This is a genomic window from Pseudogulbenkiania subflava DSM 22618 (assembly GCF_900177275.1).
Lineage (GTDB): Bacteria > Pseudomonadota > Gammaproteobacteria > Burkholderiales > Chromobacteriaceae > Pseudogulbenkiania > Pseudogulbenkiania subflava.
In genome coordinates this window covers 1-57,224 of the sequence record NZ_FXAG01000006.1, presented here as the reverse complement: position 1 = coordinate 57,224, position 57,224 = coordinate 1, and the positions used below count along the sequence as shown (strand labels likewise).

The window sequence follows — 57,224 nt, the reverse complement described above, 5'->3', positions numbered from 1 at the left end:
GGTGGCCATCGCCGTGGTGACGCTGCTCGTCACCGGCTGGCTCACCGGCGATTGGGCGCGTGCGCTGATCCACGCCGTGGCCGTGCTGGTGATCGCCTGCCCGTGCGCGCTGGGGCTGGCCACGCCGACCGCGGTGATGGTGGGCATCGGCAACGGGGCGCGGCGCGGCATCCTGTTCCGCAACGCCACCGCGCTGGAGACGGCGGGGCGGCTGACGGCACTGGTGGTGGACAAGACCGGCACCCTCACCGAGGGCCGCCCGGTGGTGACCGACGTGCTGCCCCTGACGGTGCCGCGCGACACCCTGCTGCAGCTGGCGGCGAGCATCGAGGCCGGCTCGGAACACCCGCTGGCGCGTGCCGTGCTGGGCTTTGCCGAAGAGCAGGGGCTGACGCGCCTGCCGGTGCAGGATTTTTCGGCAGAGGTCGGTCGCGGGGTGGAGGCCGAGGTCGAAGGTTACGGCCGTCTGCGGGTTGGGGTGCCGGACTGGTTGGTCGATAACCTGCCAGAGGCGGCCAACGGTTTCTACGCCGCGGGCAAGACGGTAATCGCGCTGGGACGCGAGGGCGCCTTGATGGGGCTACTGGCCATCGCCGACAAGCTGCGGCCCGGCTCCGCCGAGGCCGTCGAGCGCTTGGGACACCTGGGGGTGAAGGTGGTGATGCTGACCGGCGACAAGGCCGCCACCGCCGCCAGCATCGCCGCCGCCGCCGGCATCGCCGAGTTCCGTGCCGAAGTGAAGCCGCAGGACAAGGCGGCGGCGGTGGCCGAGTTGCAGCGGGCCGGACACAAGGTCGGCATGGTCGGCGACGGTGTCAACGATGCTCCGGCGCTGGCGGCGGCCGATGTTGGTTTTGCCATGGGGGCCGGCTCCGACGTGGCGATCGAAACGGCCGACGTGACGTTGCGCCAGGGCGACATGCGTCACGTCGCCGACGCCATCCGTCTGTCGCGTCGCACCCTGGTCAAGATTCGTCAGAATCTGTTTTTTGCTTTTGTTTATAATGTTTTAGGGGTGCCGCTGGCGGCGCTGGGCTGGCTCAATCCGGTGATCGCCGGGGCGGCTATGGCGGCCAGCTCGGTCTCGGTGGTCAGCAACTCGCTGCTGCTGAGACGCTGGAAATGATTGCCTCATCGGGAGGCGAGAATGGAAGAAGTCGTGGTGAAACTGGTGGGGCATGGCGGGCAGGGTGACGAGCGCCGGGTGGCAACCCTGTTGGCCCGGTTGCCCGGCGTGGCTCAGGCCGAGGCGGGGCTGACGAGGGGACCGGTGCGGGTATTGTTCAACCCGCACCTGCTGACGTGCGCCGGTCTGCTTGCGGTACTCAACAACGCCGGCTTCGACGCCATGCTGTGACACGCCTCACAGTTCGATCGTCACGCCGGCCTTGAGCCGTTCCACGTGCAGGTGCGGCGGCAATACCGCACGGATCTGCTGCATCATGCGCTCTTCCTCGCCGGGGTCGAGATGGCTGATCCACAACTGCACCGCTGGTGGCAAGGGGTCGACCAGCGACGCCAGCAGCGACGGCGCCATGTGGCCGTAGCGCCGTGCCTGCGGCAGGTGGTCGTCGTCGTAGGTGACCTCGCACAGCACGTCGGACAGCGACGGCACGTGGGCGATCCATTGCCAGAACGCCGGGCAGGGGCCGGTATCGCCGCTGAACGCCAGCGCACGCCAGTCTCCCTCCACCAGCCAGCCCACCGCCGGGATGCTGTGCTCGGCCGGCAAGGCCGTGGCGATGCCGCCGGGCAGGGCGACCGGGTCGCCGACCTCGATGGCCTGCAGCCGCACGTAAGGGTTTTCCGGGCTGGGCGTGACGGTGTAGTCAGGCCAGATCACGCCGTTGAACAGGTGCTGCTTGATGGCGTCGAGCGTGGCCTGCTGGCTGTAGACGGTGATGCCGGGCCCGGCGTGCCCGGCGTGCACGTCGGCCAACAGCGGCAGGAAGCCGCAGTGGTCGAGATGGCTGTGCGACAGCAGCACGCGCGTGATGCGCAGCAGTTGCGCCACCTCCAGCGAACCGACGCCGGTGCCGCAGTCGATCAGCGTGTGGTCGTCGAGAAGGAAGCTGGTAGTGCGGGCGGGGCGGCCGATGCCGCTGGAGGCGCCCAGGATGGAGACTCGCATCGCCGTGCTCCGACAGGGAAGTGAAGTCCCGATTGTAGCCGACATGCCGGGCAGGGACTAATTCGCCCGGCATGTCGGCTCAGGCCGCGTGCCCCGCCGCCGCTTCCAGTTGCTGCCGCAGCAACCGGCTCAACTGTTCCAGCAGCCACGACAGTAGCAGCATGGCCAGAATCAGGCTGGCGGCGGTCGGCAGTTGAAACAGCGACAATGCCAGATAGAGCTGTTGTCCCAGTCCCCCCGCGCCGACGATGCCGAGCACCGCCGCCGCGCGGATGTTGTTCTCGCCGCGGTACAGCGCGTAGGCCAGCCATTGCGCCCACACTTCCGGCAGCAGGCCGTAGCAGAACGCCGTCAGCCGGCCGGCACCGAGCACGCGCAAGGCTTGCTCCGGTGCCGGTGGCGCGTTTTCCAGCGTTTCCGCGAACAGTCGCCCCAGCACGCCGCTGGTGTGCAAGGCCAGCGCCAGCACCCCGGCCGCTGGCCCCAGGCCGACCGCCAGCACCGCCAGCGAGGCCCACAGCAGATCGGGGATGCCGCGCAGCAGGTTGAGCAGCAGCCGCGCCAGCGTCTTGACGGATTGGCCGAAGCGCCCGGACGCCGGCAGCGCCAGCAGGGCGGCGCCGGCAAACGCCAGCACCGTGCCGAGGAAGGCCATCGCCAGCGTCTCCAGCGCGCCGCGCCCGATGTCGGCGAGGAGAGTCGGGCTGGCATCAGGCGGCAGGAATTCGCGGCCGAAATGCAGCAGGCTGGCGCCATCGAAACCGGCCTCGCGCCACGCCGGCAGCAGCCAGGCGACGCTGGCCAGCGCCGCCAGCACGGCTGCGCCGGCCAGCACGGCACCGCCCTGGCGGCTCTCCAGCAAGCGGCGCGACAGCCGGCTGACGCCCTCGGTCCCCACCACGATCAGCAAAAAGACCAGCAGCAAGGTGCTGACTTCGCCGCCGTTCATCATCTTGATCGAGGTGTCGAGCAACTGGCCGATGCCGCCGGCGCCGACGAAGCCCATCACCGCCGAGGCTCGGATGGCGCACTCCCAACGGTACACGCTGTAGCTGACCAGCTCCGGCAAGGCCTGCGGCAGCAGCCCGTAGCCCAGCACCTGGGTGCGTCCGGCGCCGGCGGCAGAGAGCGCCCGGGCCAGGGCGCGGGGCTGTGACTCGAGGATTTCGGCGTAGACCTTGCCCAGCATGCCGCCGTAGGCCAGTCCCAGCGCCAGCACCGCCGGCAGCGAGCCGAGTCCGACGGCGCGCACGAACAGCAGCGCCCAGACGATTTCCGGCACCCCGCGCAGCAGCACCATTACGCCACGCAGCAGCGACTTGCCGGCTTCGGCCAACCTTGACGGCGCGGCCGCCGTCAGCGCATGGCGGTCCAGTGCACGGCTGGTCGCGAAGGCAAGCGGCAGCCCGACCAGCATCGCCAACGCCAGCCCGGCAGTGGCCGCTGCCAGGGTGGTGACGCCGGCACGCATCACCTCGCCGAGAAAGACCGCGTTGCTGGCCGGCGGCAGGAAGCCGGCGACAAAGCCCGCCAGCGTTTTCAGGGTGGCGGCGTCGAACAGCTGCAGCGGGTTGAAGCCGGTCAGCGGCAGGGTCGGAACCAGCAAGGCCAGCAGCAGCGCGCCCCACAGCAGGCGCGGCAGCAGCGCCGGGTCGCGTGGGTGGCTCAGCATCGTACCCCCCGCGGGAAGCCGGGTTCGGCATCGGCCGGGAGTATATCGTCTTCGGCCAACCTTTCGCCGGCGTACAAGGCTTGGATCAGCCCGTCATGCACCTCGGCGCGCGGCAGGTCGAACAGGATGCGGCCGGCCTGCAGACCGATGATGCGTGGGAAATGCGCCAGCGCCAGGTCCACCGAGTGCAGGCTCATCAGCAAGGTGGCGCCACGCGCGCGGGCATCGTCGGTGAGGCGTTTCACCGTCTCCTCGGCTAGGCGCGGATCGAGCGCCGACACCGGTTCGTCGGCCAGCATCAGGCGTGGCGCCTGGTACAGCACGCGGGCGATGCCGACCCGCTGGCGCTGTCCTCCCGAGAGCTGATCGCAGCGCGCCCACAGCTTGTCGGCCAGGTCGACCCGCTGCAGTACCTGCGTCACGCCGGCGGCGTCGCGCGGCCTGAGCAGCGCCAGCAGCGAGGCCAGCGTCCCCTGGCGCCCCAGTCGTCCTGCCGCCACGGCGTTGACCACGCGCTGCCGCGCCGGCAGCGGCGGCGCCTGGTAGACCGTGCCGATGTCGGCCTGCAGGGACTGCAGCTGGTGCGGCGCGCAGCGCCAGGGGTTCTGCCCCAGTATGCTGACCGTTCCCTGGCTGGGCCGATAGACGGTGTTGGCCAGCAGCAACAGCGACGACTTGCCGGCCCCGGACGGGCCGATCAGCGCCGCCTGCTCGCCGTCGCCCAGCGCCAGGCTGACGTCGTCGAGGATCGTCGACCCGCCCAGACGCAGGCCGACGCGTTCGAACGTCAGGCTCACTTCAGCAGGCCCGCTTCCTTGGCCGCGGACTCGATGCCCTTGTAGTTGGCCGCCTTGGTCGGGATGAACTTGCTGGCGCGTTGCAGCTCCAGAATAGCCTGCTGCTCCGGGTTCTTCGGGTCGAGCTTGAGGAAGGCCTTGGTGATCTTCTGCTGCAGCTTGGCGTCGAGGTTGCCGCGCACGGTCCAGTTGTAGTCGTAGTAGGCCGGGGTGGTGCCGATCAGCTTGACCTTGGCCGGGTCGACCTTGCCGGCCTCCACCAGCTTGTCCCACACCGAGGCGTTGAGCACGCCGCCTTCTACCTTGCCGGAGGCCACCCAGGCCACGGTGGCGTCGTGCGCGCCGGAGTAGGCTACGTTCTTGAAGAAGGTCTCCGGCTTGATGCCCTGCTTCTGCAGGAAGTAGCGCGGCATCAGATGGCCCGAGGTGGACGACGCCGAGCCGAAGGCGAAGCTCTTGCCCTTGAGATCCTTCAGGGAGTTGATGCCGGCCTCGGCGTTGGCGATGTACTTCGAGGTGAACTTGCTGTCCTCCTCGCGCTGCACCAGCGGCACCACCTTGCCGCGCTGGCTCGCCTGCACAAAGGTGAAGCCGCCGAGCCAGGCCATATCGATCTTGTCCGAGGTCAGCGCGGTGACCACGGCGGCGTAGTCGGTGACCGGCACGAACTGCACCTTCATGCCCAGCTCCTTCTCCAGGTAGGCGCCGAGCGGGGCGAACTTGCGTTGCAGTTCGGTCGGGGCTTCGTCCGGAATGGCCGAGACCTTGAGCACGGCCTCTTCGGCAGAGGCCAGGACGGAAACGGCCAGCAGGGCGCCGGCCATAGCAAACTTGATGGCTTTCATCGGGTAAATCTCTCGTGTCTTGCGGGCGATAAACCGCAGGCATCAAAAAAGGCCAGTCTTGCCGACTGGCCGTGGGAGGCGGGCTAAAGGCCGCCGAGTGGCGAACCACTCTTAACAAATAATTTTAACGCGATTCGTGCCGTCCGAACCAGACAAACAGCACCAAGCCCAGCACGATCATCGGCAGACTCAGCCACTGACCCATGCTGATGGTGTAGGACTGGCCGAAGATGCCGGCGTCCGGCGAGCGGAAAAACTCCGCCACGAAGCGGAAAAAGCCGTAGCCGATCAGGAACAGTGCCGATACCTGGCCACGCGCACGCGGCCTGGCGCTGAACCACCACAGGATGATGAACAGCGTGAGTCCCTCCAGCGCAAACTGGTACAGCTGCGACGGGTGGCGCGGCAGGGCGCCGTACTGCATCAGCTGCGCCATCAGTTCCGGCGACTGTTGTGCCTGCGCCAGGTCGTCAAGGCGGGCTTGCGGAAACAGCATCGCCCACGGCGCATCCGGGCGGGTGACCCGACCCCAAAGCTCGCCGTTGATGAAGTTGCCGATGCGGCCAGCCGCCAGACCCAGCGGCACCAGCGGCGCGATGAAGTCGGTCAGCTCCCAGAAGCTGCGGCCATGCTTGCGCGCAAACAGCAGCATGCCGACCAGCACCCCGAGGAAGCCGCCGTGGAACGACATCCCGCCCTTCCATACCATCAGGATTTCCTGCGGATGGCTGAAGTAATACGCCGGCTGGTAGAACAGCACTTCACCCAGCCGCCCCCCCAGCACCACCCCCAGCACCCCGTACATCAAAAGGTCGTCCAGCAGCTTGGGCGTGAGGAAGGCGTGGCCCCGCTTCAGGCGGAGGTTGCCCAGCCCGATGAACAGCAGAAAACCCAACAGGTACATCAGGCCATACCAATGAACGGCGAGCGGGCCAAGCTTGATCGCCACCGGGTCGAACTGGGGATGAATGAACATTTGTCAGCGATGTGCGTTTGCGGTAAAAGAGAGATGACGAAATTATACGGAAAGCGTTCCCCCGCGTCGCGCTGCAAGCAAGGCAGCCCATGCGGCCGTTCGGCATTCTGGCACCCGATGTCCGGACTGCGTCGCGGCTACCCGCCGCTGGCGTCCCTGGCGAGCCGGCTTTCCGCTACCGATTGAGACTGAAGGATTCGCAATGCCCCAATACCGTTCCCGTACCTCGACTTCCGGCCGCAACATGGCGGGTGCCCGCGCCCTCTGGCGTGCCACCGGCATGAAAGACGACGACTTCGGCAAGCCGATCATCGCCATCGCCAACTCCTTTACCCAGTTCGTACCGGGCCACGTTCACCTGCAGAACATGGGCCAGCTGGTGGCGCGGGAAATCGAAAAGGCCGGCGGCGTCGCCAAGGAATTCAACACCATCGCCGTCGACGACGGCATCGCCATGGGGCACGGCGGCATGCTGTACTCGCTGCCCTCACGTGACCTGATCGCCGACAGCGTCGAATACATGGTCAACGCCCACTGCGCCGACGCGCTGGTGTGCATCTCCAACTGCGACAAGATTACCCCGGGCATGCTGATGGCTGCGATGCGCCTGAACATTCCGGTGATCTTCGTTTCCGGCGGCCCGATGGAAGCCGGTAAGGTCAATTGGCGCGGCGTGACGCGTGGCCTCGACCTGGTCGACGCCATGGTCGAAGCGGCCAACCCCAATGTGTCGGATGAAGAGGTGGCGGCGGTCGAACGCTCCGCCTGCCCGACCTGCGGCTCCTGTTCTGGCATGTTCACGGCAAACTCCATGAACTGCCTGACCGAGGCGCTGGGTCTCAGCCTGCCGGGCAACGGCTCGCTGGTCGCCACCCACGCCGACCGCAAGGAACTGTTCCTCAAGGCCGGCCGCACCATCGTCGAATTGGCCCGCCGCTACTACGAGCAGGACGATGAATCGGTGCTGCCGCGCTCCATCGGCTCCAAGCAGGCGTTCGAGAACGCCATGAGCCTGGACGTGGCGATGGGCGGCTCCACCAACACCGTGCTGCATCTTTTGGCCGCCGCCAACGAAGCCGGCGTCGACTTCAAAATGGCCGACATCGACCGGATCTCGCGCGCCGTGCCGTGCCTGTCCAAGGTGGCCCCGGCCACCCAGAAGTACCATATGGAAGACGTGCACCGCGCCGGCGGCGTGGTGGCCATCCTGTCGGAACTCGACCGTGCCGGTCTGATCCACCGCGACGTACCGACCGTACACAGCAAAACCCTGGCCGAAGGGCTGGAAGCCTGGGACATCCGCCGCACTGCACCGGACAGCGAGGCGCACCGCTTCTACCGTGCTGCACCGGGTGGTGTGGCCACCACCATCGCCTTCAGCCAGAGCATGCGCTACCCGACGCTGGACGACGACCGCGTCGAAGGCTGCATCCGCGACAAGGAGCACGCCTACAGCCAGGACGGCGGCCTCGCCGTGCTGTACGGCAACATCGCCGAGCGCGGCTGCATCGTCAAGACCGCCGGCGTGGATGATTCCATCCTGAAATTCACCGGCCGCGTGCGCATCTTCGAAAGCCAGGATGCCTCGGTGGAAGCCATCCTGGCCGACCAGGTCGTCGCCGGCGACGTGGTGCTGATCCGCTACGAAGGCCCGAAAGGCGGGCCGGGCATGCAGGAAATGCTCTACCCGACCAGCTACCTCAAGTCCAAGGGGCTGGGCAAGGCGTGCGCCCTGCTGACCGACGGCCGCTTCTCCGGCGGCACCTCCGGCCTGTCTATCGGCCACGTCTCGCCGGAAGCGGCCGAAGGCGGCGCGATCGGCCTGGCGGAAGAGGGCGATACCCTGGAAATCGACATCCCGAACCGCACCATCCATCTCGCGGTCTCCGACGAGGAACTGGCGCATCGCCGCGCCAAGATGGAAGCACGCGGCAAGGACGCCTGGAAACCGCTGGACCGTCAACGGACGGTAAGCGCCGCGCTGCGCGCCTACGCGGCGATGACCACCAGCGCCGACACCGGTGCCGTGCGCGATGTGTCGCAGGTGGAGCGCAAGTAAGTAGGGCGGATGCCCCGCAGGGCGGGGCGATCCGCCGCCAGCCTGCCAAACTTCGGCCTCTCCATTATCGAGGCGGTCAAATTGCTTGGCAGCAACAAAACGGCAGCTCGGATGAGCTGCCGTTTTTGTTTTTCGGCTCGTCCCAAAGGAACTGTCGCGTGTCCCCGCCTCTTTAGGTTCCGTGCCTGGAATGGGAAGAGGGAGTCTTGCCCCCTGCCGACTGGTGGAGGGTATCGGTTCTTACCTCTTGGATTTAAAGAGCCCCGGTGGTCGCTTCGTGTGTGGAATGCACCACGGTGGAGGCACGAGCATGCATGAATCGGATTGGCGGGAACGATGGCCCAGGAACGACAGCGGTGGTCACGACAGGTGACGGATAGCAGCAGTGCGCTGGCGCTGGAGGCCGGCGTGTTCACGCTCGATGACCCGCGAGAAATCGCCCTGTCACTGATGCGGTCGGCCGAGCGTAGCGACCGGCGAAAGACAGACCCCTTCCGCTCGGCGATGTCGATGCTCTCCTTCTATATCAACCGCGCCGGGCGCAAGCTCCCCGCGCCGCAGCGCGAGCTGCTGGAGCAGGCGAAGGACGAACTGCGCGCACTCTATGGGAAGTCGCGTCGGCAGTCGTGAAGTCGACATCTCTTTCCCGGCGGCAGTACCAATGTAAACCATTGTCTGTTGCCGGGGAGGCAGAAGAGGTATCAGGCCTTAGAGCCTGTTCACGATCTGCCGCAAGCCGCCCTCAGCGAGGTGAAGAGCAGCGCAGTAACTGGAATGTATGGGGGCAATGAGGATTTCCGATCGCTGAGCGAATCCCTGTGTGCCCATTTTCGCGGTGCCCCGCGAAAGATTCGCACGCAGTGCACATGAGCTACCGGTCAGGGGGGGCAGCAAGATCGGGAATGGGTTCTTGGTCCCTCTGTGCATACGCCGGTATTTGTTGTCGCATGGAGTCACTTTCGTGGCGGAGTTGTTGCTTCATCAGATTTTTGCGCGGGCATATCGTTATGCCATGGAACTTTTTTGGGCGCGGCCGTTCTGACTCGACTGGCACAATCGTGCTGTCAGCGAGGCGCAGGGATGTCGTGCGCGCAATTCACAACCGAACATGAAAATGTTCGGTTTTGTTTTTTGTCGCACAAGAAATGAAGAACAAATTGGTGCGGTGCACAAATTTGTTCTCCCCCGGCGTTGCACTGCAATGGTGCCGTTTCCGATCTGTCCGGGTAACGGCGCATGACGGGCCGGGTTCTTGCCGCGGCCGGCGTAACGCCAGGTGGGGCAGGGTTTTCAGCTTACTTTAAACAAAGTGGGGCTGATTTGATGAAAATCAAGGGCTTTGTCGGGAGGGATGGCGGGGAATGGGCAAAAAAAATGCGCGGACATTTGTCCGCGCCAAGTCTACAAAGGAGAAATAGAGGAGAAACTATCAAGAAGCAATTGCTGCGTCTCAACAAGGACGGATTATCCAGATTGGTGCGGGGGCTGTCAACAGCAAAGTGTTGCAATGCACGAAAAAGATGCTTCGATGTCGCACATTGGAACATTCGGGTGTTACTAATCGAAAATAGAGTGGCCCTCTCCCCGCTGGCCTGCCGCTGTGCGACAATCTTTCCTTTTATCCCTGACGCAGGATTTCCTCATGTCCATGCCGCATCCCGCTCTCCCCGATCCCCGCCTGTACCCTGATCCCATGCCCAGCAACATGCTGATTCATTACACACTGTCGGTGTTGAATGCGGCGTCTGATAGCGACCGGGAAGCGTGCCGGGTCTCGCTCAAGCAGGCCGTGGCCGACATCCTGGAGCGCGGCGATGTACTGACGCTGTCGGTGGCGCTGGCGATGGTGCCGTCGCAGGCCGCCTATCGTGTGCTGTGGGAAGCCTTGCGTGCCGCCGCCGAGCAGCCGGAAGGGCGCTATGCCGTGATCTTCGCCGTACCGCTGGTACTGGTGGTCGGGGCCAAGCCGGAGGCGACCTTGCCGGAGCGCATCGAGGATGTGGACGGACTGAACGCACTGCTCCGTGAGCATGGTGTGTTCGCGCCGGGAGCCGAGGTGTTTCTGTCGGGCAAGCTGCTGCACCCGGACACGGTGGCCGGTATCTCTTCGGCACAGCTCTACCGCTTCACCCGTTCGCTGGCCGATGCCGCGCGCGGTCTGCCGCTGGAGCTGGAGGCGTCCGCCGTCACGGTCAGAAACGATGGCGTGTTCCTGCGTTACCTGATCGGTGTGGCGATCCAGGAAGAGGGCGAGCCGGCCCCGGTCAAGCTCGGTGGTTCGGTCGGGCCGTGGGGCATCCCGCTGATGAAGTTCCTCGGCGAGCAGCTGAAAACCGACGGTGTGACGCTGTTCCCGATCGCGCGTCCGCCACAGGCACTGCTGCAGGCCATGGTGGCGGGCGGCAGCGCGCGCCAGGAAGTGGCGTTGCAGGCCTTCGCCAGCAGCATGATCCGCAAGCTGCGCGATCTGGGGCAGGAGCCGGTAGCGGTGCTGTCCGCGCACGAGAATGGCGAGCTGCGTTGCACCATCTCCGCTCCGGGTGACGAGAAGAATTGGGAAGGCTTCGTCTGGCCGCTGTCGCCGCTGGATTCGGTGCCGCTGATCGCGTCGCAGTTCTGCGAACTGATGGCCGAGTGCCGGGTGAGCGACGTGCGCGTGGTAGCACAGGTACAGCCGGATCAGCAGAACGGCATTCCGTTGTTCCTGACCGCCGACGATATCCCGGCGCCGGGTTCGACGCTGCAGTAATGATGTCTTGGGACATGAGCCGGATTCATGCTCCTATCCCGAATTGCTCATACCAATGGGCCGCGCATTTGAGGTAAAATCGCGCATCTCGATTAACCCTTTGATTGGAAGAGTCAAAGATGTTTGCAGCCGATCTGACGATCGCCAAGTACGATCCGGAACTGTCCGCGGCGATGGACGCCGAATACCGCCGTCAGGAAGACCACGTCGAACTGATCGCCTCCGAAAACTACGTCAGCCCTGCCGTGATGGAAGCCCAGGGCTCCGTCCTGACCAACAAGTATGCCGAAGGCTACCCGGGCAAGCGTTACTACGGCGGCTGTGAACACGTCGACGTGGTGGAGCAGCTGGCGATCGACCGCCTGAAGGCGCTGTTCGGCGCCGAATACGCCAACGTGCAGCCGCACTCCGGCTCGCAGGCCAACCAGGCGGTGTATGTGTCGGTGCTGAAGCCGGGCGACACCATCCTCGGCATGAGCCTGGCGCACGGCGGCCACCTGACCCACGGCGCATCGGTGAACATCTCCGGCAAGCTGTACAACGTGGTGCCGTACGGCCTGGACGAGAACGAAGTGCTGGACTACGACGCTGTCGAGCGTCTGGCACGCGAGCACAAGCCGAAGATGATCGTGGCCGGTGCTTCCGCCTACGCGCTGGAAATCGACTGGGCGCGTTTCCGCAAGATCGCCGACGAAGTGGGTGCCTACCTGTTCGTCGACATGGCTCACTACGCCGGCCTGGTGGCCGCCGGTGAGTACCCGAACCCGGTGCCGTTCGCCGACTTCGTCACCACCACCACGCACAAGACCCTGCGCGGTCCGCGCGGCGGCGTGATCCTGGCCAAGGCCGAACACGAGAAGGCGCTGAACTCGGCGATCTTCCCGTGCCTGCAGGGCGGTCCGCTGATGCACGTCATCGCTGCCAAGGCCGTAGCCTTCAAGGAAGCCGCCTCGCCGGAATTCAAGGCCTACGCCCAGCAGGTCAAGAAGAATGCCAAGGTGATGGCCGAGACCCTGATCGAGCGTGGCCTGCGCATCGTGTCGGGCAAGACCGAGTCGCACGTGTTCCTGGTCGATCTGCGCGCCAAGAGCATCACCGGCAAGGACGCCGAAGCCGCCCTGGGCCGTGCCCACATCACCGTCAACAAGAACGCCATCCCGAACGATCCGGAAAAGCCGTTCGTGACCTCCGGCATCCGTATCGGTACCCCGGCCATGACCAGCCGCGGTTTCGGCGAAGCCGAAGCCAAGCAACTGGCCAACCTGATCGCCGACGTGCTGGAAGCGCCGAACGACGAGGCGGTGACCGCGCGCGTGGCCGGTGAAGTCCAGGCCCTGTGCCAGCGCCTGCCGGTGTACGCTGCCAAGTAAGCCCATCGTCATGCTGGTGTGATACTGAAAGCGGCCTTCGGGCCGCTTTTGTTTTTCTGGGCAGGGGTTTAAGGAGGCGAGGTGGTGTACGGTGCTGATCCTGATGGGCCGATCGGGGCTGGCATTGGTGGGACGGAACGGAGGGGAGCACCTCGCGGCGACACGCTCTCTTGACGAGCATCAGAAACGGTGGCGTTAACGCTCCCGACCTTTGCTGATACCATCGTAGGATTATTACTAGCCAGGTTGTCACATCATGAAATGTCCGTTTTGCGGCAACGCCGACACCCAGGTGATCGATTCCCGCGTCAGCGAAGATGGCACCAGCATCCGCCGCCGCCGCCGCTGCCTGGCGTGTGAAAAGCGGTTTACCACCTTCGAAACCGCCGACGTGCGCATGCCGCAGGTGGTGAAGTCGGGCGGGCATCGCTCCGAATTCGATGTCGAGCGGGTGCGCACCAGCTTCCTGCGCGCGCTGCACAAGCGCCCGGTGCCGACCGCGCTGGTCGACGACGCCATCGACCGTATCTGCCATCGCCTGCTGCAACTGGGCGAGCGCGAGGTCAGTTCGCGCCAGATCGGCGAGATGGTGATGAATGAATTGGCGAAACTGGACAAAGTGGCCTATATCCGTTTTGCCTCGGTGTATCGCAGTTTCCAGGACGTCTCGGAGTTTTCCGAGGCGATCAAGGAAATCCAGAAATCCTCGTGAGAGAGTCCATGACGTTTTCCGCTGTTGACCACGCCATGATGGCGCGGGCGCTGAGGTTGGCCGAACAAGGCCTGTACACCACCACGCCGAACCCCCGCGTCGGCTGCGTCGTGGTGCGCGACGGCGAGGTCGTGGGCGAGGGCTGGCACGTGGCTGCCGGCACCCCGCACGCCGAGGTGCGCGCCCTGCGCATGGCGGGCGAGCTCGCGCGCGGTGCCACCGCCTACGTAACGCTGGAGCCGTGCAGCCACTATGGGCGCACCCCGCCGTGTGCCAAGGGCCTGATCGAGGCCGGCGTCGGCCGCGTGGTGGCGGCGATGCAAGATCCCTATCACGAAGTGGCCGGGCGTGGCCTGGACATGCTGCGCGGCGCCGGCATCGAGGTGGCGGTGGGCTTGCTGGAGGCCGAGGCGCGGCGCCTCAACAAGGGCTTCTTGTCGCGCGCCGAGCGCGGCCGGCCGTGGGTAACGCTGAAGGCGGCCGCCTCGCTGGACGGCAAGACCGCCTTGTTGAACGGTGCCAGCCAGTGGATTACCGGCCCCGATGCACGACGCGACGTGCATCGCCTGCGCGCACGCTCCTGCGCCATCCTGACCGGCAGCGGGACGGTGCTGGCGGACGATCCGCAACTGACGGTGCGCGAGGTGTTTACCCCGCGCCAGCCGCGGCGGGTGGTGGTGGACAGCCGGTTGCAGACGCCGCCTGGGGCGCGTATCTATCGCGACGGCGAAACCATCCTGGTCACGGCGGTCGCCGACGCGGCGCGCCACCAGCCTTATCTGGAGCAGGGCGTGACGGTGTGGGCGCTGGGCGATAGCGCCGGCCGGGTTGATCTGGCCGCCCTGCTGGCGCGCCTGGCGCTGGAGGGCGTGGGCGAACTGATGGTCGAGGCGGGGGCCGGGCTCAATGGCGCCTTGCTGCAGGCCGGGCTGGTCGACGAGATCGTGCTGTACCTGGCGCCGACGCTGCTGGGCGACGCGGCTCAGGGCTTGTTTGGTTGGCCGGCGCTGGAGTCGCTGGCCGGAAAGAGGAATGTGGTGGTCCGTGATCTGCGCATGGTGGGTCAGGACGTGCGGCTGGAGTTGGCAATAGCGTCCTGCTGAGTGTGGGTGGCGGGTCGGGCAATAAGGGAAGTGGCAACAGTACAAAAAATCAGAACATAACGGAGGATGACGATGAAACTGGCAGCAAAGCAGCTGGAGCATGTGTCCCGACTGGTGTTGAAAGCCCTGGGTTGCAAGGAAAAAGAAGCCGTCATAGTCAGCCGGCACCTGGTCGAGGCCAATCTGCGTGGCCATCCCAGCCACGGCATCGGCATGCTGCCGTTTTACGTCGCCAGCGTCCGCAACAAGACGCTGCGCCCCAACCAGGCGGCCCGGCTGGTGCGTGACGCCGGGGCGATACTGCAGTTTTCCGGCGAGCGCGGTTTCGGCCAGCGCGTCGCGCGCGAGGCGGTGGATGCCGCCATCTGGCGCGTGCGGGAAACCGGGGTGGCCCTGCTCACGGTACGCAACGCCCATCACATGGGGCGTATCGGCTGCTACGGCGAGCAGTTGGCCAACGCCGGCCTGGTCGGGCTGTTCTTCGTCAATGTCACCGACGTGCACACGCCGATGGTGTCCCCGTTTGGCGGGACCGCCGGACGCTTCGGTGGCAATCCGATCTGCATCGCCTTTCCGGGCACCGACAAGCATCCCGCCTTCATCCTCGATTTCGCCACCAGCCGGGTGTCCTACGGCAAGACGCGGGTGGCCTATCTGGCCGGGCAGCGTTTCGACGAGCCGGTCTTGCAGAACCACGCCGGCCACCCCTCCCATGACCCGCGCGTGATGTGGGAGGAGCCGCAGGGCACGCTGCGACCGATGGCGCACCACAAGGGTGGCGGCTTGCTCGCCGCCACCGAGTTTCTCGCCGGCCTGCTCTCGGGCGGCGGCACCTCGCAGCCGGAGCGGCCGCGCCAGGGAGGTATCCTCAACCAGATGACGGCGTTCGTGGTCGATCCGGCGCAGACCGGCTCGCTGCCGTGGCTGCAGGCCGAGTACGATGCCATGACCGAGTACATCAAGTCGTCGCCGGCGCAGGAAGGCAGCGAGCCGGTGCAGATGGCGGGTGAACCCGAGGCGCGCCGGCGTGCCGATCAGCTGGCGAATGGCATCGAGTTTTCCGACAATGAATGGAATGCCATCCGCACGGCCGCGCTCGAGGCCGGGGTGATGGCGCATCAGCTGGACGAAGCACAGGAGCTGGCATGAAGGACATCGAGGACGCCCTCGAGGCGTACCTGAACCTGATTCACCGCAAGGGGGCCACCGAGCAGGTGGTGTCGGAGCGTCGTCAGTTGCTGAAGAAGCTGACCTCGCTGCTCGACGGCCACCCCAAGGACATCGAGTTGTTCCGTCAGGCGGTGGACGTCTACCTCGAGCGCTGCCCGCACGAGGACCGGGTCACCGCGCTGACCTGCGCGCGCGAATACTATTATTTCTGGCTGGGGGACATAAAGAAGCTGGCCGAGCTGACCTCCCGTTCCGGCTTCACCATCCACAACCCGCGCATGGATATCGCGGCCTCGCTGGATGAGCTGCTGCAACGCATGCAGAAAGCGGGGTTCGACCGTTTTCCGCCATCATTGGAAATCTACCTCGGCAAACTGTTCGAGGGGGGCATGAAGGAACGCCAGATCGCGCCGCGCGAGCAAATCCTCAAGGCCATGCTGTACCTGCTCGACGGCCAGCCCTACAAGCCCGAAAACTACCGCATCGTGGTCGATGCCATGCTGTTGCAGTTGAAGTTCGACGACAACGAGTCGCGCGTCGCCTTCCTGCAGCTGGCGCGCGAGTACTTCTACTACTGGCTGTCGTTCCCGCCCGCCGCCGAACGCAGCACCATGATGACCCCGTTCTGAGGGGCGTCGCCTCCACCTGCCCGCTTTCGAGCGCGTTCTTCCTCTCCCCGAGCGTGCGTCTGGCGGCGCGGGGCATGGCCAGCGGTAGGCTGCTTCTGTGCCGTGTTCTCGTTTCCCGTACCGTTTGGAATTACACTGTCCGGCACGACAACGGGAGCCGCCATGACCACCCTTTCCGCCTATTCCGCGCTCGCGGAACGTTTCACCCGTCTCTACCGATACCAGCACCTCCACGCCATCGCCTCGTGGGACCAGGCCACGATGATGCCGGCCAAGGGCAACGAGGCCCGCGCGGCGGCGCTGGCCGAACTGCAGGTGCTGATCCACCGCACGCTGACCGAGCCCGGTCTGGCAGGCCAGATCGCTGCCGCCGAGGAGGAGAACCTCGGCGAGATGGAGCGTGCCAACCTGCGCGAAATCCGCCGCAGCTGGGAGCAGGCCAACTTGTTGCCCGAGTCACTGGTGGAGGCCAAGGCGCTGGCCGGCTCGCGCTGCGAACACGCCTGGCGCACGCAGCGCCCGGCCAACGACTGGGACGGCTTCCTCGCCAACTTTCGCGAAGTGGTGCGGCTGTCGCGCGAGGAGGCGCGAAGGTTGGCCGAAGCCAGCGGCCTCAGCCCGTACGATGCGCTGATGGACAAGTACGAGCCGGGCATGACCAGCGCGGCCATCGAGAGTGTGTTCGCCGACGTCAAGAGCTGGTTGCCCGGGCTGATCCGGCAAGTGCGTGAGCGCCAGGCGGGCGAGGAGGTGATCACCCCGGTCGGGCCTTTTGCCGTCGAGCGGCAGCGTGCGCTCGGTCTCGATGTGATGAAGCTGCTCGGTTTCGATTTCGACGGCGGGCGGCTCGACGTCAGCGTGCATCCGTTCTGTGGCGGCGTCGCCGAGGACGTGCGCATCACCACGCGCTACCGGGAGGACGACTTCGTGCAGAGCCTGATGGGCATCGTGCACGAGACCGGCCATGCCCGCTACGAGCAGGGTCTGCCGCGCGACTGGCTCAGCCAGCCGGTGGGGCTGGCGCGTTCGATGGGCATCCACGAAAGCCAGAGCCTGTCGTTCGAGATGCAGCTCGGGCGCAGTCCGGCCTTCCTCGAGCTGATCGCGCCGCTGGTGCGACGGCATCTGGGCGAACAGGACGCGTTCTCTTCGGCCAACCTGGCGCGGCTCTATACCCGGGTGCAGCCCGGCTTCATCCGCGTCGACGCCGACGAGCTGACCTACCCGGCGCACATCATCCTGCGCTTCGAGATCGAGCGCGCACTGATCGAGGGCGAGATCGAGGCTGCGGACATCCCGGCGCTATGGGACGAGAAGATGCAGGCCTACCTCGGCGTCGACACGCGCGGTAACTTCCGCGACGGCTGCCTGCAGGACATCCACTGGACCGACGGCAGCTTCGGTTATTTCCCCAGCTACACGCTGGGTGCGATGTACGCCGCGCAATATTTCGCCGCTCTGCGCCGGCAGCAGCCGGACCTGGACGCGCAGATCGCCGCCGGCAACCTGGTCCCGGTATTCGGCTGGCTTGAGCGGAACATCTGGAGCCAGGGCAGCCGCTGGCAGACCAACGAGCTGGTGACGCGTGCCACCGGCGAGGCGCTCAATCCGGCCTACTTCCGCGCCCATCTGGAACAACGCTACCTCGGCTGAGCGGTGCCGGCCGGATAAATGAAAAACCCGACGCCGCAGCGTCGGGTTTCAGGCTGCAGACCAAGTGCTTTGATGCGTTTTTACAGGACCCGGCAGAGCCGGGCCTCTCCACGTAAGTATTTAATCCCGGCAGCCTGCCCGTCGATTCCCAATCCCCCCGCCCTTGCCCTGCAAGGGAGCCTCGCTATGCTCGAGAGGATTGGCTGGCGGTTGGTTCAGGCGATTTCCGTTACCGGCTGACATACCGCTACCCACTCGCCGCCGACCACTTCGGCCAACTTGTGCGGGCTCAGACGCACCGCGGTGTGTACGCCGCCGGCGGCCGGCATCACCTCGTCGAAGTCCTTGAGTGATTCGTCCAGATAGACTGGCAGCGGGGTGGCCAGGCCGAACGGGCAGACTCCGCCCACCGGGTGGCCGGTCAGTCGCTCCACATCCTCGCCCGGCAGCATGCGTCCCTTGCCGAAGGTGTCCTTGAACTTGCGGTTGTCGATGCGCGCATCGCCGCGCGCCACCACCAGCACCACGCGTTCGTCGGCGAGGCGGAACGCCAGCGTCTTGGCGATGCGCCCCGGCTCGACGCCGTGCGCCTCGGCCGCCAGCGCCACGGTGGCGGTGCTGGTGTCGAGCTCGATGATGGGGATGTCGTGCCCGGCACGGGCAAAGAAATCGCGGACGGATTGCAGGCTCATGGGCGTCTCGGATGGTAGGTGCAGAGCCGTCCATTATAACGACGTGACCGCCGAGTGCAGGAGGGGAGCGGCAGCGGTGGCCGCCCCCTTGGTTCATGGAGGCTGGGTTATACGGCCGCCGTGCCGATTTTCTTGACCACCTTGCGTCCCAGCAGCGAGGCCAAGAGGCCGTTGATGAAACGGGCCAAGCGTCCGTCGGCGTCGGCCTCGGCGGACAGGCCGCCGATCGAGACGGCCTGCAACAGGCTGCTCTCATGGATCAGCTCCATCGCGAAGTGCGCTTCGCGATAGGTCAGCCCGCCCTGGTGGGTCGGGTCGTCACGTCCCAGATCGCGGCCGTCCATGACGTCGATGTCGAAGTGCACGTGCAGCCCGGCCACCCCCTGGCCGACTGCGGCGATGATTTGGGGCATCAGGCTCGCCAGACCATGGCGGTCGATCTCGTCGATGGTGATCAGCCGCACGCCGTAGTCGTCGAGCAGTGCCTTGTCTTCCAGGCTGGTGTGGCGCACCCCGATCAGCACGGTGTTTTCCAGGCTCGGTCCGCGCTTCTGCTTCTTCAACGTCAGCAGCCTGTCGATGTTGCCGCGCGAGGTGAACACGATGGCACCCGCGTCCTGGCCCGCAACGTGGCCGACCGGAACTGGCGTGTCGTGCCAGGTGCCGCCGCTCAGGACCAGAGGAATCTGCCGGAACGAGCGGTAGAACAAGCCGTACAGGTCGTTGTTGTCGACCGGCGCCTTCCAGAAGAAGCTGTCGGCACTCTTCTTGCCGTGCTCGACGCATTCGTGCCCGATCGGCTCCAATTCCTCGCGCAGACCGTTGAGCAGCAGATGGCTGGCGAGCGGCTCGCACGCATCGGTCAGCTTCTCCACCAGGTTGAACAGCTTGATCACGGTGGCCTTCGCCGCTTCGGCGCAGCGCAGTCGGTATTCTTTTGCCACGTAGGGCGAGGTCATGGCCATCAAGAGCGCACCGTAGTCGAGCGTGAACGCGACGCTGTCTCCCAGCCGGTAGGTCGCCTCCGCCGCGCTGGCGTCGACGACCAGATGGTCGCTGCTGGCGCCCAGCACCTTTAGGCGCTCGTCGCAGGGGAGCAGCCCTTCCGGGGCGATGTCCTCCCGCCCCATGGCCAGGATCAGCCGGCGCGAAGGGCGGTCTTCGCCGTCGAATACCGGGCGGCGGCCGAAGGCGTCCTCGCCGGACAGCCCGTAGGGGCGCGATGGTTTGGTCTTGGCCTCGATCACGTCCGCCGTCAGGGTGTAGGCGTCTTTGTGCAGCTTTTCATATAGCCCTGGCGGGGTGGGTGATTCGGCCAGCATGATGCTGGCGCCCAGGCGCAGGTGGTTGATGCCGGCCGGTAGCTGTCCCCGTTCCAGCAGCGGCAGCGAGAAGGTGTTGCCGCCAGACACGATGGGCAGCTCGATGGCGTGGCGGCGGCGGATCTCGTCGGCCAGATAGGCCAGGTTGGAGAGGTTGTCGACAGTGGGCTGGATACCCCCGACACAGGCCAGGTTGGCCCCGACCCCGATCAGGCGCACGCCGGGCAGCGCCAGGATCTGCTCGACGTAGTCCATCGTCTCGTAGGGCAGGATGCCCTCGCGCAGGTCGCCTAGGTCGATCATCAGCACCACGTCGTGTACCACGCCGAGCTGTATGGCCGCACGCGACAGCGCCTGCAGCGTCTGCAGTTCCGAGTTCAGGCTGATGTCGGCGTGGCGCACCACCTGCTCCACCTCGTCCAGCGACGGGGCGCGGATCAGCATCAGCGGGACGGCGATGCCGTCGCGCCGCAGCCGCACGATGTTGTCGAGGCGGGAGTCGGCGATCTGCGCCACCCCGCCGCGCACCATGGCGCGCGCCACCCGGGGCGAGCCGCAGGCCGACTTGGTGACGCCAGCGACCTGGATGCCCTGCGCCCGGCAGGCCTCGACCAGCACGCTTGTGTTTTCTTTGATGCGATCAAGATCGATGATGATGCGAGGACCTGCCATGCCTGTGCTCCACTGCGTTGAACGTCGAATCGGTTACGGTGCGGTTGGCGTTATCAGCTGCCGTAAATGTCGAAGTTGAAGTATTTCTTCTGCACCTTCTGGTACACGCCGTTGCCGCGGATGGTCTCGATCGCCTTGTTCAAGCGCTCGCGCAGCGCGTTGTTGCCCTTCTTCACGGCGATGCCGGCACCGTAGCCGAAATACTTGGTATCGGAAATCCCCGGACCGGCAAAGGCATAGGCCGGCGCGCCGCCGCGCTTCAGGAACTCGGTGTCGGCTACCACTTGGTCGACGAACACGCCGTCCAGTCGCTCGGTTTTCAGATCGAGAAAGGCCTCGGTGACCTTGCCGTAGTTGACGATCTGCACACCTTTCCTGCCCCAGTGGTCCTTGGCGTAGCGCTCTTCGGTCGAGGCGCGCAGCACGCCGATGCGCTTGCCGCTGAAGTCATCCTTGGTGACCTTGACCACGCCGTTCTTGGTGACCATACGGCTCGGTGTCTGGTAGTAGCGGTTAGTGAAATCGACGGCTTTCTTGCGCTCGTCGGTGATCTGCATCGACGACAGGATGGCGTCGAACTTGCCTGCATTGAGGGCTGGAATCAGACCGTCCCACTCCTGCGGCACGATCTCGCAGGTCACCTTCATCGCTTCGCACAGCGACAGCGCGATATCCACGTCGAACCCTTCCAGATGGCCGTCGGCCGCCTGCTTGGCGAAGGGCGGGTAGTTGCCGTCGATGCCGAATCGGATCGTTTCCGCCTGAGCCATCAGCGGGGCCATGGACGCAGCCAGCAACAGCGATAGTGCAGTCTTTCTCATGTCATTCTCCTCCGGTTCTCTTTGATCGCTCCCCCCTTGTGATGGAGGGTAGGCGGGCTCAGAGTGTCACAGGGGGGAGAAGGGCTCAATAGCGCTTTTCTTAGTCAAAAAATGTCTTTGGCATTGATGTTTTTGGCATCCGGCTACGAGGCTTGCTGGGTGGCGAACGGCTAAGAATGGTATTTTGTATGCAAAAAAGAGACGTCGTATTCGTTGCGGGCAATGTCGCAAATGCGTAAGGCAAAATAGCGGCACGATGAGGCTGCTCAGCCCGGCAACACGCGATGTTTGCTTAAGCCGGCAATCCTATGGGGGCGCTTCGGCAACTGGGAATCCCGATGAGCCACGATGGAGGCTTGGCCGCAATGGGCAAATCGCGGCCAACGTTTAGGCTTACTCTGCCTCGCGATACCAGATGGTGGCGCCGTAGCGGGAGTTGGGGAAATCGAGCATCACTTCGCCCTGGGCGAAGGCACGGCGGGCGGCGGGCTTGGCCGGGGGCCACCAAGTGCCGGCTTGCGGGCAGGGGTGGTTGGCTTCGCAACGGTCCAGCTTGAATTCAGGGCTGTCAGGCTGGAAGTTCCTGGCCCAGTCCATCATATCCTTCGGGTAATTGGGGAATTCGCGCCGCTTGCTGTCGTCCAGCCCCTGAAGGACGGCGACGGCACCGGCTTCGAAACTCCAGTAGCCGTAGTAGCCGGCCTGGTTGGGTTCGAGGTGGGTATTGTGCTAGGCCAGGCCCTTCATGCTGGTTTTGTACCTGCGTTTGACGTATTGGCCCAGATCCGCAAGATGTTCTGTCGGATCATCGCCGTAAGTGCTATTCACGATGTCGCGACAGGCATCGCCGTGGTACCAGTGATCCACATCGTATCGGTCTGGCAGTGCATAGCTGAGCAGGTCTTCATAGAGGGTATCGGGTTGTCCGGGAACGTGGCATTGGGTTAATAGGTCCTGGTGTCTTCCCCGTAATACACGCTGATTGGTCCCTCGGGAACATTGTCGAGCTTGGCGTAACCGTTGCTATCCAGTACACCTTGCAACTGTGTGCCATCGACAAAATGGATCACATAAGGGGCGCCGGGAACGGGACGTAAATCGGGGTAAGAATGAGCCAGCTCTAAACTATTTTTGCGTTCGGACTGCGGCAACATTGGTAGCACTGAGTTCATGCTTGCCGCGCCACTCAACTCGTGACTCTCTCCCTTCTCACTCACCACGCTGGGGCAGTGGATGTCGATGTTGCCGCCTGAAAGCTGGATGTAACTACCGCCGCTGGTGAGCAGGATGTCCTGCTTGGCGCTGATCACCACCTTGCCTTTGCAGGAGGTGATGGCCACATCCTTGTCCGCCGTCAGCCCCATCTCCCCCCTCTGTGCCTGGACCTGCACCTTGCCCCTTGGCGGCGATCAGCTTGAGCGCAATCTTGTCCTTCACCCCCGCCACGAAGAGGCTGATGTGCTGGCCCACGTTGTGCATTCAGCGCTTACTCGGCTTCGCGGTACCAGATCGTCGCGCCGTAGGTGGAACCCGGGAAATTCGGCATGATCTCGCCGCGTGTGAAATGGTGGCGGGCACCGGGTTGGGCCGGAGTCCACCAGATACCGTCCTGTGGGCAGGGGTGGCCGCCGGGGATGCGCTGTTTTGCAGGCTGATCGAGTTGTGCAGGGGGGCGGCAGAACCGTTGTTCTGCGCTGGGCCAGTCGCCATCGCGGTCGAAGCGCGCCAGCCAGCGGCGACATTTATCGAGGTTGAAGAACACGTGGTCGATTTCTTCGTCGCCGTCCCAGCGCGGGTAGCTGATCAGCTTCAGGGTCTCGGCGCGTAGCGGTTTGATGGCTTCGGCAATCGCTGTCATCGATGGCGGAATGCCCTGTTCCACCGGGTATAGCTGCGGCAGTTCACCATCCTGGAGCCACAGCGCCTCGCCAACCGCTTCGCAGGCGACGCCAGCGGCATCTGCCAGTTGGGCCGTAACGGCATCCCGCCCACCGAGGCGCGCCAGCAAGCGCGGGCCGACGATGGTGAGCCAGCCTGGCGAGCGCATGCCGCATTCCAGCGGCCAGCAAGTGGCGTGGCCATCGGTCATCTTGAATGGCTTGTCGATGTCCATGCCGTAGAACTGGCCGGCAAAATAATGTTCGGCGTATTCGAAGTCAGGCCATGATGCATTTTCAATTGGTAGGGACCAGCTGATGCCACCGTAGCCCTGCTCGGCGTTCAGTTCCACCACTGCACGGCGGAACAGGGCCAGCAGCGCTTGGCGGTTGGTGCCTTCGGCAAACCACACCACCGGGCATTGCAGCCGCAAATAGCTGTACATTGGATATTGCATTTCAAATAGAGCCTGACAATCATGCTTACGTACACAAGCAGATAGACTGAAGTTTGTTGACTCCGTAATAGTTTCGCGTTTTGCACCAGAGGATAACTCTAGGAAAAACGTTTTATCTGATTCCCAATTCTCTTTCTCCCCGCGAATCAAACCATATTTAGTGCCCAGTCGATGCGTGCCCCCACGGCCGAAATTCACCAATTGCAGGGCGTCGCCGGTAATGTTCTGAAAGATTTCGGCCAGTTGGCAAACTATTTCCCGTTTGGCTAGAGTGTTTCCCTCGTGAAAATACAAACTCAGGCCAATTTGCAGCCCCCAGTGGAGCCAGATCTCATTCCCTGCATCGTCATTGCCATGGTAAATCTCAGACAGTTTGAAGTCGCCTGCCCGATATTCATCAGCCCACTCCATGAGCAGGTCATCATCCAGAGTCATGCTATATTTATCCTTCTATTTACGTCGGCCCGAGCTGCTGCCTTTTTGGGGCTGCTTGCTGCTGCCTTGACAATCTTCGGGCACCCGAATCAGAGCCAACGGCACTTTAGGAAAGCTGCCAACATAGTTTTCTTCTTGTTCCTTGCCAAAACTGTCATTGGCAAACTTAACCTCAACAATGGCAAACAAATTATTCAGCGTCGGCGCTTTCAATCGATCTTCGACGATGGTGATATCCGCAGACAGGTAGCCCGGCCCCGGCGGGGTTTTGTATGAAAGCCCGTTTCGGCCTGGGCGGAACTGCTCTTTTGCCAGGAAAGGCGCTTTTGCCTTGTACCAAAGTTCGGATTTCAACGGCGATTTCCATTCCAGATAAAAATCGGCCAGTTCAAACAAGATCGTCGCCGCCAACTGTTTCTGCTTGCTGAACAGCTCTTCCAGCAATTTGTCGGTCAAGGTGCGCAATACCTCCGGCTTGCCGGCTTTGGGAGCCACCTTTTCCTTATGGCCCGGCACGTAACGGCTATCGGCAAGTAGCAGCACCCGCACGATGGCAGGCCGGTAGGGGATGGGCTGCTGATAATACTGCCGGTACTGTGGTTGCCGTCCGGTAGTCGGTGCCGGGCTGCCGCTGCGCGGCAGCATCGAGCTGCGTAGATGAATCTCCTTCTTCAAGGCTTCAATCGTGCCTCCAGTATGGTCCAGCACAGCGCGAATGGCCTCCAGCAGCAAGTCTTTGCCTACCTCCAGGCCATACTGTGCCAACCACTTGAAAACATCCTTGATGAAGGGAATCAGCCGCTGGACCACAATCCGGCCCAGCACGATGAGCATTCTGCCCAGAATAAAAATGGCCAAACCAACCAGTTGTGGCATGTCAGTCTTCCAAATTGGTTGGAGAGGTCGGCGGCTGCAGATCGCAGTCGAACATGGGGGTCTGATATCGCCCGGCCAGTTGCTGGCTTGGCCAATCCAGCAACTGGGTGACTGCCTGGGCTTTGGAGAGCTTTTGCCGGAAGTCGCCACTGATCCGCTGGTTATCGGGCAGCTCGGCGATATGCAGAGTCATTTGCGCCATCTCCGGAGTACCCAGAATGCCGGTTTGGCCGTCATCGCCAAGCTTGCTGCTGATCTCGCTGCCATTGTCGGCCACCAGCCAATAGCGACGGTTTTTTAACAAACGCTCCGGCGTGCGCCAGATTTTGAAAGACCCTCTGCACGGCTCATTCGGTGGCATGACCGGCAGCGGCAGGTCCAAGCTGGCCGGCCCGCTCAGCGCATGGTCTGCTCCTTTTATGCTCACCGTGCTGGGGCAGTGGATATCAATGTTGCCGCCGGACAGCTTGATGTAGCCGCCGCCGCTGGTGAGCAGGATGTCCTGCTTGGCGCTGATCACCACCTTGCCCTTGCAGGAGGTGATGGCCACGTCCTTGTCCGCCGTCAGCTCCATGGCATCGCTCTGCGCCTGGACCTGCACCATGCCTTTCGCCGCGATCAGCTTCAGGCTCACCTTGTCCTTCACCCCTGCCACGAACAGGCTGATGTGCTGCCCCACGTTGTGCAGCCAGCGCCGGCCCGAGGTTTGGTTCGTGTCGCGCTGGGCAACCTGGTCGATATTGCTGCCTGCGGCCAACGTTAAGGCGTTGTCGGGTGCTGGCGGCCAGGCCGGCCGGGGCATAGAAGGCCATCAGGGGCTGTTGACCAGCTTGAGCCAACCCCTCGCCTTTAGCGGCGGTTTTGGATTCCTTATCGGTGTTGGTCCCGGCTTCCCACGCTTCCAGCGCCGCGACATGGTGCTGCAGGTGGCCGTCGGTCTGCTTCGGCCCTTTGCTGTTGTCGGGCTTGATTTCTTCCGGGCCGGTTTCGACGCTGTCGGCCAATTGGGCGGTGGCGGTCTCGCCGAGGGATTGGCTGAGTGCCAGGGCCGCATCGAGCTGGCTTTGCGCACCGTCGCGTGCCAGTTGTTTGCCGGCGGCGCTGTTCTGCGCTTCGGTGCTCAGCAGCAGGCCGTGCCCGGCGCGGATGGCGCCGTGGCGGTCGGTGCGCAGTTCAAAGCCGTCACCACGCGGGGTGGCCTTGCCGGCGGTGCGCGGGTGAGTGAGGTAACCCTGGTTGAGCTGGGTGGCGCCATGTTCGGACGAGAGCTTGGCGCGCACTTCGCCGGGGGTGTCGTCGAACAGCAGTTCGTTGTACTGCCCGCCGTGGTGTTCCTTGCTCTTGATACCGGACAGGGTCTTGTTGGCCGGCAGGCTGCCGGCGCCGCTGAAGGCGGGCGGCGGGTGGCTGCCGTTGTACAGGACTCCCATAATGACGGGCCGGTCGATGTCGCCGTCGAGGAAGTCGACCAGCACTTCCTGCCCGATGCGCGGGATGAACTGGTGGCCCCAGCCGGCCCCGGCCGAGGGCAGGGCCACGCGCAGCCAGCAGCTTGAGGTGTCGTCGAGGTTGGCACCGATGGTCGGGTGTTCGTCCGGGCGTTGCCAGTGGAACTGCACCTTGATGCGGCCGTGGTGGTCGGTGTGGATTTCTTCCCCCTCTGGGCCGACCACGGTGGCGGTCTGGGCGCCGCGGGCGGTGGGTTTGGCCAGCGCGGTGCCGGCGTAGGCCGGGGTGAGCGGCAGGCCGCGGCGCTGGGCGCTGAAGGTGGTGTGGTACGGAACGGTGCTTGCCGACGTGTCGGCCTCCGCGCCGGCCGTCAACGTTGGCCGAAGGCTGGCCGGCAGCGCCCGTGCCAGCTCGGTTGGCAGGTTGTTGCGTGCCTGGAAGGTTTGGCGCGTGACGACGAATTCGCGCTGTTCGGCGCTATCCCCCTCGTGCGCCGGGTGGTCGTCGAGCCGGAACCACTGCCCGGCGGTCAGCCCACGTACGCTCCCACTGCCGTCGAAGCGCTTGGCTTGCGCATCGTGCGCCTGCTGGCGCAGCCGGGCGTAGTGGGCGAGCTGGTCGGCGTCGCCAGCGTAGTACGGGCCGGGACGTCGTAGTCCTGCAGGCTGCTTTGCAGCCGGGCGCCGTCGGTGCCTTGATCGACGGCACTGGTATCCCCGCTGTGGCCGGTGGCGACCGGCTGGTAGTCGAAGCTCGCCAGTGCCACGCTACCGCTGACGATCTGGCGCGTGCTGTCCCAGCGGGTGAGGCCGTCCTCTTCCTCGGTGGCGTCGCGGCGGTGGAAGCGCACCCGCTCCACCCCGGCGGGCGGCGGAGAATAGGGATCGTCGAACGCCACCAGTGTCACCTGGGGCGTATTTCCTCGCGACGCTTCGCTACCGCGCTCGGTCGCTCCCTCTCCCTGTTCGAAGCGCCAGGCCAGCCCCTCCTCGTGCAGCAGACGCACGACGAAATCGTAGTCGCTCTCGCGGTATTGCAAGCAATAGCTACGCGGCGGCAGTTCTCCCGCGAAGGCGAAGTCGAGCGACTGCACCGCCGCGAACACCGGGTTGGCGGCGGCGTGTTCGGCGAACACCTGGCGCACGATGTCGGGCACCGACAAGTCCTGAAACACCCGCGACGTCTTGCGCAGACGCAGTAGCGCGAACGGCGGCTCGACGGTGAGCGCGTACTTGGAGAAGCCGCCATCGCTACCCACCGCCTCGGCGGCGCTGACCACGCCGCAGCGCACCTGCTCGGTGCCGTCCGCCCCCGCGATGCCGAGCCGTACCGGCACGCCGAGCAGGCTCTTGAGTTCGAGGCCGGTATCGGGCGACAGGCACTCGACGCGATAGCGGTAGCTGTCGGACACCGCTTCGTCGCCGTGCACGGCGAGCGGCAGCAGTGTCTCGCCCCAGCGCCCGCCGTCGCCCAGTTGCAGGGTCAGCAGGCGCTGCTCCTGGGTGAAGGTGGCGGCGAAAGCTGAAAGAAGATCAAGGGCGCTCATGACATCAATCAGGAATTAACCATTGAACGTGATGCGAACAGCGTGCAGTTTTTGCTTGGTGTCGGCACGGACGGTAATGCGTATGGCCGAGATACCGCTTTCGACCAGCAGGTCTTTCACAGCCATGGCCCTGGCTTTGGCGGCGGCAGCGGCATTGCCAACCTCACGCCCATTGCAAAAACCGGTGACAACAATTTGTTTGGCGATCACCAGAGCCGGTGCCAGTGCACGTACCTGCTGCTCGGTGACGGGGGTCAGCTTGGAGCTCATCTTCTCGAAGGGAATCAGCGTCGGGTCGTTGGCGACGGTTTTGTTGCCGGTTTCTTCGATGACTTTCGTGGTGGCCTGATCGAGCCCGGCAGTGACCTTGGCCACAATAGTCTTTCCTTGCGAGTCTTGGGCCGCTGCCGCATTCATTGCCGCATTTTGAGCCGCCTGCTTGGTTCCGGCACAGCCCGTGAGCAGGGTGGCACAAATAGCGAGAGAGGCGATTTTGTAAAACATGAATTTTCCTTTCAAAATAAAGACCCGCATGATTACCGACGCGGGCCTTTATCTACATCAAATAAATTAAGCGATGACTTTATTGGCGGTCAGATCCCAGCCTGCGCTGACATTGCCGCCACCGGCGCCGTCGGCACGTTTCTGCTGGGTGTAGGTCCACTTGATCTTGCCGTAGCTGAAGCTGACCTTCTCGCTGGGGAAGCCGGCATCGTTGGCCGAACCGTTCGGAACGACTTTGGAGATCAGCACCTGCTCCATCTTGATCTCCATGTACTTCACCTTGTCGCCACCGGCACGGCACAGCTCGATGGTGACATCCTTGATGTGCTTGCCGGTGCAGCACGCTTCGTAGATCTTCGGGCTGGCCTTGTCCAGGAAGTGGGTGATTTCGTACACGCCGTGGTTGACGCGTTCGGCGGTGGCGCCACCGGCCGAGCTGGCAGTGGCCTGGGCCGGCTGCTCGATCAGGTGGGAGAAGGACTGGATCTCGATCCAGTCTTTGTGTTGATCGTCGGTGCTTTCACCCGGAATTCCGTCGATTTTCAGGAAGGCGTCAAAAGCCATTGCATTCTCCTTGGATAAATAAAGATGGAAGAGTTACTTCCAAAACAAATGCCTCGCCTCCTGTCCGCACTGAATGCCGACAGGGTGGTGAGTCGTTGTGGCGTTAGCCTGCCGGCTGTGGCAGCTCGGCAACCAAACGCAGGGAAATGGTGAGTTCGTCGAGTTGGAAGTGCGGACGTAGGAAGGCGGCGGCACGGTACACGCCCGGCTTGCCTGGGACTTCCACAACATCCACGCGTGCTTCGCGCAACGGGTATTTCGCCTTGGCTTCCTGGCTGGCGGAATCGTCCAGCAGTACGTATTGCGCCAGCCAGGTATTCAGGAAATCCTGAACGTTCTGGCGCGAGGCGAAGCTGCCGATCTTGTCGCGCATGATGGATTTCATGTAATGCGCGATGCGCGATACCGCGAAGATGTAGGGCAGCTGGGTGGAGAGGCGCGCGTTGGCGTTGGCCGCATCGGTGTTGTAGACCTTGGCCTTCTGTACCGACTGGCCGCTGAAGAAGGCGGCGTAGTCGGTGTTCTTGCAGTGCACCAGCGAGATGAAGCCAAGGTCTGATAGCAGCTTTTCGGTGCGGTCGGTCACGGCCACTTCGGTGGGACACTTGAGCGCCACTTCGCCGTCATCGGTCTTGAAGGTATGCGCAGGCAGGCCTTCGACCAAGCCGCCGCCTTCCACGCCGCGGATCGCCGCCAGCCAGCCGTACTGGGCAAAGGCATCGGTCAGACGGGCCGCATAGCCATAAGCGGCGTTGGTCCACAGGTATTTGTCGTGATGGCTGCCGTCGACATTTTCTTCAAAGTCGAAAGCTTCCACCGGCACGTTGTCACGGCCGTACGGCAGGCGGCCGAGCACATGCGGCAGTACCAGTCCAACGTAGCGCGAATCTTCGGATTCGCGGAAAGACTTCCACTTGGCGTATTCCACGGTGTCGAAGATCTTGGCCAGATCGCGCGGCTTGCCGATGTCGGTGAAACTTTCCAAGCCGAACAGGCCGGGCGAGGCGGAGGAGATCAGTGGCGCATGTGCCGAGGCCGCGACATGGGACAGCTCGTCCAGCAGGTAGAAGTCTTCTGGATGGCGGGTGAATTCGTAGTCGCCCACCAGGGCGGCGTAGGGTGCCCCGCCGAAGGTGCCGTACTCTTCCTCGTAAATCTTCTTGAACAAGGCGCTCTGATCGAACTCAGGCGAGGCCTTGAAGTCCTTGACCAAGTCTTTCTTGGAGGCATTGAGCACCTTGATCTTCAGCATGGTGCTGGTTTCCGATTCCGCCACCAGATACTTGAGGCCGCGCCACGAGGCTTCCAGCTTCTGGAACTCGGGGTGGTGCATCACCTCGTTGAGCTGGGACGACAGCAGAGCGTCCAACTCGGCGATACGGGCATCGATGCTGGCGGACAGGTCGCGCGATACGGTCACGCTGCCTTCCAGAACCTGGGCGACTAGTTCGCCGATCAGGTCGCGGGTATGGCCTTTTTCGCTTTCGTTGGTGGCGATGCGACTCTGTTCGATGATGCTGTCCAGCAGACTGCCGGCATCGACGGCGCTCGGGTTCGCTGCCGTGTCCAGTTGTTGTGCGCTGTTCATGGTTTACTCCCCGGTGTTGTCGCTTTGGGTGGATTGGCTGATCTGGCGCAGTTTCTCGGTATCGCGCACCACCTCGTCCAGCAGCTCTTCCAGCTTGTCGTTGCCGGCCAGCTTGTTGCGCAGATCGGCCAAGCGGGTGCGTGCTTCCAGCAACTGCTTGAGCGGTTCCACCTGGGCCACCACGTTCTGCGGCTCGAAATCGGCCAACTCGTTGAAGTTCAGTTCCATTGCCAACTGGCTGCCGTCGTCCTGCAGCTTGTTGTCGACCTTGATGGCCAGGCGCGGCGCCATGCCCTTGAGGACTTCATCGAAGTTGTCGCGGTCGATCTGCACGAACTTGCGCTCCTTCATCTTGGGCAGCGGGTTCTTGCTGTGACCGGAATAGTCGCCCAGCACGCCCAGCACGAAGGGCAGTTCCTTGGTCTCGATGGCGTCGCCGATTTCGACGTCGTAAGTGATCTGCACGCGCGGGGGGCGGACCCGCGACAGTTTTTTCTGGGTGCTTTCTTTGCTCATGGTGTGTTCTCGAAAAGGTGGTCTGTCAGGGTTGAGCGGCGTCAGGCGATGCTGCGGGCAAGGCTGGCGACAAGGTCGCGTAACTGCGCGACGCTAAGACCCGGGTCGTTCAGGCGCCGTCCCAGGATGTAAGAGGCCTCGGCGTAGGACTGATGGCGGCGCCAGGGTGCCTGCTCATCGCCGATGTCCACGACGAAACGTTCGTCCAGCGGCTCGCCCCAGCATTGCGCCACGATGTGGGCGTCCGGCGAGCGTGGCTGGAGGGCCAAGAAGCGTCCGTCTGGCCGGTTGATCAGCAGGCACTGGGCATCGTCGGCCCCATGGGAGCTGGCAGCGGCCTGGTACAGCGACAGCCAGGTGGCGGCGGCCAGCATGTCTTCGCCATCGGTGGCTGGCAGCGGCAGCAGGTAGGTCTGTGCGCACAGGCTGTCGCGGAAGCGGTGCTGCAACTGGCTGTGGAAGATGAAGGCCAGCAAGGTGGTCTCCAGCGTATGGCCGGGCTGGCGGGCGAGCAGCCTTTCCAGTTGGTGTGCCGGGGTGATGGTCAGATGGCGGGACAGCAACTGTTCGGCCAGGGCGACATCGTCGTTCGAGGCCACGCCGAACAGCGCTTGAGCTTCCAGAAACTGGCGGCATGCCACCATTTCCACCGCGTTGTCGATGGCGCTTGCAAGTTGATCCTTCAAGCCTGAAAAGAACAGCTCGCAGGTGAGCAGCAGCACGGCCAACGGTGGCAGTGCCAGGCTGGCAGGTAGTTGGGTGACGGCGACCAGCGGGTAGTTGCGTCCGCTTTCGTCGTGGCTGGGCTGGATCACGCCGAGCGACAGCCAATCCTGATCCCGGCTGCGCAGCACGAAGCAGGAGGGGGGCATGGCACGGTAGCGGGCGACGGCCTCTGTGGCGGGGGAGAGCAGGCTGATGCTGTCCGCCAGCAGATGGTCCAACTGTGCCGCCGCCGGATGGGTAGCGTTGATGCGAATGAAGTCGGCGCGGCGCGGCAGTTTGCCGAAGATGCAGTACGATGATGCCGCGGCTTCCTGGGTGCGTTTAAAAGTGAAGCTCAAGACTATGGCCCCGTTTACAACGTTACGCGCTCGGGCAACGTCAGTTTGTTAAGACGGGTCAACTGCAGCGGGTTGACGCCGCTGAGTACCCGGAAATTGACACGCACGCTTTGCGTATCCCCGTCGGCCTTGCGCAGCGTCCAGGCCAGCTGTGTCCCATCCGGGCCATCCTGCACGACCTTGGCTCCAGCCAGCAGGCGCATCAGACCCATACCGCCAGGGTGGTTGGCCACCACGCTGCTGGCGCCGGTGTATGACAACACTTGGATGCGTGCGCCGGCGGTCTGGCTACTGCCGTTCCAGGTGAAGGGCTGCCAGATCTGCGGGCCGTTGCGATAGCGCAGTTCCTGGCCATCGATATCGAAGACGATCTCGGAGAGCCCCGGCGTCGGTTGCGGCTGCAGTTCGAAGCGGAGGCTGTCACCCTCCTGCAACTGGCCGTTGGCCAGTGCGGACAGGCTGCTCACGCTGCTGAGGAAGGCCGGGTTGAACTTGATGCCGAGGTCGCCCCAGGCGCGCGGTACCAGCATGTCGCCTTTTTTCTGGACCAGGCCGGCCAGGTATTTGTTGATGAAACGATCCAGCGTGCCGTCGTTGGCTTTCAGGAAACGGTTGATCTCGGCAATGGACGCCGTGCTGCCGGCATCGCTGAACGGGTATTTGGCCGCCAGTTGACGCCATTGCGGCAGGACCTCCGTGGCCCAGGCCTGATTGATGTCGGCGCTGACCGGGCCGAGCAGGGTGCTGTAGGAGTGGCTGAGTGGTCGCACCAGCATCGGACGCACCAGACTGACGGTGTCGGGCGTGCTTTGTGCCAGCAAGGCGTTGTCGACGTAGGCGATACTGTCCGCCAGTTCCGAGCCGCTGTTGTTGAAGGTGGCCTGCAGGGTGGCGCGAGCCAGGGAGCCCGGGTCGTCGGTGCTGGCAATGGCTCCCAGCTTGGCCTTCAGTTTGGCCAGTTGCTCCAGGTAGCCGTTGATCGGCGCATTGTCGCCTTTCACCAACTGGGCTACTCCGGCAAACTGTCGGCCCACTTCGCCGTAGAGTTTGTCCTTGGGCGTGTTCTCGCCGCTGCCGCCTTTCAGCAGTTCGGCGGTTTTTTCCAGTACCGACTGCTTGGCATTCTCCAGCGAACGGTTGAGCTCGGACGGGTTGTCCCATGCCGTTTCCGTTGCCGCTTGCGCCAGGATCAGCTTGATGGGCGAGGCTTCCCGGTCCGACAGGCGAGTCATGGCCGAGGCGGACTGTGCCGGGCTGGTGAAATCACGTACCGTGACGCCCTGCAGGAAGCGCTTCCAGCTGTCGATATAGGCTGCGCGGTATTGTGCTTCGAGGGCCGCCCGGTTCTTCTCGCCATCACCATCCTTGCCCAGATTGTCCTGGCTGGTGGCTGCCAGCACCCAGTCGTCGCTACGGATTTCTCCCTTGCTCGCCTCCTCGATGGCGCCTTTCACGTACTGATCCCACGCCTCACGGGTAAACGCTCCTTCCACCATCTGGCTGCCTGCCATGATGTCCAGGTCGCGGTTGTTGAGAATGCGGGCCACGGTCAGCGGCGCGAAGCGGGTGTTGGCTCGGGCTCGGATTTCATTGAATACCCGCTCTTCGGCCGACATGCGCTTGAACGAGCCGCGCAGCACCTCGCGTGCCTGGTTGACCACGCGCAGGTTGGGCGAAATCAGTGGCAGGTCCGGTGCCTTTAGCTGGCTGATGTAGAACGCCAGCAACTTTTCGGCGACCGCCATGATCTCTTCGGTGCTGTATTGCCCGCGCTGGGCTTCCAGATAGGGGCGCCAGTAGCGTGGCAGTTGGTCCGCCAGATGTGCCGGCTCCATGCGCTGAGGCTGGTACAGCATCAGATAGGTTTTCAGTGCGTTGTAACTGGCATCCAGCTGCGGCGACTTGGCCGGAGCCTGGGCCGGGCGTTCTGCCGATACTTCCGTGGCTGCCGCGACAGCTTGTGTGGCGGCGGTCACAGAGGCTGCCGACGGCTGAATTGCTGTGATGCGAGCCGGGGGTGTCCAACTGGCCCGGCGCAGGCCGAAGCCGGCCGCCTGCCAGTTCATCGCCACCGGCTGTTGGGCATGGTGCGGCCAGACGGCAGTCCGAACGTGGTGGTCGTCGCTCGACAGGGTTACTGGGCGTCCCCGGTATTCTTCGGGAATGGCGCCTAATTGGATGTTCGGCAGCGGCTTGCCTTGCAGCCGCGGACGGTATTGGGGCTTGGGTTTTGCCGGCGTGGTCACAGGGGCTGGCGTTGGCGCAACCGGCTTCGCCTCCTGTACCGGAGGCGCTGGCTGCCGCTGGTCGAGCGCGAGCAGGGTGGTTTCCAGATTACGCTGAACCGGCAGCAGCATCAGGGTCTTGATGCCGGCAAAGTATTCGCTGCGTAATGCGGCTTCCAGTGGCTTGCCCTGATACAGGCCCACACCAATCTGCCAAGGGGCTCCCTCGGTACGGTACGCCTGCAACTGCTCCAGGCGGGTTTGCAACTGCTGCAGTGCACGCAACTTGTCGTACAGTTGGCCGGAAGCCGCCAGCTTGCGAGCGGCTTCCCGTTCCTGGCTGATTTCCGCCAGCAGCTGCTGGTTGCCGATGTAGGACCAGCTCCACAGGCCTGCCAGTACGCTGAGCGTCAGCACGCCGGCTGCCATGGCTGCCATGCGCCAGCGGCTGCCGCTGTACCGGGTCTGCCGTGAGATCAGGTGCTGGTCTGGAAACAGGACCTTGCGAAACAGGTCGCCCAGGAAAAAGCTGTACGAAGCCGGAACCTGGCGCTTGTCACCCTGCTTGGCACTCAGGTCGAACTGCCCTTGTACTCGGCTGGCCGCCACGATGCGTGGCGTGCCTTCCTGCAGTGCGCTGGTGAAGTAGAAGCCGCGCAGCAGTGGACGGGCGTGATAGGGGTCGTCCTCGTACAGCAGAGTCACGAATTTCACGACGGCCTCTTTCAGGCCGTGAAACTCAATCGGGAAGGCGAAGTGCGCCGGACGAACCTGATCGCCGCGATATTGCAGCAGCTTCTCCTCGCCAGCCTGCACCAAACCGCGATGGAGCAACTCGAATTGCTGGGAGGCCACGGTGGAGGCGTCGAAGCCGTTACCCTGGCTGGCCGTCAGGGTGCTGCCCCACACCCGGGCGCGCTCTTCTTCAGGCATGTCCTGGAAGAACTCTGCGAACCCGCCCAGTAAGTCCAGTTTGGTAAACACCAGGTAGACGGGGACGTGCAGCCCGAACGTGCTGCAGACCTCGTGGATGCGCTCCCGTACCTGACGGACATACAGCGAAAAGCCTTCGCTGTGGTGCTGGGCCAGTTCGGGCAGGCTGATGGCGACCAGGATGCCGTTCACCGGCGCCTTGGGCCGATGTTTTTTCAGTAGTTTCAGAAAGGCCAGCCACTCGCCACGGTCCTCGCTCTGGGTCGCGTAGCGACCAGCGGTGTCGAGCAGCACCCCCTCGGTGGAGAAGAACCAGTCGCAGTTGCGCGTGCCGCCTACCCCCTGGATGCCGCTCTTGTCGCTGAAGGGGAAGGTGAGGCCGGATTGCAGGATGGCCGAGCTCTTGCCGGCGGCGGGATGGCCGATGATCATGTACCAGGGCAGTTCGTACAGCGCCGCATTGCCGCTGCTGTTGCCGAGTTTCGACTTCTTCAGGGTGTCGATGGCGGCCAGCAGGCGCTGACGCAGCAGGGTGACTTCGGCACGCTTGTCAGAGCCAGCATGGATCACGGCATCGTCCGCCTGCTGCCGCAGCATTTTCTCCAGCAGCCCGCCGGCACGCCGCGCCAGAAGCTGTCCGATCAGCAAGCTGACCACCCAGAGCAGCATGATCACGACGATGCAGCTCAGCCTGGCCTCTAGGGTTTCCAGCCCCATCCATTCACCCAGGAACCAGATCAGGGCGATCAGGATCAGGAATCCGATTGCCGATGCCACCTTGGCATATCGACGCCAACCTTTTTTCAACACCTCTTCACCTTCCTATTTGTTTATTGCTGCCGGGCCAGCAGCTGCTTGAGCGAGCCGCTGCGTTCGATATGGCCGTAGTCCTTGAAGCTCCAGTTGCCGCCCCAGGTCAGCCCCGCCGCCGTCGCTTCCTCCCCCAGGGCGAGATAGGCCGACATGGCCCAGGGATCGCGCTCCGAAATCACGACTTTCCCATTCCTGATAGGAGCCAGATCGACGGCCAAGCCGTACTGGTGCTTGCTCTGTCCGCCCTTGGCCTTGGTGACCAGCGTGCCTTGTCCCGCCAGGGCATCTTGACGCTCGGGGCTGCGGTAACCCTCCAACAGGGTCATGGGGTAGCCACGCGCTTCCAGCCGTGCCATGACGCGCAGTACCGTCTGAACGAACGCAGCGTCGAGCTTGTTCCAGTCCCGGTCCGCCCGGTTCAGTCGCGGCTGTTCGCTGATGGCATCCGTGAAAGCCTCCGGGGGCAGAGGCGGGGGAGGAACCAGCTGTTCCTCCTGCAAGGTCAGTTTGATGCGTGAGCTGTGCGTGTATTCATTGGGGATGAATTCCGACGAGCCGTGCATTTCTCTAAAAAACAAAGCCAATACAACTGGCATGGCGGCCAAAGATAACGAAATAAGGGGTGTCCTGGCAATGACGAAGTACTTTTTTATGGATTTTCTGCTGTTTGTTTGTCGCATTGGTGCCGTGCTGGATGGTGTCCCTTGGCGCGGGTTCTGAGCGAGGATACTGGCCGCCTGAGTTGTGGCTGTGTCGCTTGTTTCTTTTGTAATTGGTTCATTTAATAGGTTTTTTTTGTTGAAAAAGCGTAGTCCAATCCATGCGATCAGGCATATCAGCAGCATGGCTGTCGCTGGGGCGAGGTAGACTTGTACTGAGTTAGGCCAGTTCATATGTCAGCTTTGGTCAATGACCATGTAGTTAACTATGTTTTTATTAGTATATTTACTAAAAAATTAGTATTTTTACTAACTTTGTACAAAAAATGCTTTTCAATTATCATGTCTCTTTGGCATGATTTCCAGAGGTGGCTGACAGATGCAGCATTGCAAGACCGGGGTGCGGTGCCATGCCAGGGTGCTCCTGGGGCTATTGGTGCCTGCTGTATTGCTCTTGTTCGGGTGTGCTTCGAACCAGGAAGTACAGGTGTCCGGCGAAGCCTCCGCGCAGTTGAACCGCGACAGTCGCGGCAAGCCGCTGTCGGTCGTGGTGAGGGTCTATCAGCTGAAGTCGGATCAGGCGTTCAACCGCTTGAGCATGGAGGCGCTGGTGGCGGCCAAGTCGGACAAGGAGCTGCTGGCATCCGAACTGCTCGACATGCGCGAGATGACGCTGCTGCCGGGCGCGCGCGTCACAGTGTCCGATTTCGTGGTGAATCCCGAGGCCTCGCACATTGGCCTGGTGGCTCTGTTCCGTCAGCCGGACCGGCATTTCTGGCGCTTGCTGTTCGATGCCGGTGCCGTGCGCAGCAAGGGGCTGCAATTCATGGCGGAAGACTGCTACCTGCGCGCCGTCAAACCCCCGGCAAAACTGCTGCCGGGGCAGCCCAAGTCGCTGCAGGTCGATTGCCGCTAGGCCGGATGTTTGCCTGGTGTGTTGGTTTTGGATGTGTTGCCAGTGCAGGGTGCCTGGCTCACCGGATTGATGAAGATGCAACAAGCTAAACGTGTGTTGTGGGGCGAAGGCATGTTTCTGCGCCCGCAGCATTTTCAACAGCAAACGCTGTTTCTCGAGCAAGATGTCGTCAGCCGCCAGCAACTGCTGCGCCGCCATACGTGGGGCGTGCAGCAACTGCGGCTGGATGAACAGGCGCTAAAGGGAGGGATGGTGCGGGTGGATGCCCTAGGCATCCTGTTCCGCGACGGCCTGCTCTATCAGGCCCCGCAGTCCTCGCCATTGCCCTTGTCCAGGGATCTCTCGACCCTGCCGCAACTGGGGGTGGCAACGACGCTATATGCCTGCCTGGCCGATCTGCAGGCCTATGGCGGCAATGCGCATAGCGGCGAGCAGGCCGGCAGGCCGAGCCGCTATCAGAATGGTGGAGCGGAACTGGCCGATCTCTACACCCAGGCGCTGCCGGCCGAGGTGGCGACACTGGAGCCCGACGTGCGCCTGATGTTCGAAGAAGAGAACCGCGATGGCTACGACGCCATTCCTCTGTGTCGCCTTCAGAAGGATGCCACCGGCCAGTGGGGCGTGGCCGGCGATTTTCTGCCGCCGCTGCTGACCATCGGCGCTACGGGAGAACTCCCGCAGTTGGTGCGGCGACTGCTGGATATCCTGCTGGTGAAAAGCCAGGCTCTGGCGGGGGCGCAGCGCGAGCGAGCCAAGAGCGTGATGGAATTCGGCTCCAGCGACATCAGCGCCTTCTGGTTGCTGCATACCGTTAATCGTAACTTCGCCCGTTTGCGCCACCTGTCGCTGAGCAACCCGCTGCATCCGGAAGAGCTGTACATGGCGCTGGTGGAGTTTTGCGGCGAGCTGCAGACATTTTCCACCCGCTATGCACTGGCCGACATACCCGCCTACCGCCATGACGATCTGCATGCGGTGTTTGCCGCGTTGGACCTGCAGATACGCGAGCTGCTTGAAACCGTCATCTCGGCACGTTATGTCGTCATCCCGCTGCATTCCCCGAAGCCATCCTTCCATATCGGCCGGCTGGAGAGCGACCGCCTGCTGGACAACGTCGACTTTTACCTCTCGGTGCAGAGCGAGCAGCCGGCCAGCCAGGTCATCGACAACGTGCCACTCAAGTTCAAGATCGGTGCGCCGGACGATGTCGAGAAAATTCTCAACTCCGCCATGCGCGGGGTGGCGCTGAGCCATGCGGCGCAGACGCCTTCCGCCGTGCCGGTGCGGGTGGGCAATCACTACTTTGCGCTTCAGCCGCACGGCGACATTTTTGCCCGCATGCTGCAGTCGCGCAGCATCTGCATCTACGTTCCGCAAACCCTGTCCGGGCTGACCCTGGAACTGATCGCCGTTTTCCGTTGAGGTCGACATGAGCCAAGCCGCCGTAACCGCCACCGCCAACGAGTCCACCATCAACGTGGCCAGCACCGGCCCCAGTCTGCGCGAGATGCTGGAAGACGGGGTGTACCTGCTGTTTCTGCTGAAAGACGGCAACGCGCCGGGCAGCAGTGTGGAGTTCAACCGCCGTATCGACCAGTTCCTGCTGCAATACGAACGCAACGCCCGCAATTTCGGCAAGTCGGTCGAAGCCATCGGCCAGGCTAAATATGCGTTCTGTGCCTTGCTGGACGAAATCATTCTGTCCTCCGATTTTTCGTTGCGCGACGAGTGGGAGCGCATGCCGCTGCAACTGCGTCTGTTTGGCGAGCATCTGGCCGGGGAGGGCTTCTTCAACCGGCTGGAGCAATTGCGTCTGGAACCGGCGCGGCACATCGAGGAACTGGAGGTGTATTACACCTGCCTGTTGCTCGGCTTTCAGGGGCGCTACCTGTTGGAGGGCGAAGAGAAGCTTGGTTATCTCACCCATAAGCTGGGGCAGGAAATTCAGCAAGTACGCGGCGGCAAAGCCGAGTTCGCACCCAATTGGCAACTGCCGCAACGTTTCCAGGCCTTTGTCCGTCATGAATTGCCACTGTGGCTGTACTTCGCCCTGTTGGCCCTGGCTGGTGCCACGATCTGGGGGACGTATCACTGGCTGCTCGGCCGTCAGTTGAGCAAACTGTTCGGGATCTAAGCGATGCATGCCCCCTCCCTGAGGCACACCCAGATACTGCCTTCAGTGCTGGATCGGCTGCTGGACGACCAACCCGATCTCAGCCATGGGGCCGAGCACCTGCTGTTCGAGCTGCCGCAGTTCCGCCGCGCACTGGCGCGTGATCTGGAAGCGCTGCTCAATACCCGTGTCATGGCGCAGCCGGAGCTGTTCGAGGCCCATACCCTGGCGGGTGACAGCATGCTGCAGTTCGGCATTCCCGATCTGAGCGGCATCAGCCTGCTGAATCCCGACGATCGCGAACTGCTGCGGGAGCAACTGCGCCGCGCCATTGAAATCCACGAGCCGCGTTTGTCTCGCGTCAGGGTGAATCTGGATGCCCCGAGGGAAATGGAGCGACACCTGCGCTTCCGCGTCGATGCGGTACTGAAGGTACACCCGCACCGTCCCCCGGTGAGCTTTGACGCCACGCTGCAATTGTCGTCCAACGTTTACAAGGTTCAGGGCTGAAAAGCCGTCGTCTTTCCATGGATCTTTCTTCCTTGCTCGCCAGCTTCGCCGCCGCCTTCACCCAAGACCAGCGCCTCCTGACTCTGCAACTGGGCGACGGCGGGCGCTGGGGCGAGACACTGCTGCCGCTCGCCGTGAACGGCGACGAGGCGGTGTCCGACAGCTACCGCTACCGTGTCGAGTGCCTGTCGCCCGACGCGGGCCTCGAACTCAAGAGCCTACTCGGCGTACCGGTGCGGCTCGGTATCGCCGGGGTGGACGGAGCCGAGCAGGTGCGCTGCGGCGTGGTCAGTGCCGCCGAGACGGTGGGCAGCGACGGCGGTTTCGCCAAGTACGCACTGACCATCGAATCGCCGTTCGCGCTGTTGCGCCTGCGCAAGACGTCGCGGGTGTTCCAGGACCTGTCGGTACCCGACATCGTGCGCCAGGTGCTCGCCGAGCACGCCGCCGCCAACCTGGTGTTCGCGACGGTGCAGAGCCTGGACTTCGCGCTGGCGGGCGAACTGCCGCCCCGTAGCTATTGCTTGCAATACCGCGAATCCGACTATGACTTCATCGTGCGTCTGTTGCACGAAGAAGGGCTCGGCTGGCGCTTCGAACATGGAGCGGAGATGACCGAGCGAGGTAGCGCAGCGTCGCGAGGGAATAGCCCTCAGGTCCAGCTCATCGCCTTCGACGATCCTTACTCGCTGCCGCCCGCCGGGGTGGAACGGGTGCGCTTCCACCGTTCCGATGCCACCGAAGCCGAAGACGGCCTTACCCGCTGGGACGGCACGCGCCAGATCGTCAGCGGGAGCGTGGCGCTGGCGACCTTCGATTACCAACCGGTCGCCACCGACCACAGCGGTGATGGCAGCGCCGTCGACCAAGGTACCGACGGTGCCCGGCTGCAAAGCAGCCTGCAGGACTACGACATTCCCGGCCAGTACTACGCCGGCGACGCCGACCAACTCGCCCACTACACCCGGCTGCGCCAGCAGGCGCACGACGTACAGGCTAAGCGCTTCGACGGCGGCGGCAGCGTGCGTGGGCTGACCGCCGGGCAGTGGTTCCGCCTCGACGACCATCCAGCGCACGAATGGGATAGCGCTGAACAGCGCGAATTCGTCGTCACCCGCCAGAGCTTCCAGGCCCGCAACAACCTGCCGGTCGAACTGGAGAGGGCGCTGCCGGCTCTGTTGGGACTCTCCTCGGCCACAACCAGTGGCTCCGCGAATGAGCAGGCCCCATTCCACACCTCCTTCTCTGCCCAGCGCCGCGGCCTACTACTCACCCCGAGCTACGCCAGTACGGTGCTCGCCAAACCCACCGCCCGTGGCGCCCAGACCGCCACCGTGGTTGGGCCGGAGGGAGAGGAAGTCCACACCGACGCCCATGGCCGCATCAAGGTCCAGTTCCACTGGCAGCGTCCCGACGAACATCCGACGATCGGCGCCAACCTCGACGACACCTCCAGTTGTTGGCTGCGCGTGGTCATGCCTTCGGCCGGGGCCGGCTGGGGCCACCAGTTCATTCCGCGCATCGGCCAGGAAGTGCTGGTCGACTTCATCGAAGGCGACATCGACCGACCAGTGATCACCGGCGTGCTGTACAACGGCAGCCATCCGCCGCCCGCCTTCAGCGGTGCGGGCAGCCTGCCGGCCAACAAGACCCTGTCCGGCATCCAGTCGAAAGAGCATCAGGGCGGGCAATACAACGAACTGCTGTTCGACGACACCCCGGGCGAAGTCCGAGCCAAGCTGTCGAGCGAACACGGCAAAACCCAGCTCAACCAGGGCTACCTCACCCATCCGCGTACCGACGGCAAAGCCATGCCGCGTGGCGACGGTTTCGAACTACGCACCGACCGCCACGGCGCGATCCGCGCCGGCCACGGCTTGCTGCTGAGCACCGAAGCGCAGGCCTCCGCTTCTGGCAAGCAACTGGCCCGCGATGGTGCGCAAAACCAGCTCGATGCCGCGCTGACACTCAGCCAATCCCTCGGCGAGACCGCCACCGCCCAACTGGCCGATACCGTCGAAACCGGCCCGGAGACGATCCAGCCGGACAACGGCAAGGGAGAGAAAAAGCCCGACGGCCACCTGCAGCACCACGTCCAGGCCCTGAAGGCATGGGAAGTGGGTTCGAATACCGATAAAGAATCCAAGAATGCCCCCAATGGTGAGGGATTGACTCAGGCCGGCCAACAACCGCTGATGATCCTCTCCGCCACCGCCGGCCTCGCCGCGACGACAGACAACAGCCTGACCCTGGCCGCCGGCACCAACCTCGACCAAATCGCCCAGCGCGATACCCAGCAGACCTCAGGCCGCCGCTGGCTACACAACGTGGGCCAGCACATCAGCCTGTTTGTAGCCGGGGTGAAGGACAAGATTGCGCTCAAGCTGATTGCCGCCAAGGGCAAGGTGCAGGTCCAGGCACAGAGCGACTCGATGGAGCTGACGGCGGACAAGGACGTGCGGATCAGCAGCCTGAAGGCGAGCCAGTTGTTCAACGGCAAGCAGGAAGTTCTGCTGACCTGCGGCGGCGCCTACATCCGCATCAAGGACGGCAAGATCGAACTGCACGCGCCGGGCAAGGTGAGCTTCAAAGGGGCGAGCCACGACTGGAGCGGGCCGGCGAAGATGAACGTACCGGTACCGCTGTTCCCCAAATCAATATGTATCGATTGTTTATTGCGTAGTGCCAAGGCCGGTTCGGCGTTCAGCAAGGTGCAGTGATGAAGCTGATCCATTCATTCAATCTCGATGCCTTGCAAGCTGGTATCGCTATCAATGATGACGTGCCTGGCCATTATTACCTGTTATTAGATGGCGCATTGAAGCCTAACCTGCTGCGGCAATTAAATAAGAGTGGATTACCCTGGTTGAGCGTATTTACACAAAATCAGGATGACTTGGCCGATTTGATGGCAGTGTCGCCATTATTGCTGGAGTGGACGCCGCCGCAATGGCCAGTGGTTTGTTACTTGCTTGCTTATTGTGATGGTTTGCCCATGGTCAGTGTGTGGCATAGCCCGGAGCCATTGCCGCAGTTGGCCGCACGCTTGCAGCCCTGGTGTGTGGTTAATGCCGATGGGTCGTTTTTTAATCTTCGCTATCCGGATACGCGCCGTTTGTATGATCTGGATGGCATTCTGGATGAAGAGCAACGGGGGCAGTTTTTTGGGCCGGCCTGGCGTTGCCTGTTGCCAAGCCGGGATGGCACGGGGTGGCAGGCACTTCATATGGCAACAGTAGCTGGCGAGTTTGCGGAAAAAGTGGTGTTAAGCACCAGCCAGACAAGCCAATTGATTCGGGCGGCAGAAACTGACGAGATTCTGTACCAGTTGCAATTCCACTCGCGAATTAATCCACATGTTCTGGCAGATTGCCACCCGATGGCAGAAGCAGCATTACGGCAGGCGGATGCACAAGGCATCATGGACAGTCATCTTCGAATGAATCAGTGCCTGGCTGCCATTCATTCCAGTAACTGAACGGGAAGCGAGAATGAGCATGGTAAATCGTATTGCTGCTTTAATAATGGGTCTGACCTTTTCGTTATGGGCTCATGCAGATAATTGGTTGGGTGAGTATATTCTTGTTCCGAATGATCGTATGCAGCAAGTCTACGACGAGCAAGGCAAGGAAATCACCATGGTAACGGTGAGTAGGTTGCAAGAGGGTATGGGTATGCAGCTTAATTTCATGCATGCAGATACTGTGCCCGTCAAAATGGAAACAGATGGTAAAACCTTGCGTGACTGGCTGGGGGGTAATTCAAACAATATCCGGTCTCAAGCATTGATTGGCGACAAGGTGGCGCTAATCCGCATTGCCAAGGGTAAGACGCTGGTACTGGAGAATGGCCGCAGTCATACGATGCGTAGTGATTATTTGCTGATACTGCCAGGCGTTGATCTTGAGCTGGAGAAAAGGCCGGGGGCGCAGTGATGCGCAATATGCTGCCGGTGTTGCTGTTTGCAGCGTTGCTCTCTGCTTGCGGCAGTCTGGGGGCGAATGCCGGAGGCAGTTTGTCGGCCCCGCTGACGGCGGTGAACTACACCGACTGGCCATTTGATTGGGTGGGTGTTGCCACGGTGGCAGAGCCGGAAAAAGCAATGGCGGCAGACCGGGCTACAGCATTTGGCGCCAGCGGGCAGATGTGCTGTGTGAGCCTGCCGGAAAAATGGCAACCAGGGATGGAGCTGGTGGTGCAGACGCAGGATGGCACGCATGCCAAGTCGGCCAAGGAGTGGGGACAGGAGCATATCCCGATCATCAACCACCGCGTCGTGGTACCGCGTTACGACAGCAGCGATGTCGGAACGGTATGGGTGCAGTTACTGCCGGGTGGCAACGTGGAGCTGGTGGTCAGTCGTTTCGACCCGACGCATGCGCAGTGGCCGGGGAAGGTCAAAGGTTGGCCGGTGCCGACGGTGGAATACCGGCGGAATATTTGGGATAGGGATATGAAAGAAAAAGAATCTTCGGTACGACTATACGCAGAGCTTCTTTCTGAAATTGATACCCTTGACCTCGGGAAGATGAAAGAGAATTGGGATTCTGATCAAAAATACTCCAAGGATAATATCAAGGGTTTTAAAGGATATGATGACCCTGCTTATCGAGCCTATAAGAAAGCTTATTGCAAAGAAAACCTTGTGTTTTGGCAGCAGGAAGTAAAGCTTTATGAAAGGTTGAAGCCATGACAGCGCTATGTGGCGTCATCGGTAAATCGTCCATGAATCCTTGTGATTTTCAGGAGTTTTTTTCCAAAGGAGAACGTGGCCAAATTGATTTTTTATCTAGGAGCGAACTCCCCCCAATCACCAACCCCGCGGCCAGCTGCAATTTCAATTTATTTTTCGGTTTTTTCTTTGACGGCACGCGCAATAACTACAACCTGTGCCAGCAAAACGAAGGCGGCTCCAATGTAGCGCGGCTGTACGACTGCTACCCGGGCCAAGTGGTGACCGGGGTGATTGGGGGTGACAAGTCATGGCCGGAGTATCCGCTCTTTTACAAGGTGTATGTGCCGGGTGTGGGTCGCCGTTCGAGCAGGTAGACGACAAGAGTGACGGCCCGCAGGGGGCGGCGGCCGCCAAATACGGCCATGAACAGCAGGCCAGGGCGAGTACCTGGCCGACAAAAGGAAAGTGCGATGTGTAAATGGTCAAGTTTGCTCCGGCGAGTGGGGGCAATGGTGTGCTGTGGCGTACTGCTGGCCGGCTGCAGCAGCCTTGGCTCTGGGCAGCAACTGGGGGCCACGCTGACGGCGGTGAACTACACCGACTGGCCATTCGACTGGGTGGGGGTTGCCAGGGTTGCCGAGCCGGAAAAAGCGATGGCGGCAGACGGTGTTGAAGCTTTTGGTGCCAGTGGGCAGATGTGCTGCGTGAGCCTGCTGGCGAAATGGCAGCCAGGAATGGAATTGGTGGTGCAGACGCAAGATGGCACTCGTGCCAAATCGGCCAAGGAGTGGGGGCAGGAGCATATCCCGATCATCAACCACCGCGTGGTGGTACCGCGTTACGACAGCAGCGATGTCGGAACGGTATGGGTGCAGTTACTACCGGGTGGCAAGGTGGAACTGGTGGTCAGCCGTTTCGACCCGACGCATGCGCAGTGGCCGGGCAAGGTGAAGGGGTGGCCGGTGCCGACGGTGGAGTATCGGCGGAAGATTTGGGATAGGGATATGAAGCTACTGACTGATGATCTGAGTGATTTTGAAAAAGCCATACAGCGTGGCAACGTGGATGTAGAAAAGTTTAAGAAAGCCATCGAGATAGTCAAGATGCGGATGGCTCGTATGGGGGAAAGGCCATGACTCGTTTTTGTCCGGACATCTCCAACGGGGCGATTAATCCTTGTGATTTCCGGTCATTTTTTTCCGATGATGAGCGCGTGGATTTGCAGAAATACGAAGCGCGTGAACTTCCACCTGTTGCCAACCCCGCTGCCAGCTGCACTTTCAACCTGTTTTTCGGTTTTTTCTTTGACGGCACGCGCAATAACTACAACCTGTGCAAGCAGAACGAAGGCTACTCCAATGTCGCACGCTTGTACGACTGCTACCCGGGGCAGGTGGTGCAGGGGGTGATTGGGGGCGATGAATCGTGGTCAGAGTATCCGCACTTTTACAAGGTGTATGTGCCGGGCGTGGGGTCGCCGTTCGAGCAGGTAAACGACAAGAACGACAGCTCGCTGGGCGCGGCGGCCGCCAAATACGGCCATGAGCGCATTGTCTGGGGGCTGATGCAGGCTCTCAACAATGTCCACCGCTATTTTCTGGGCGCAGAGTTGTTCCCAAAAGAGAAGATTCTGGCGATGAGCCGCAAGCTGGTGCTGACCGGCTGGCACTTGAAAAAGGAGCGCTGGCTTACCCGGCGAGAGATCGAGCAGGGGCAGCAGAGTAGCTACGAGGTGCTGCGCGAGGCGCTGGGTGAGCTGCACAAGGTCTTGCAGCCCTTTATGTGTCCACAGGGCGACGAACCCGCCAACTGGGGCAAGGGCAAGGTTGGCCGCATCCATGTGTCGGTATTCGGCTTTTCGCGTGGCGCCACCAAGGCGCGCAGTTTTCTGAACTGGCTGCGCAAGCTGTGCCAGCTGGATGCGGAAATACTGAAGTGCAGCAGCGAGTTCACGCTGGCCGGCTTCCCGGTGGACTTCGACTTTCTCGGCCTGTTCGATACGGTGGCCTCGGTGGGGCTGGCATCGTCGTCCCTGCTGTTTGATGGCCACGCGGAGTGGGCGGATGCCGAGGTGTCGCTGCGCGTGCCGTCCGGGGTGAAGTGCGTGCACCTGGTGGCCGGGCACGAGATCCGGCGCTCGTTTCCGCTGGATTCCATCCAGGTGGGAGGCAGCCTGGGAGACGGTTGCGAGGAGATCATGTTTCCCGGCGTGCATTCCGACATCGGGGGCGGCTATCTGCCAAAAGAGCAAGGGCGGGGTGTGGACCCGAAGGGGGTCGATATGTTGTCGCGCCTCCCCCTGGGGGTGATGTACCGCAAGGCACGGCTGGCCGGGGTGCCGCTCAAGGCCGAAAAATTGCGCCCAGCGGTTCAGTACCGGATGGCGGCCGACCCGCAGGTGATTAGCCGTTTTAATGCGTACCTGGAAACCCTGACGGTACGGCAAGGGGAGTACAAGGCGCTGATGCAAGCCATGTACCTGCCCTATCTGGCCTGGCGCCTGAGCTGGGCCGATCGTGATAACCGGGACCGCTTGCGAGCGCGTTTTGACAACCTAGGCGGGATCAGCACGGCGGACATGAATGACTTATTGGGTGGCAACCTCAAGTTCATCGAGCATCTGGGTTATTACCGCCGCTGGGCAAACGAAGAAATGGTGCGGGTAGGCCGGGAGCAGATGCGCCGCTACAACCCTCCCACCCTGGACGGTGACATGCTGCGGAACTGGGAGACTCTGAAAAAGGCATTGCCCTGTCTGCACGACAGCCAGAAACCCTATGTACTGCCGGAGGCCGCCAGTTGGCTGTTCCAATACCTGCTGCACGACTCTTACGCCTGGTTCCGTCTCACCGGCAAGGAAGAGCAGGAAATGCTCGTAGAGCTGGAGAGGCTGTCGCAGAAGCCTGCTGACAGGCTGAGCAAGGCTGAGCAGGAGTGGGTGGCACGCTATAAGGAAACCAAGGCTGCAGGCCGGGCTGAGGTGCCCGAAATCACGACAGATGGGCAGGAGTGGTTTTTTGTCGGAGGCGGGTATTTGCATCTGCGCCGCGTCTATGCGGGCGCAGACGATGTGCGTCTGGCCAAGAACGCGCCGCAAGGCGAAGACAGTACGGTTGCAGCCTAGATCGACAGATTGATATTCCATGCTTGAATCCCTCCTCCCCTACTACGAACGCGAGCTCGGCCATTTGCGCGAGCTCTCCGGCGAGTTCGCCCGCCGTTACCCCAAGATCGCCGGCCGGCTGCAGATGGAGGGTGACCAGTGCGAAGACCCGCATACCGAGCGGCTGATTGAGGCATTCGCCTTTCTGGCGGCGCGTGTGCACAAGAAGCTGGATGACGACTACCCGGAGGTGGCCACCAGCTTTCTGGACGTGCTGTATCCGCATTACCTGCAGCCGATGCCGGCGGCCACCGTGGTGCAGTTCGAGTGCGACGCGCAGCGCCCGGAGATCGGCAAACGCTACCGCGTCGAGCGCGGGCAGGTGGTGCAGGCGCCGTCCATTCAGGGGGTGAGCTGTAAGTTCCGCACGGTGTATCCGGTCGATCTGTACCCTTTGCAATTGCAGGAGGCGAAGCTGGAGCTGACCAGCGGCTCGCCCTATCTGCGCAGCCTCGCGCCGGATGCGGCGGCGGTGTTGACCCTGCGCCTGCAGACTCAGGGCGGGGTGGGGGTGGATGCCATCGATTTGCAGTCTCTGCGCTTTTTCCTGGATGGCGAGCCGGCGCTGATGCATTTGCTGTACGAGATGCTGCTGTCCAACGTACTGCGGGTGCAGGCCGGCGATGGCAGCGAGGACCCGGCGCGCACGCGTGTCCTGAACGCGGATTGCCTGCAGCCGGTGGGTTTTGGCCGCGACGAGGGCATGCTGGAGTACGACGAGCGCTCGTTCATGGGCTACCGGCTGTTGTCGGAGTATTTCTGCTACCCGGACAAGTTCCTGTTCGTCGATCTGTTGGGGCTGGCTCCGGTGGCAGCAAGATTGAGCGGTGATACCTTGCTGCTGCGTCTGCATCTGCGTGATTACCCGGACAGCGAGCGCCATCATCGGTTGCAAAGCCAGTTGCAGCCCGCGCACCTGAAATTGGGTTGCACGCCGCTGATCAACCTGTTCGTGCAGCCGGGCGAGCCGATTCGTGTCACGCATCAGAAGGCTAGTTACCCGGTGCTGGCGGATGCGCGCAAGCAGCAGGCTTACGAAGTGGTTCAGATTCGCCGGGTGGTACGGGTGGAAAAATCCGGTGAGGGCGACAGCAGCGAGGAGGTGCCGCCGTTCTACGCCACGCGCCACGGTAGCGGGCAGACGCCGCGTTTTTACTGGCATGCCAGCCGCGAGCCGTCGGTGCGACAGGGTGACCGTGGCACCGACATGGCGCTGCACTTGGTGGATTTGCAGTTCGATGCAGTGCGCCCGGCAGGGGAGGTGCTGAGCCTGGACTTGCTGTGCAGCAACCGCGATCTGCCGGAGCAGATTCCTTTCGGCGGCAGCCAGGCTACCCAGCGCACGGATTTCCAATTGCCGGGGCATTCTGTGGTGAAGCGGGTGCGCCTCTTGCGCAAGCCCGGCGCCAGCCAGCGCAGCCCGTTGGGACGGGCGGTGCAATGGCGGCTGATCTCACACCTGTCGCTCAACTACATGTCCATTGTCGATTCCGGGCGCGAGGCGCTGCAGGAAATGCTGACTTTGTACAACCTGGGCGATGCGGCGGCCAACGTGCGGCAGATTCAGGGCATTGTCGGTATCCGCAGCGAGCCTGCGGTGCAGCGGGTCCACGGTCGGCATTTCTCCGGCTTCGTGCGCGGCACCGAGATCACCCTGACGCTGGATGCCGATTATTACGTCGGCGGCAGCGTGTACTTGTTCGCTTCCCTGCTGGAGCGGTTCTTTGCGCTGTACTGCGCGCCCAACAGCTTTACCCGTCTGCGTGTCAGGACGGTGCAACGTGACGAGGAGGTGGCGGCATGGCCAGCCCGAGCCGGCGAAGCCCTCGTGATTTGAAGCAGGCGCTGGCCAAGGATGCCAGCCAGTTCGGCTTTTTCCAGGCAGTGCGCCTGCTGGGCTTGTGCGAGGGATCGCGCCGCCAGCGGCGCACGCTGCCGGCGCAGTTGCGCTTCCGTACCCTGGCGTCGCTGTCGTTTCCGGCCAGCGAACTGGTGCAGTACCAGCCGGCGGACGGGGAGGGAGCGGCAACCGCCCAGATGACGGTCAGCTTCATGGGGCTGACCGGGCCCAGCGGGGTGTTGCCGACGGCATATACCGAGCTCTTGCTGGAGCGGCGTCAGCAATACCGCGATACCACCCTGCATGCCTTCTTCGACCTGTTCAGCCACCGTGCTATCGCCTTGTTCTACGCGGCCTGGCGCAAGTACCGCTTCTGGCTGGCCGAGGAGGCGGGCGAGCAGGATGGCTTCAGCCGCAACCTGCTGGACCTGGCCGGGGTGGGGCTGAGCCGGCTGCGTGGGCAGGCGACCCAGGACGGCCTGCTGGATGAGCGGCTGTTCATTTATTACGCGGGCCTGTTGAGCCAGAAGCCGCTGTCGGCCCTGACGCTGCAGACGCTGGTGGAGGGGCTGTTTGGCACCCGCGCCCAGTTGCAGCAGTTCGCTGGGCAGTGGCTGGAGGTGCCGTTGGCCGAGCAAAGCCAGTTGGGTGGACAGTCCTGTGAGCTGGGGGTGTCGCTGTTTGCCGGCGAGCGGCAGTGGGATCGCCAGACCAAGCTGCAGCTGCGCCTGGGTAGTTTGCGGCGTGCGCAATTCGAGGCCTTGCTGCCGGGAGGCGACGGAGCCCGTGCCCTGCAGGCGCTGATGCAGTTTGCCGTGGGGCACCAACTGGCGGTGGACGTCTGCCTGGTGCTCGACAAGCACGATGTGCCGCCGGCACGGCTGGATGCCGACTCCCCGTTGCGGCTGGGGGCGAGCAGCTGGCTGGGGGCACAGGCGGCCGATCCGGACGACGTGCGCTATGCGCTGTTGCACTAGGAGCCGTTAACAAAAACCAGCGGAGCGGTCTTGGCTAGGCGCGCGGCCGCAGACAGTACAAGTAGTACGGCCAGGCCGCGGAACAACGCCAAGAGGGTTTTGTTAGTGGCTCTAAGCCTTGCCTGGTGGCGCCTGGCCTAACTTTATTTACTTTACCCTGATGGAAACGTTATGTCGGTATCCCTGAAATCCCTGATCGAGCGTCTGACGCCGCTGGCGCGGCAGAGTGTGGAGCAGGCCGCCAGCCGCGCCTTGTCCCGCACCCACTATGAGATCGAGATCGAGCACGTGCTGCTGACCCAGCTCGACCAGGACGTGAATGCCGCCCGTGCCGCCTTGCAGGCGGCCGGTGTCGATCTGGCCGATTTGCAGCGCGGCCTGGAGGCTGCTCTGGATGGCTTCCGCACCGGCAACACCCGTAACCCGGTGTTGTCGGGTTGGCTGCCCAAGTGGCTGGAGAAAGCCTGGCTACTGGCCAGCGCCGAGTTCGGCCAGGAGAGTGTGTCTACGCTGGATCTGCTGTTGGCGCTGTTGCGTGACGAATCGCTGCACCCGGCAGTGCAAAGCGGTTGCCCTGCCTTGTTGCGTATCGAGGCGGGCCGCCTGCAGTCGGCCTACGCCGCGTTGCGCCAGCATGGCGGGGAGGGGGGGCAGCCGGTGGCGGCCACCGAGTCCGATCAGCCGGCCGAGGTGCCGGTCGGCAAGGTACGCGGCAGCGTGGCGCTCGACAAATACACCATCGATCTGACTACCCAGGCGCGCGCCGGCAAGATCGACCCGGTGCTGGGGCGCGACGGTGAGATCCGCCAGATGATCGACATCCTGATGCGTCGCCGGCAGAACAACCCCATCCTGACCGGCGAGCCGGGCGTGGGCAAGACCGCGGTAGTGGAGGGGCTGGCGCGCAAGATCGTGCACGGCGAGGTGCCGCCGGTATTGGCCGGCGTCTGCCTGCGCACGCTGGATCTGGGCTTGTTGCAGGCCGGTGCCAGTGTGAAGGGGGAGTTTGAAAACCGTCTGCGCCAGGTGATCGACGAGGTGAAGGCCAGCCCGGTGCCCATCATCCTGTTCATCGATGAGGCGCACACGCTAATCGGCGCCGGTGGCGCAGCCGGCCAGAACGACGCGGCCAACTTGCTCAAGCCGGCGCTGGCGCGTGGCGAGCTGCGCACCATCGCGGCGACAACCTGGGCCGAGTACAAGAAGTATTTCGAGAAGGACGCCGCGCTGGCGCGCCGCTTCCAGGTGGTAAAGGTAGAAGAACCGGCGCCCGAGGTGGCGGTGCAGATGGTGCGCGGGTTGACGCACGCCATGGCCGAACACCATCAGGTGGAAATCCTCAATGAGGCGATCGCTGCCGCCGTGCATCTGTCGAGCCGCTACATCACCGGTCGCCAGTTGCCGGACAAGGCCATCAGCGTGCTGGATACCGCCTGCGCCCGTGTGGCGCTGTCGCGTGCCGGCAAGCCGGGACCGATCGAGGACGTGGCGGTGCTGATTGCCAATGCCGAGCGCGAGATCGCCGCCTTGCAGCGCGAGGAAGGCCACGCCGAGCGCATCGCCGAGCTGGAGGCTCGGCGCGGCGAGTTGCAGGCCGATCTGGAGCGTTTGCACGCCGCGTGGGAGGCGCAGCAGCAGGTGGTGGCCGAGATCGACGAGCTGAAACAGCAGCAGGGCGAGGCCAAGCCGGCTAAAGGCAAGAAGATCAGCCCCTTGCAGGCCAAGCGGCAGGCATTGCGCGAGCTGCACAAGCAGCAGCCGCTCGCGTTCGAGTGCGTCGACGAGAGCGTGATTGCCGACGTGATCGCCGGCTGGACCGGCATTCCGCTGGGGCGCATGGTCAGCAACGAGCTGGCGCAGGTACAGCAGCTGGCGCGGTTGTTGGGCGAGCGGGTGATCGGCCAGGACCACGCGCTGCAGCAGATCTCCGAGCGGGTGCAGATCGCCAAGGCCGGCCTGGAAGACCCGGGCAAGCCCAAGGGGGTGTTCCTGCTGGTGGGACCGTCTGGCGTCGGTAAGACCGAAACCGCGCTGGCGTTGGCCGAAGCGCTGTACGGCGGCGAGCGCAATCTCATCACCATCAATATGTCGGAATACCAGGAGGCGCACAGCGTGTCCGGCCTCAAGGGCTCGCCGCCGGGGTATGTCGGCTATGGTGAGGGTGGGGTACTGACCGAGGCGGTGCGCCGCAAGCCGTATTCGGTGGTGTTGCTGGACGAGGTGGAGAAGGCGCACCCGGACGTGCTGGAGCTGTTCTTCCAGGTGTTTGACAAGGGCGTGCTGGAGGACAGCGAAGGGCGCGAGGTGGATTTCAAGAACACCATCATCCTGCTGACTTCGAATGCCGGCACCGACTTGGTGATGCGCGCCTGCGAGCACGGCGTGACGGTGGAAGATGAGACGCGCGAGCCGACGCCGGATGATCTGGTGGAAATCCTGCGGCCCACCCTGCAGCAGGTGTTCAAGCCGGCCTTCCTGGGGCGCCTGGCCATCGTGCCGTATTTCCCGATCGGCGACGAGGTGCTGCATGCCATCGTACGCCTGAAGCTGGACAAGATCCGCCGGCGCATCGAGGACAACCACGGCGCCAAGGTGGAGTTTCCGGACGAGCTGGCGGGCGCTATGGCGGCACGTTGCCTGGACGTGGACAGCGGCGCGCGCAACGCCGACGCCATCCTCACCCGTACGCTGCTGGCGCAGATTTCCAGCGACCTGCTCGCCCGCATGGCCAGCGGCAAGCCGGTGAAGAAGATCGCCGTGGCGCTCAAGGGCGAGCAACTCAAGGTTCGTGTCAGCTAGGAGGGCCGGCAAGATGTTGAAACTGCTGGCCGTACTGGCCCTGAGCACCCTGCTGTGGTGGGGGGCGTTGTGGTGGCTGATCCCGGTGGATTGGCAGCAGGTCAGTCCCACCGTCATGTTGCTGACACACCTGTTGCCACCGTTGCTGCTCACCGCCTTGGGTCATGCCTGGCGGCTGCGCCAGGAAAAAAGGGAGCAGGCTGCTGCCCAGGTACAGGCCGAGTCGGAGGCCGCGGCGCAGCAGGCCCGGCGCGACGAAGCCAGGGAGCAGCATCTGGCCGCGCTGCGCGAACGGCAGCAGATGGTGAGCTGCCGCTGGTTGTTGGTGCAGGCCGTGGCACAGGGTGAGGAGCCGACCTGGCTGGACGCGTTGGCACCGGTCTGCCAGTGGACGGCGCGGACGCGCGATGAGATGGAGCCGGGCGAGGTGCTGGATGGCCTGATGCCGTGGCTGGAAGAGAGCTTGCAGGCCTTGTACGCCGAGCTGCCGGGGGCCGCCTCGCTGCCGCTGCTGTTGGAGGTGTTGCCGCGGGTATCGGGGATCGAACAGGTCGATCTTGTCAGGCAATGCCAGGAGGTGGCTTGGTTGGCTGTCCAGAGCGATATGCCCCAGCCAGCCAGCGATTGCCGTTTCCTGCCCGGCAGCGGCACCGTAGCCGACCGGGTGATGCAGTTCCTGGCGCAGGACCCGGAGCTGCCGGGGGCGGTGGTGCTGGCAGCGGACGCGCCTCTGGCTTTGCAGGATGAGGAAGAAGAGCCGGATGCGGCAGCACGGGCCCAATGGCGGCAACTGGGTCGCCCGGGTGCCGCCGTGGTGCTGTTGCTGTTCCTGCGCGACGGCCTGGCCGCTCCGGCAGACAGTGCACTGGCGACAGGCCGTGACCTTTATCAACCGTATTGGGAGCGCGAGGGTGTGTCGTCCCCCGCCGGTTGGGGGCGAGTGCCGGAACACGCCCGTGCGGCACTGGCGGCCTTGCCGCATCTGGCCAGCCTGGCCCAGTCCAGCAGCAGCGAGCTGCCGCAGCAGAGCACTCTGCAGCTGACTCGCCAGTTACAGCCTTTGCTGGACAACGCGCTGGTGAATGCCGCGCTGCTGGACTACCCGTTCAGCGCCGAGGAGGCCAACCCGCAGCGCAACCAGGCCGACAGCGTGGCCTGGCTGGTGCATAACTGTGGTGAGGTCGATGTCGGCGGCACGCGCCTGGCTGCCATCGCCAGCAATCTCACCCGCCATCAGATCGGCCTGCTTCCTGTAGACGAGGCCAGCAACCTGGCGCGCGAGTGGGGCGATGTCGGGGTCGCCGCGCCGGCCATGCTGGCCGCACTGGCGGTGACGCACAGTGCCCGGTTGCAGGCGCCGGCCGTCATCACTCAATTTCGCCACGACCACGTCGCGCTGGCGCTGGCCCGGCCTGCATTACAGGAGAACGTCACATGAAACGCGTCATTCGTCTGGGAGACCTGACCAGCCACGGCGGCACGGTGGTGAGCGCCGCCTCCAGCACGGTGTTGTTCGGTAAGCCGGTAGCCTTGCTAGGCGATCAGGTCACCTGCCCGCAACAGGGACACAGCAACTGCACCATCGTGGAGGGTGACAGTAGCTGGCTGGTCGGCGGCAAGCCGGTGGCGCTGGAAGGCCACAAGGTCAGTTGTGGTGCCTCCCTCATTTCTACGTTGGGCGAGGTGTTGCGAGCATATGAGGGTGGGGCCGCGGCTTTTGCCACAGGGCTTGCAGCGGTCACAGCCGCAACGCAAGCGCAGTCCTCCATCGGTGACTTCAACCAGCATTTCCAGCTCGTCGACCAGGATGGAACCCCTGTTTCTGCCGCATTGGTAACGCTTGAGTTGCCAGATGGGGCGATGATGAACGTGAAGACTTGCGCCAACGGGAAAACACCCATCATAGAGGGTGGTGCCGGGCAGGCAATTAGTCTGTCGTTGTCAGGGCTGGAGGGTGTATGAGCGACATTTTCATCAGTGCCCCGCTGACGCTGAAGAGCGATACCAATCCACATGCAGTCAAGCTCAAGGTGTTTTGGAAGACGAAAAAGCGCTGGACGCCTACGGATGTGGCTGCCTATCACAAAGCCGTTCCAGCCATCGCAGAAAAGCTGGCGCGGGAACGCTATTGGGATGGCGATGGTGACATTAAGAGCAGCACATTTACTTGCGAAGACTTTGCCATCCGAATTCTTTGTGAGTACGCCTCGGCCGCTGGCTTGCCAGTGCGTCTGGCAACAGGTGTAAGAGCCTACCGCAACATGGAAGTTTACAACTCTGCTGAGCATGGCGAGTACAGCTCAACCCCAATGGGTTTCGCTCATATGGCCATGCTCACTTATGGTGCACCAGACATGCAGCGAATTGGCATTAACACTGTTACTGTGTCGTCTCCGGAGTTGCTATTGCCTGGGGATGTTTTGGCTCAGACCAATGACAACGATGAGAAAAGGGCCCACCATATTCAGGTCGTGCATTCTGTAGCTGGAGGGCGGATTGGCATCTATCAGGGAAACTCCGGCGTCGGTAATGTTGCTTCGAAACTGTTTCGCTTGCTCGGCATGAATCCGGCGAATCCAATTGATAGCAGCTATACGGGGAAGACCCCGGAAGTAGGGTTTTATAAGAAGGCGGGCGCATCATCATGGAACTATGAAAACCTGACGACAGGGAAGGTGATTAGTGATTTCTTGAAGAATTTTCAACTGTTTCGCTGGAATTTTGATGGATTCAATAAATGAGATTTGAGGATTTTCCGGGTGTTATAAAATATTTGGCGCTTTACGTAGATATGCATTCAGGGCTAATCAGCATATTGGTGGCGTTGGCGCTGCTCTATTTGCTGTTTGCCGTTGCACTATTGGTTCGGCCACACAACCGCCTTTTCAGCATAGGAGCTGTCGCATTGATGCTGATACCTCCCGTTTTTCTTGTCTTTCTGCTGGTGGTGGCTGGCTTGCCCAAGGCGTAGATATACATGATAAGGCATATATGACTTTAATCACTAAGTAGTGCCGCACAACTAAGTTGGAATGATTTTTGCTTCTGTTTGCGTATCTCCCTGATGCCGGTTCGACGATGCGTAAACTCACATTGACCTTGAATGAAGCTGAAGTCTGCACTCTTGAACAATTAGCCAAAGCACACCCCAAGGAATATTTCCGCTTGCGCGGCAAGGCGTTGATTGCTGTCAACCAAGGTCAGGACATTGCCACCGTTGCCGCCGTGTTGCGAATCAGCGGCGAGAGCATCAGAACATGGATTCACAACTGGGAACGCCACGGTCTAGTCGGCATCCTGAATGCTCGTGCCGGTGGACGGCCAGCCAAACTGACCGAGGACCTGGTCGAT

Annotated in this window: 49 protein-coding genes and 2 pseudogenes (1 of these 51 running past the window's edge); 30 read left to right on the top strand and 21 right to left on the bottom strand. The window is 62.9% G+C overall.

Annotation, left to right across the window (positions count from 1 at the left end; all coding sequences use genetic code 11):
• Nucleotides 1–1,126, top strand: the end of a protein-coding gene (locus B9N72_RS07400; RefSeq protein WP_085275790.1) for a heavy metal translocating P-type ATPase. Its footprint begins 1,229 nt before the window's first position; 1,126 of the gene's 2,355 nt are visible here — the last part of the coding sequence; the start codon falls outside the window, past its left edge; it ends in the stop codon at nt 1,124–1,126.
• A 21-nt stretch (nt 1,127–1,147) separates the two neighbouring features.
• On the top strand, nt 1,148–1,357 hold the full coding sequence (locus tag B9N72_RS07395; protein ID WP_085275789.1) for a heavy-metal-associated domain-containing protein: 210 nt from the start codon (nt 1,148–1,150) through the stop codon (nt 1,355–1,357).
• A 6-nt stretch (nt 1,358–1,363) separates the two neighbouring features.
• Here the strand turns inward: B9N72_RS07395 and B9N72_RS07390 are convergent, their stop codons facing one another.
• The 5 genes from B9N72_RS07390 to lgt all read right to left on the bottom strand — a co-directional run bounded on the left by B9N72_RS07390 (nt 1,364) and on the right by lgt (nt 6,421).
• Nucleotides 1,364–2,131 carry a 3',5'-cyclic-nucleotide phosphodiesterase gene (locus B9N72_RS07390; RefSeq protein WP_085275788.1) on the bottom strand — a complete coding sequence of 256 codons (768 nt, stop codon included), beginning with the start codon at nt 2,129–2,131 and terminating at the stop codon, nt 1,364–1,366.
• Nucleotides 2,132–2,210: 79 nt separating this feature from the next.
• Nucleotides 2,211–3,803, bottom strand: a complete 1,593-nt coding sequence (locus B9N72_RS07385; RefSeq protein ID WP_085275787.1) for a PhnE/PtxC family ABC transporter permease — start codon at nt 3,801–3,803, stop codon at nt 2,211–2,213.
• Nucleotides 3,797–4,600: a phosphonate ABC transporter ATP-binding protein gene (locus B9N72_RS07380; protein WP_085275786.1), complete on the bottom strand. Its 804-nt coding sequence runs from the start codon at nt 4,598–4,600 to the stop codon at nt 3,797–3,799. The genes B9N72_RS07385 and B9N72_RS07380 overlap by 7 nt, the downstream gene beginning before the upstream one ends.
• Nucleotides 4,597–5,445 (bottom strand): putative selenate ABC transporter substrate-binding protein, encoded by an 849-nt coding sequence (locus B9N72_RS07375; RefSeq protein WP_085275785.1) that lies wholly within the window; start codon nt 5,443–5,445, stop codon nt 4,597–4,599. Before B9N72_RS07375 ends, B9N72_RS07380 begins: the two co-directional genes overlap by 4 nt.
• A gap of 124 nt (nt 5,446–5,569) precedes the next feature.
• On the bottom strand, nt 5,570–6,421 hold the full coding sequence (gene lgt / locus B9N72_RS07370) for a prolipoprotein diacylglyceryl transferase (RefSeq protein ID WP_085275784.1): 852 nt from the start codon (nt 6,419–6,421) through the stop codon (nt 5,570–5,572).
• Between the two features lie 202 nt (nt 6,422–6,623).
• Here lgt and ilvD point away from each other — a divergent pair, with 202 nt between their 5' ends.
• The 9 genes from ilvD to B9N72_RS07325 all read left to right on the top strand — a co-directional run bounded on the left by ilvD (nt 6,624) and on the right by B9N72_RS07325 (nt 17,866).
• Entirely contained in the window at nt 6,624–8,480 is a 1,857-nt protein-coding gene (gene ilvD / locus B9N72_RS07365) for a dihydroxy-acid dehydratase (RefSeq protein WP_085275783.1), read from the top strand.
• A gap of 336 nt (nt 8,481–8,816) precedes the next feature.
• Nucleotides 8,817–9,110 carry a DUF3175 domain-containing protein gene (locus B9N72_RS07360; RefSeq protein ID WP_085275782.1) on the top strand — a complete coding sequence of 98 codons (294 nt, stop codon included), beginning with the start codon at nt 8,817–8,819 and terminating at the stop codon, nt 9,108–9,110.
• 1,012 nt (nt 9,111–10,122) lie between these two features.
• Nucleotides 10,123–11,229, top strand: a complete 1,107-nt coding sequence (locus B9N72_RS07355) for a hypothetical protein (protein ID WP_085275781.1) — start codon at nt 10,123–10,125, stop codon at nt 11,227–11,229.
• Between the two features lie 119 nt (nt 11,230–11,348).
• Nucleotides 11,349–12,599 (top strand): serine hydroxymethyltransferase, encoded by a 1,251-nt coding sequence (glyA, locus tag B9N72_RS07350; RefSeq protein ID WP_085275780.1) that lies wholly within the window; start codon nt 11,349–11,351, stop codon nt 12,597–12,599.
• 256 nt (nt 12,600–12,855) lie between these two features.
• Complete coding sequence (nrdR, locus tag B9N72_RS07345) at nt 12,856–13,311, top strand: transcriptional regulator NrdR (RefSeq protein WP_008953066.1); 456 nt, start codon at nt 12,856–12,858, stop codon at nt 13,309–13,311.
• Nucleotides 13,312–13,319: 8 nt separating this feature from the next.
• The gene (gene ribD, locus B9N72_RS07340; RefSeq protein ID WP_085275779.1) at nt 13,320–14,414 is read left to right on the top strand and encodes a bifunctional diaminohydroxyphosphoribosylaminopyrimidine deaminase/5-amino-6-(5-phosphoribosylamino)uracil reductase RibD; all 1,095 of its coding nucleotides are present in this window, start codon (nt 13,320–13,322) and stop codon (nt 14,412–14,414) included.
• Nucleotides 14,415–14,486: 72 nt separating this feature from the next.
• Nucleotides 14,487–15,563 carry a malate/lactate/ureidoglycolate dehydrogenase gene (locus B9N72_RS07335; protein WP_085275778.1) on the top strand — a complete coding sequence of 359 codons (1,077 nt, stop codon included), beginning with the start codon at nt 14,487–14,489 and terminating at the stop codon, nt 15,561–15,563.
• Entirely contained in the window at nt 15,560–16,213 is a 654-nt protein-coding gene (locus B9N72_RS07330; RefSeq protein WP_085275777.1) for a hypothetical protein, read from the top strand. Before B9N72_RS07335 ends, B9N72_RS07330 begins: the two co-directional genes overlap by 4 nt.
• A 162-nt stretch (nt 16,214–16,375) precedes the next feature.
• On the top strand, nt 16,376–17,866 hold the full coding sequence (locus tag B9N72_RS07325; RefSeq protein WP_085275776.1) for a carboxypeptidase M32: 1,491 nt from the start codon (nt 16,376–16,378) through the stop codon (nt 17,864–17,866).
• Between the two features lie 215 nt (nt 17,867–18,081).
• Here the strand turns inward: B9N72_RS07325 and B9N72_RS07320 are convergent, their stop codons facing one another.
• The 16 genes and pseudogenes from B9N72_RS07320 to B9N72_RS07245 form a co-directional block, all read right to left on the bottom strand.
• Nucleotides 18,082–18,558 (bottom strand): YbaK/EbsC family protein, encoded by a 477-nt coding sequence (locus B9N72_RS07320; protein ID WP_085275775.1) that lies wholly within the window; start codon nt 18,556–18,558, stop codon nt 18,082–18,084.
• A 107-nt stretch (nt 18,559–18,665) separates the two neighbouring features.
• Nucleotides 18,666–20,552 carry an alanine racemase gene (locus tag B9N72_RS07315; RefSeq protein WP_085275774.1) on the bottom strand — a complete coding sequence of 629 codons (1,887 nt, stop codon included), beginning with the start codon at nt 20,550–20,552 and terminating at the stop codon, nt 18,666–18,668.
• Between the two features lie 53 nt (nt 20,553–20,605).
• Nucleotides 20,606–21,373 carry a transporter substrate-binding domain-containing protein gene (locus B9N72_RS07310; RefSeq protein WP_085275773.1) on the bottom strand — a complete coding sequence of 256 codons (768 nt, stop codon included), beginning with the start codon at nt 21,371–21,373 and terminating at the stop codon, nt 20,606–20,608.
• A 393-nt stretch (nt 21,374–21,766) separates the two neighbouring features.
• Nucleotides 21,767–21,970 carry a hypothetical protein gene (locus B9N72_RS21415; RefSeq protein WP_234985913.1) on the bottom strand — a complete coding sequence of 68 codons (204 nt, stop codon included), beginning with the start codon at nt 21,968–21,970 and terminating at the stop codon, nt 21,767–21,769.
• Nucleotides 21,971–21,982: 12 nt separating this feature from the next.
• A pseudogene (locus B9N72_RS21575) lies at nt 21,983–22,090 on the bottom strand (PoNe immunity protein domain-containing protein); the annotation flags it as partial.
• A gap of 227 nt (nt 22,091–22,317) precedes the next feature.
• Nucleotides 22,318–22,737: a DUF2345 domain-containing protein gene (locus B9N72_RS20660; protein ID WP_327078284.1), complete on the bottom strand. Its 420-nt coding sequence runs from the start codon at nt 22,735–22,737 to the stop codon at nt 22,318–22,320.
• A 122-nt stretch (nt 22,738–22,859) separates the two neighbouring features.
• Nucleotides 22,860–24,143: a type VI immunity family protein gene (locus B9N72_RS21405; RefSeq protein WP_085275769.1), complete on the bottom strand. Its 1,284-nt coding sequence runs from the start codon at nt 24,141–24,143 to the stop codon at nt 22,860–22,862.
• Between the two features lie 15 nt (nt 24,144–24,158).
• On the bottom strand, nt 24,159–25,019 hold the full coding sequence (locus B9N72_RS07285; RefSeq protein ID WP_085275768.1) for a hypothetical protein: 861 nt from the start codon (nt 25,017–25,019) through the stop codon (nt 24,159–24,161).
• 1 nt (nt 25,020) lies between these two features.
• Nucleotides 25,021–28,014, bottom strand: a pseudogene (locus B9N72_RS07280) (type VI secretion system Vgr family protein).
• A gap of 15 nt (nt 28,015–28,029) precedes the next feature.
• Nucleotides 28,030–28,518, bottom strand: coding sequence for an OmpA family protein (locus tag B9N72_RS07275; protein WP_085275767.1), 489 nt, complete (start codon nt 28,516–28,518; stop codon nt 28,030–28,032).
• A 66-nt stretch (nt 28,519–28,584) separates the two neighbouring features.
• Complete coding sequence (locus tag B9N72_RS07270; RefSeq protein WP_085275766.1) at nt 28,585–29,082, bottom strand: Hcp family type VI secretion system effector; 498 nt, start codon at nt 29,080–29,082, stop codon at nt 28,585–28,587.
• 103 nt (nt 29,083–29,185) lie between these two features.
• Nucleotides 29,186–30,670, bottom strand: coding sequence for a type VI secretion system contractile sheath large subunit (gene tssC / locus B9N72_RS07265; protein ID WP_085275765.1), 1,485 nt, complete (start codon nt 30,668–30,670; stop codon nt 29,186–29,188).
• A gap of 3 nt (nt 30,671–30,673) precedes the next feature.
• Entirely contained in the window at nt 30,674–31,186 is a 513-nt protein-coding gene (tssB, locus tag B9N72_RS07260; RefSeq protein ID WP_085275764.1) for a type VI secretion system contractile sheath small subunit, read from the bottom strand.
• A gap of 41 nt (nt 31,187–31,227) precedes the next feature.
• Nucleotides 31,228–32,250, bottom strand: coding sequence for a type VI secretion system-associated protein TagF (tagF, locus tag B9N72_RS07255; protein WP_085275763.1), 1,023 nt, complete (start codon nt 32,248–32,250; stop codon nt 31,228–31,230).
• A gap of 14 nt (nt 32,251–32,264) precedes the next feature.
• Nucleotides 32,265–36,185: a type VI secretion system membrane subunit TssM gene (tssM, locus tag B9N72_RS07250; protein WP_234985912.1), complete on the bottom strand. Its 3,921-nt coding sequence runs from the start codon at nt 36,183–36,185 to the stop codon at nt 32,265–32,267.
• Nucleotides 36,186–36,238: 53 nt separating this feature from the next.
• On the bottom strand, nt 36,239–37,066 hold the full coding sequence (locus tag B9N72_RS07245; protein ID WP_234985911.1) for a M15 family metallopeptidase: 828 nt from the start codon (nt 37,064–37,066) through the stop codon (nt 36,239–36,241).
• A gap of 193 nt (nt 37,067–37,259) precedes the next feature.
• Here B9N72_RS07245 and tssJ point away from each other — a divergent pair, with 193 nt between their 5' ends.
• From tssJ to B9N72_RS07150, 19 genes are all read left to right on the top strand, one after another.
• Entirely contained in the window at nt 37,260–37,796 is a 537-nt protein-coding gene (gene tssJ / locus B9N72_RS07240) for a type VI secretion system lipoprotein TssJ (RefSeq protein ID WP_085275760.1), read from the top strand.
• A 75-nt stretch (nt 37,797–37,871) separates the two neighbouring features.
• Nucleotides 37,872–39,218, top strand: coding sequence for a type VI secretion system baseplate subunit TssK (gene tssK / locus B9N72_RS07235; protein ID WP_085275890.1), 1,347 nt, complete (start codon nt 37,872–37,874; stop codon nt 39,216–39,218).
• 7 nt (nt 39,219–39,225) lie between these two features.
• Entirely contained in the window at nt 39,226–39,930 is a 705-nt protein-coding gene (gene icmH, locus B9N72_RS07230) for a type IVB secretion system protein IcmH/DotU (RefSeq protein WP_085275759.1), read from the top strand.
• A gap of 3 nt (nt 39,931–39,933) precedes the next feature.
• Nucleotides 39,934–40,419 (top strand): type VI secretion system baseplate subunit TssE, encoded by a 486-nt coding sequence (tssE, locus tag B9N72_RS07225; RefSeq protein ID WP_085275758.1) that lies wholly within the window; start codon nt 39,934–39,936, stop codon nt 40,417–40,419.
• 17 nt (nt 40,420–40,436) lie between these two features.
• Nucleotides 40,437–43,139, top strand: coding sequence for a type VI secretion system Vgr family protein (locus tag B9N72_RS07220; protein WP_085275757.1), 2,703 nt, complete (start codon nt 40,437–40,439; stop codon nt 43,137–43,139).
• Nucleotides 43,139–43,897 carry a DUF4123 domain-containing protein gene (locus tag B9N72_RS07215; protein ID WP_234985909.1) on the top strand — a complete coding sequence of 253 codons (759 nt, stop codon included), beginning with the start codon at nt 43,139–43,141 and terminating at the stop codon, nt 43,895–43,897. Before B9N72_RS07220 ends, B9N72_RS07215 begins: the two co-directional genes overlap by 1 nt.
• Nucleotides 43,898–43,910: 13 nt before the next feature.
• Nucleotides 43,911–44,354: a hypothetical protein gene (locus B9N72_RS07210; protein WP_143477766.1), complete on the top strand. Its 444-nt coding sequence runs from the start codon at nt 43,911–43,913 to the stop codon at nt 44,352–44,354.
• Nucleotides 44,354–45,112: a DUF3304 domain-containing protein gene (locus B9N72_RS07205; protein ID WP_085275754.1), complete on the top strand. Its 759-nt coding sequence runs from the start codon at nt 44,354–44,356 to the stop codon at nt 45,110–45,112. Before B9N72_RS07210 ends, B9N72_RS07205 begins: the two co-directional genes overlap by 1 nt.
• Complete coding sequence (locus B9N72_RS21225) at nt 45,109–45,468, top strand: hypothetical protein (RefSeq protein WP_085275753.1); 360 nt, start codon at nt 45,109–45,111, stop codon at nt 45,466–45,468. Before B9N72_RS07205 ends, B9N72_RS21225 begins: the two co-directional genes overlap by 4 nt.
• Before the next feature lie 96 nt (nt 45,469–45,564).
• Complete coding sequence (locus tag B9N72_RS07195) at nt 45,565–46,230, top strand: DUF3304 domain-containing protein (RefSeq protein ID WP_159453025.1); 666 nt, start codon at nt 45,565–45,567, stop codon at nt 46,228–46,230.
• Complete coding sequence (locus tag B9N72_RS07190; RefSeq protein WP_234985908.1) at nt 46,227–48,218, top strand: T6SS phospholipase effector Tle1-like catalytic domain-containing protein; 1,992 nt, start codon at nt 46,227–46,229, stop codon at nt 48,216–48,218. Before B9N72_RS07195 ends, B9N72_RS07190 begins: the two co-directional genes overlap by 4 nt.
• Nucleotides 48,219–48,237: 19 nt before the next feature.
• On the top strand, nt 48,238–50,094 hold the full coding sequence (gene tssF / locus B9N72_RS07185; protein ID WP_085275751.1) for a type VI secretion system baseplate subunit TssF: 1,857 nt from the start codon (nt 48,238–48,240) through the stop codon (nt 50,092–50,094).
• Complete coding sequence (gene tssG, locus B9N72_RS07180) at nt 50,058–51,074, top strand: type VI secretion system baseplate subunit TssG (protein ID WP_085275750.1); 1,017 nt, start codon at nt 50,058–50,060, stop codon at nt 51,072–51,074. Before tssF ends, tssG begins: the two co-directional genes overlap by 37 nt.
• Nucleotides 51,075–51,245: 171 nt before the next feature.
• Nucleotides 51,246–53,873, top strand: coding sequence for a type VI secretion system ATPase TssH (gene tssH / locus B9N72_RS07175; RefSeq protein WP_085275749.1), 2,628 nt, complete (start codon nt 51,246–51,248; stop codon nt 53,871–53,873).
• A gap of 13 nt (nt 53,874–53,886) precedes the next feature.
• Complete coding sequence (locus B9N72_RS07170) at nt 53,887–55,311, top strand: hypothetical protein (RefSeq protein WP_085275748.1); 1,425 nt, start codon at nt 53,887–53,889, stop codon at nt 55,309–55,311.
• A complete protein-coding gene (locus B9N72_RS21400; RefSeq protein ID WP_234985907.1) occupies nt 55,308–55,835 on the top strand; it encodes a PAAR domain-containing protein in 528 nt (175 codons plus the stop codon). Before B9N72_RS07170 ends, B9N72_RS21400 begins: the two co-directional genes overlap by 4 nt.
• On the top strand, nt 55,832–56,614 hold the full coding sequence (locus B9N72_RS07160; RefSeq protein WP_085275747.1) for a hypothetical protein: 783 nt from the start codon (nt 55,832–55,834) through the stop codon (nt 56,612–56,614). Before B9N72_RS21400 ends, B9N72_RS07160 begins: the two co-directional genes overlap by 4 nt.
• Nucleotides 56,611–56,844 carry a hypothetical protein gene (locus B9N72_RS07155; RefSeq protein WP_085275746.1) on the top strand — a complete coding sequence of 78 codons (234 nt, stop codon included), beginning with the start codon at nt 56,611–56,613 and terminating at the stop codon, nt 56,842–56,844. The genes B9N72_RS07160 and B9N72_RS07155 overlap by 4 nt, the downstream gene beginning before the upstream one ends.
• Nucleotides 56,845–56,912: 68 nt before the next feature.
• A partial coding sequence (locus B9N72_RS07150; RefSeq protein WP_143477765.1) for a helix-turn-helix domain-containing protein occupies nt 56,913–57,224 on the top strand: 312 nt, incomplete at its 3' end.

What these genes read in the sequence shown, in the direction of transcription:
- B9N72_RS21415 (WP_234985913.1), bottom strand. Translation starts at nt 21,970, where the DNA reads ATGGACTGGGCCAGGAACTTCCAGCCTGACAGCCCTGAATTCAAGCTG.
- B9N72_RS07210 (WP_143477766.1), top strand. Translation starts at nt 43,911, where the DNA reads ATGAGCATGGTAAATCGTATTGCTGCTTTAATAATGGGTCTGACCTTT.
- tssE (WP_085275758.1), top strand. Translation starts at nt 39,934, where the DNA reads ATGCATGCCCCCTCCCTGAGGCACACCCAGATACTGCCTTCAGTGCTG.
- icmH (WP_085275759.1), top strand. Translation starts at nt 39,226, where the DNA reads ATGAGCCAAGCCGCCGTAACCGCCACCGCCAACGAGTCCACCATCAAC.
- B9N72_RS07275 (WP_085275767.1), bottom strand. Translation starts at nt 28,518, where the DNA reads ATGTTTTACAAAATCGCCTCTCTCGCTATTTGTGCCACCCTGCTCACG.
- B9N72_RS07355 (WP_085275781.1), top strand. Translation starts at nt 10,123, where the DNA reads ATGTCCATGCCGCATCCCGCTCTCCCCGATCCCCGCCTGTACCCTGAT.
- nrdR (WP_008953066.1), top strand. Translation starts at nt 12,856, where the DNA reads ATGAAATGTCCGTTTTGCGGCAACGCCGACACCCAGGTGATCGATTCC.
- B9N72_RS21225 (WP_085275753.1), top strand. Translation starts at nt 45,109, where the DNA reads ATGACAGCGCTATGTGGCGTCATCGGTAAATCGTCCATGAATCCTTGT.
- B9N72_RS07190 (WP_234985908.1), top strand. Translation starts at nt 46,227, where the DNA reads ATGACTCGTTTTTGTCCGGACATCTCCAACGGGGCGATTAATCCTTGT.
- B9N72_RS07330 (WP_085275777.1), top strand. Translation starts at nt 15,560, where the DNA reads ATGAAGGACATCGAGGACGCCCTCGAGGCGTACCTGAACCTGATTCAC.
- B9N72_RS07195 (WP_159453025.1), top strand. Translation starts at nt 45,565, where the DNA reads ATGTGTAAATGGTCAAGTTTGCTCCGGCGAGTGGGGGCAATGGTGTGC.
- B9N72_RS07375 (WP_085275785.1), bottom strand. Translation starts at nt 5,445, where the DNA reads ATGAAAGCCATCAAGTTTGCTATGGCCGGCGCCCTGCTGGCCGTTTCC.
- ribD (WP_085275779.1), top strand. Translation starts at nt 13,320, where the DNA reads ATGACGTTTTCCGCTGTTGACCACGCCATGATGGCGCGGGCGCTGAGG.
- lgt (WP_085275784.1), bottom strand. Translation starts at nt 6,421, where the DNA reads ATGTTCATTCATCCCCAGTTCGACCCGGTGGCGATCAAGCTTGGCCCG.
- tssF (WP_085275751.1), top strand. Translation starts at nt 48,238, where the DNA reads ATGCTTGAATCCCTCCTCCCCTACTACGAACGCGAGCTCGGCCATTTG.
- ilvD (WP_085275783.1), top strand. Translation starts at nt 6,624, where the DNA reads ATGCCCCAATACCGTTCCCGTACCTCGACTTCCGGCCGCAACATGGCG.
- B9N72_RS07310 (WP_085275773.1), bottom strand. Translation starts at nt 21,373, where the DNA reads ATGAGAAAGACTGCACTATCGCTGTTGCTGGCTGCGTCCATGGCCCCG.
- B9N72_RS07155 (WP_085275746.1), top strand. Translation starts at nt 56,611, where the DNA reads ATGAGATTTGAGGATTTTCCGGGTGTTATAAAATATTTGGCGCTTTAC.
- tssB (WP_085275764.1), bottom strand. Translation starts at nt 31,186, where the DNA reads ATGAGCAAAGAAAGCACCCAGAAAAAACTGTCGCGGGTCCGCCCCCCG.
- tssJ (WP_085275760.1), top strand. Translation starts at nt 37,260, where the DNA reads ATGCAGCATTGCAAGACCGGGGTGCGGTGCCATGCCAGGGTGCTCCTG.
- B9N72_RS21405 (WP_085275769.1), bottom strand. Translation starts at nt 24,143, where the DNA reads ATGACTCTGGATGATGACCTGCTCATGGAGTGGGCTGATGAATATCGG.
- B9N72_RS07395 (WP_085275789.1), top strand. Translation starts at nt 1,148, where the DNA reads ATGGAAGAAGTCGTGGTGAAACTGGTGGGGCATGGCGGGCAGGGTGAC.
- B9N72_RS07215 (WP_234985909.1), top strand. Translation starts at nt 43,139, where the DNA reads ATGAAGCTGATCCATTCATTCAATCTCGATGCCTTGCAAGCTGGTATC.
- B9N72_RS07325 (WP_085275776.1), top strand. Translation starts at nt 16,376, where the DNA reads ATGACCACCCTTTCCGCCTATTCCGCGCTCGCGGAACGTTTCACCCGT.
- B9N72_RS07315 (WP_085275774.1), bottom strand. Translation starts at nt 20,552, where the DNA reads ATGGCAGGTCCTCGCATCATCATCGATCTTGATCGCATCAAAGAAAAC.
- B9N72_RS07335 (WP_085275778.1), top strand. Translation starts at nt 14,487, where the DNA reads ATGAAACTGGCAGCAAAGCAGCTGGAGCATGTGTCCCGACTGGTGTTG.
- B9N72_RS07205 (WP_085275754.1), top strand. Translation starts at nt 44,354, where the DNA reads ATGCGCAATATGCTGCCGGTGTTGCTGTTTGCAGCGTTGCTCTCTGCT.
- tssG (WP_085275750.1), top strand. Translation starts at nt 50,058, where the DNA reads ATGGCCAGCCCGAGCCGGCGAAGCCCTCGTGATTTGAAGCAGGCGCTG.
- B9N72_RS20660 (WP_327078284.1), bottom strand. Translation starts at nt 22,737, where the DNA reads ATGGGGCTGACGGCGGACAAGGATGTGGCCATCACCTCCTGCAAAGGC.
- B9N72_RS07170 (WP_085275748.1), top strand. Translation starts at nt 53,887, where the DNA reads ATGTTGAAACTGCTGGCCGTACTGGCCCTGAGCACCCTGCTGTGGTGG.
- B9N72_RS07285 (WP_085275768.1), bottom strand. Translation starts at nt 25,019, where the DNA reads ATGCCACAACTGGTTGGTTTGGCCATTTTTATTCTGGGCAGAATGCTC.
- B9N72_RS21400 (WP_234985907.1), top strand. Translation starts at nt 55,308, where the DNA reads ATGAAACGCGTCATTCGTCTGGGAGACCTGACCAGCCACGGCGGCACG.
- tssC (WP_085275765.1), bottom strand. Translation starts at nt 30,670, where the DNA reads ATGAACAGCGCACAACAACTGGACACGGCAGCGAACCCGAGCGCCGTC.
- tssH (WP_085275749.1), top strand. Translation starts at nt 51,246, where the DNA reads ATGTCGGTATCCCTGAAATCCCTGATCGAGCGTCTGACGCCGCTGGCG.
- tssK (WP_085275890.1), top strand. Translation starts at nt 37,872, where the DNA reads ATGCAACAAGCTAAACGTGTGTTGTGGGGCGAAGGCATGTTTCTGCGC.
- B9N72_RS07220 (WP_085275757.1), top strand. Translation starts at nt 40,437, where the DNA reads ATGGATCTTTCTTCCTTGCTCGCCAGCTTCGCCGCCGCCTTCACCCAA.
- B9N72_RS07160 (WP_085275747.1), top strand. Translation starts at nt 55,832, where the DNA reads ATGAGCGACATTTTCATCAGTGCCCCGCTGACGCTGAAGAGCGATACC.
- B9N72_RS07270 (WP_085275766.1), bottom strand. Translation starts at nt 29,082, where the DNA reads ATGGCTTTTGACGCCTTCCTGAAAATCGACGGAATTCCGGGTGAAAGC.
- B9N72_RS07360 (WP_085275782.1), top strand. Translation starts at nt 8,817, where the DNA reads ATGGCCCAGGAACGACAGCGGTGGTCACGACAGGTGACGGATAGCAGC.
- B9N72_RS07245 (WP_234985911.1), bottom strand. Translation starts at nt 37,066, where the DNA reads ATGCTGCTGATATGCCTGATCGCATGGATTGGACTACGCTTTTTCAAC.
- B9N72_RS07385 (WP_085275787.1), bottom strand. Translation starts at nt 3,803, where the DNA reads ATGCTGAGCCACCCACGCGACCCGGCGCTGCTGCCGCGCCTGCTGTGG.
- B9N72_RS07320 (WP_085275775.1), bottom strand. Translation starts at nt 18,558, where the DNA reads ATGAGCCTGCAATCCGTCCGCGATTTCTTTGCCCGTGCCGGGCACGAC.
- B9N72_RS07390 (WP_085275788.1), bottom strand. Translation starts at nt 2,131, where the DNA reads ATGCGAGTCTCCATCCTGGGCGCCTCCAGCGGCATCGGCCGCCCCGCC.
- glyA (WP_085275780.1), top strand. Translation starts at nt 11,349, where the DNA reads ATGTTTGCAGCCGATCTGACGATCGCCAAGTACGATCCGGAACTGTCC.